The following is a 54,514-nucleotide window of genomic DNA, read 5'->3' on the forward strand; positions in this document are numbered from 1 at the left end:
GAGATATTCTTTTCCTGTAGTATCCCAAACCCGACAACCTGCACCCCGTTCTAAGGCTATGGGGAAACGGGCATATGTGTCCATGACTGACTCTTTGAAGCTGTCTGAGTCGAAGGGTTTTACCGCAGTGGCAGCTGATACTGACAAGTTATGGTTAGAAATAAGAGTATCTATAGTCACTATTTACTCCTCAATCAAAAATTTATTTTTAACTTTCTGCTGTCAATTTAGCAGCACTGCCTAAAACTTTCCGTCGCATCCGACTCAGATCGCACATAATCTAAACTAGCTCGGATTTGTCATTCGTCATTTGTCATTCGTGAATCTGAAGTAGGAAGCAGCTATTTTCTCCCTTCACTTCCTTTCCCTAGCCCGTAACCTCTAAACCCAATCCCTCTCTTGTACTCAACCCCAGAGAAAATATATCGTCGAATTCAAAAAGAGTTACTAGCGGGGGCGATCGCGCTTGTAGGTGTCTTGCTATTGGGGACTCTGTGGTATCGCTTTATAGAAGGTTGGTCGTGGGAAGATGCGGCTTACATGACGGTAATTACCCTAGCTACCGTCGGTTATGGTGAAACTCGACCGTTGGGCGATCGCGGACGATTATTTACCATTGGTCTCATTTTAATGGGAGTGATTACGATTGGTTACATCGTCAATCGCTTTACAGAAGCAGTAATTCAAGGGTACTTTCAAGAAGGAATTCGATTGAGGCAGCAACGGCGGTTAATGAAATCGCTCTCTGGACACTACATTTTGTGTGGTTTCGGGCGCACGGGTCAGCAAATTGCCCTGGAATTTCAAGCTGAAGGGGCTAATTTTGTCACGGTTGACTTAGATGATGCTTCGGTGGAAAAAGCACGGCAGCTCGGTTATGTAGCAATCCAGGGTGATGCGACGTTAGACGATACTCTGCTACAACTGCGAATAGATCGAGCGATTTGTCTAGTTGCAGCACTGCCTTCTGATGCCGAAAACCTCTATACGGTACTGTCAGCCAAAACCCTTAATCCGCAAATTCGAGCGATCGCCAGAGCCAGTACGAGAGAGGCTTTACAAAAGCTACAAAGGGCAGGAGCTGATGCAGTCGTATCCCCCTACATTACGGGGGGTAAACGCATGGCTGCGGCAGCACTAAGACCCCAGGTATTAGATTTCGTCGATGGCATCCTCACGGGAGCAGACAGGGAACTGTATATGGAGGAATTTCGCCTCGATCCGGCAGCGTGTCCCTGCATTGGTCAAACTTTGAGAGAAGCAAAACTGCGATCGCAAACAGGAGCGTTAATTTTAGCAATCCGCCGCGTTGATGGTACTTTAATTGGCGGTCCCACGGCAGACACTACGTTAATGGCAGGTGATTTACTCATTTGTATGGGGACGGCAGAGCAATTGCGCCAGCTCAATCAAATTTTGGGACCAATTCGCCCCCAGCAACTCCCCCGTCCGCCCAAGCACTAGGATGTGGGAACAAGGGAGACAGGGAGGACAAGGGAGACAGGGAAGCAGGTGTGCTTCTTGTGCAACTACCAACTACCCATTACCAATTACCCATTACCACTTCTCACTACTCCCTGATAACGGACAACTGATAACTGACTCTCGTTAGTCCAATTTCAAAGCATTAACTGGCACTTCATCCCACGATTCTACCGTTCGCAATCTGGCTTCCCAACCGGATTCTTTTTGCGTTTCGGTCAAATTTTGCAAGTAGGATTCGTGACAAGCTTGCGCCTGCATTTCGTCACAGCAAGCAATGCAGGCGTGTATCATTCCAGACGGATCGATCTGCTCGTTAACCCAAATTGTCATCTTGCCTCTGGTGTAAACTGACGCTAACTCAAAGTTGACATTTGTTAGCTTAACCTGTTGTATCCTTTCGTTAACCACCAGATTTCCCAATCTTCGCTAGCAGTTTTCGCCTGCTTACTCCTGATGACTTAACAACAGACAAGGGAAAGAGGTAAGGAGTGCAGAACTTCTCTCATCACCACTCACTCCTCACTCCTTACTCCTCACTTTATGTATAAAAGTGCGAGTGATGTTAAGTTCTTATTGTTGAGAGCTTTCCTTTACTGCTGGGGCAAGCTGATGTCGTTCATCTAATTTCTATGCCTTCCCAACTCTGGCCCTATATTACACCAGGTATCCCTGACGATTTATTCGAGCGCTTGCCAGGAATTCCCTTGAGTAAGCGGGAAATTCGGTTATTGCTGATTTCTCAGCTGCGGTTACAACCAAACTCCTTGGTGTGGGATATTGGCGCAGGAACAGGGACAATTCCGGTTGAGATTGGCTTGTTGTGTCCGAAAGCCCAGATTATTGCTGTCGAGCGAGATGACGAAGTTGCTAGCTTGATCCGTCGCAACTGCGATCGCTTTAATGTGAAAAATGTTGAAGTCGTAGAAGCTAGCGCCCCAGAATGCTTACCAGATTTACCTCAAGCTCCGCACCGAGTTTGTATTGAAGGTGGTCGTCCTATCAAAAATATTCTCAAAGCTGTTTGGCAATATCTGCCGCTACAAGGTAGAGTCGTTACCACTGCTGGTAATTTGGAAAGTTTATATGCTATTTCTCAAGGTTTAGCTGAGTTACATGCTAGAAATATCGATGTCGTGCAATCATCTGTCAATCGCTTAGAGCAAAAAGGTAATCAGCAAATCTTTGCTGCTGTCGATCCTATTTTTATTTTGAGTGGAGAAAAGCTAGACTAATCCCATCCGATTTTAGATTTTAGATTTTGGATTGAAGTCAAAGTCTGTAATCGAAAGTTCCAAATCCTAAATCCAAAATTGCTCTATGCCTTGGTCTCGAATTATTAGTGGAATTATCGCGATCGCTCTTGCCCTAACTGCCAGCGTCTTAGGAGGGTGGTATTTTACCTTTATGTTTATGGCGATCGTTTATTTGGGTCAACTAGAATATTTTGAGTTAGTCCGAGCCAAGGGAATTGCACCTGCTGCGAAAACAACGATAGTCGTCAGTTTGGCTTTACTCGCGATCGCTACAGTTTCTTCTAACTTGGCTGATGCCGTGATGCCAGTAGCAGGAACGTTTATTTGTTTCTATCTCCTATTTTTACCAAAATTAGCTTCGATCGCCGATATTTCTACTTCTATTTTGGGACTATTTTATTGCGGTTATTTACCTAGTTATTGGATTAGATTGCGATCGCTGGGCAATCCTGCTGTTAGCAACATTCCATTCGATGGTTACTTACCAGATATAGCGACTATTAATCTCATCAAGCAAGGAAATTTTGCAGCTTTACCGCAAGGTTTGACAGTCACACTCCTAGCTTTTTTTTGTATATGGGCAGCTGATATTGGAGCGTATACTATTGGTAAATTTTTTGGACGGACTCGCCTTTCTGATATTAGTCCCAAGAAAACCGTGGAAGGGTCTGTATTTGGAGTTGCTGGTAGTATAGCTGTAGCTACAGTTGGCAGCTGGTTTCTTCATTGGGCTGGTTCGCCTTGGACAGGTATAGCTTTGGGATTGTTAATCGGGATTACCAGTTTATTAGGCGATCTCACAGAGTCCATGATGAAACGCGATGCTGGGGTCAAAGACTCAGGACAATTAATTCCAGGTCACGGGGGTATCCTCGATCGCGCCGACAGTTACGTTTTTACCGCCCCCCTAGTTTACTATTTCGTCACTCTGTTGTTGCCCTTATTAGAGTGAGTCGTGAGTCGTGAGTCAATTCTCTCCCTCAGCTCCCGATCGCTGGGCGACTTTCTCTTTCCCCTGCTCCCTGCTCCCTACTCCCTACTCCCTGATAACTAATTAAGGCATGACGGTAATACTACCACGACAGATAATTTGACCTAGTTCTAAGGTTATTTCTTTTAAATTGACGTGAGAACCTAAATCTATGACATAGTTTTCTAACTCTTCCCATAAGTTAGAAATTTGAAGTTGGGGTTGAGTTAGAAGTAATTCTTGACAAGTAGAAAGCTCTAAACCACACTTGAGAGCAATAGGTATAGTGTGGCTAGAATTAACTAAATTCCCCTGCAATAACAAGCTTCCTGGGGCGATCGCGATTTGTTTCCACTCAATTTGTTCTCGCACAGCATTGTTGCTAGAAGCTAATTTTGATAGTAACTCCGTTAAAGCGCTAGACAGTAAATCCGACTTCAGGGAAGCATTGAGATCTGTTTCTTGTAGCATTGCTTCCCCAGAGACGACCATAGGTTCTAGCAGTTGTAACGGTTGTCCTCTCATTACTTGCCGTAAATTTATCTGCATTCCCTCCCCCATTAGGCTGATTTTTGCGAAATGTAAACCTTTATAAACAATGCGATCGCCAGAGATAGATAGGCGGGGAATACTACCAGAAAGGATTTGTCGATCGCTGCTGGCGATTTGTACCTCTAAATGAGATACTTGCTCGACTTGCGATCGGACAAACAGCCATAGTGCCGGAGACAGCACTTTACTGATTAGACGATGCTTAGCGGTCTTGTCTTGCTCTAAGTTGTTCGGATTCAAGGGAAATATGTCAGTGTAACAGTTGCTCAAATTAGTGTAGTTAATATTTGTTCAGTTATCAGTGGTTAGGGAGCAGGGAGTAGGGAGCTGAGGGAGCAACTCAAAATTCACGCATTCGCGCATTAATTCCGAATTCCGAATTCTCAGCGTATATATTGGTATTACCTGGGTCTAAGGATCGACAAATGGAGGAACGGGTACAAAAAATTCTTTCTCAGTGGGGAATCGCTTCGAGACGGCAAGCGGAAGAGATGATTAAGTTGGGTCGCGTGCGCTGCAATGGTGCTGTGGTAGAACTGGGACAAAAAGCTAATCCAACTCAGGATACGATCGAAGTTGATGGAAAGCTACTGCGATCGCCTCATCGTCCCCAGACAATCTATTTATTGCTCAATAAACCAACTGGTGTAGTTACAACTTGTGACGACCCCCAAGGTAGACCCACAGTGATGCAACTGTTACCACCTAATCTACGTCAAGGTCAAGGTATTCATCCTGTCGGACGTTTGGATACTGAATCTACAGGTGCATTGTTACTGACGAATGATGGAAACCTGACATTTGCTCTCACCCATCCCCGTCATGATATTTCCAAGACATATCAAGTTGTAGTTGCGGGACATCCGCCAGAATCGGTGTTAAAACAATGGCGACAGGGAGTTGTTTTAGAGGGGAGAAAGACCAGAAAGGCACAAGTGCGCGTGTTGTCTCGCGATGCCAATCGCACGTGGTTAGAATTCATTTTATGGGAAGGCAGAAATCGGCAAATTCGCCGCATGACAGAACAGTTGGGTTATCCCACGCTCCAGTTGCATCGAACTACAATTGGTTCGATTCAACTAGAACCAACCGCAGGTGCAGCTTTGCCTCCAGGTTGCTATCGTTCGCTCGAAAAACGCGAAATTGATTATTTACAAAATCAACTACAAAATCAACTCAAATCTACAACAAGGGTGCAGGTGTAAGGTGCTATCAAGAAGTGCAACAGATAAATCTATGAAGCGGTGGAAACAGCAACAGCAGCAACAACAAGAACCAATCGTTTTGACGCTCGAACAACAAAGAGCTGAAAAGTTGGCGCAAATAGGTGCTACTCTGCGCCGCAGGCGAGAAGATAAACAAATTTCTCTAGAGCGAATTGAATCCACGACGCGAATTCGTCAGAGTTTTTTGCGGGCGATCGAAGCAGGTAATATTGATAAGTTACCTGAACCAGTTTATATTCGAGGTTTTATTAAGCAATATGCTGAAGCATTAGATTTAGATGGTACGGAATTAGCTAATTCTTTTCCTTTAGAAGATTATCGGCAGAGTTTGAAGCCAGTAGGAGTCAGCCTACCCCCAGCTCAATTACACACTTCCCATCTCTACGCTATATACATTCTTTTAATTATTGGTGCAGTCAGTATTTTATCTCAAACTTTGAGTAATTCTGACTTTCAGATCGGTCAAAATACTCAGTCACAGCCTCCATTACCCGTTGCTAATGTCGCTAAGCCTAAAGCATCAGCCACAGTCAAACCAGTTGCTAACCTCAAGAAGCAAACCAAGCCAGTTGAAGTTGATATAACTGTAAAAGACAAATCTTGGATACGGGTAACTGCTGACGGAAAGAAAGAGTTTGAAGGAGAGTTATCTCCAGGAACGCAGCGTAAATGGGTAGCTAACGAACAACTGAAACTCGAAGTTGGTAATGCAGGTGGAGTATTGGTTACATATAATCAGGAAGAAGCTAAACTTTTAGGGCAGTTAGGACAAGTACAAAGAGTTACGTTTAGAGCAAATAATCCGAGGCTCTAATTCGGAACTGGCAATTCGTAATTTATAATTCAACATTGCGATCGCGCAAGTAAAGCACTCGCTCGATATCTTATCAATTTGATACAGAAATTCGATCCAAGTGCTTCATTTTTAAATGTCAATACTATTAGAATTTATGACAGGAGGAGCTACCACAAAATTTCTCCATCATCGTCGAGAAATTTACCCGTCGGTGGATTCTCCATCGTAGCAAGTTTGACGATAATTGATGCTCCTTGTTCGACAGTACGCAGTGCATTATCTGTACCCATATCAGTTTTTACCCAACCAGGACAAATAGAATTGACGCTGATTTTGTCCTCTACTAAATCTTTTGCTAAGGCAACAGTTATAGCATTAAGTGCAGATTTGGAAGAGTTATAAGCAACGGTATTAACTCCGTAGTAATAATGTTCTGGGTCACTGAGAGAAGTCAGAGAACCAAGCGTTGATGAAATATTTATGATTTGTGGTTTAAGGATTTGTGCTGTTCCAGCTTGCTTGAGTAACGGTAGAAAATGGTGAATTGTTGCAAATGCACCAAAAACATTCGTGAGAAAAGTATCTTTGAGAACATCTACACTCAGCATAGATGGTCGAGTTGCTGGTGAGAAATCATAATTGACAGCAGCATTATTAATCAGCACAGTAACTTGTCTCCACTGTTTAGCTACAGTTTCAGCAGCATCTTTAATTGACGTTTCATCATTGATATCAATTGGTACAAAATGAACGTCAAATCCTTCAGCACGGAGTGTTTCTGCTGCTGCTTCTCCACGTTGTACGTTACGTGTACCAATCAAAACAGTGAAGTCATGCTGGGCAAGCTGTCGTGCAACTTCATTTCCAATTCCTTTATTTGCACCTGTAATGAAAGTAACTGGCTTTGTTGTCATTGTCTCAAATCCTTTCTGGTCTAGGCTTAACTACATCGCTCCAAGGCTACACAATTTAGTAGCTCCATCTCGTGATGTCATAAATTTCAATCGAGACGCTCTAAAGCGAGCTTTATTTTGCTTTGTTTGCTGTTATAGCATGGCAAAAAATCAGCGCGATCGCCACAACTGAAATAGTAGTTTGTCATACTCTAATAGAAGTTAACCTATTCATAATAGATACTAGGCAATACTGCCTCGCTTACGCGCTTCCTTATAGGAAATGCCGACATTTCTCAAGCCTGCTTTGATCATTTGTTGTTCTAGCATCGCAAAGAAACGAGCGCGATCGCCTCCCCTCACAACTGCTTGATTGTGCGCCTCTGCTAACACGACAGGGTAGCCATAGCCTTTCTGTACTTGAGCTAACATCAAACCTAAAGACTGGTTAAATAAAGCTTCATCCTCTGCTACCCAAGCCGGAACCTCTACTCGTGCAATTTCCGTACCGACATGTATGTAACAGAAATAAATCGCATAATCTCCATATAATTCTGTTATGCGGGCAGAACTACGCCACAAAGTACTCCTTTGTCCTGGCTGTAATTGAATTGACCACAGCGCTGCATCCCGCAATGGTTCGAGAACCTGACAAGGAACTTTTTCAATTTGATTCGGACAAAAACTAGCGCAGTCCGGTACTTCGTGAATGCAAGCTTGCAAACGTAAAAAATTCAAGCTTTCCATACTACGAGAAGCGCTGAGATAACCCATGATGGGAATACCCAAGACTTTAAGCTGTTCCCAAGCGGTCAAAATTGGTGGCAAAATGCGATCGCGTGCTTCTAAAGGCAATTGTTCTAAAAACCAATAGATTAACGATCCATCGACCATAGCAAGAATCGGCAGTCGGGAGTCGGGAGTCGGGAGTCGGGAAATTTTAGATTTTGGATTTTGGATTTTAGATTTTAGATTGGTAATTGGTAATTGGTAGTTAGTAGTTGCTCCCTCAACCTCCTCAGCTTCCTCAGCTCTCTTTTCCCTGCTCCCGACTCCCTGCTCCCTGCTCCCTACCACCGCAGCAGCCAATTCAGCCAGCACGGTAGCTTCAGAAGCAGTACGACGATAACCCATCCATTCTTCGGTGCGGATACCCCATTGACGCGAAATATATAAATCTTCGGGACGGTAGAATACTTCTGGTAGGCTATCGAGCAAAGGTTGGCGATTTTGTCCGTAGTGCAAGACTACCCGACCGATATTGAGTAGATAACAATAAGCGATTTCGTGATGATTGGGAGCAATCTGCGAGCCATCCGTGGCGAGAACGGTATGAGTTTTAGGTGGTACTGGTAGATCGATGCAGGTGTTAAGCGGTTCCATTGGTACAGCGGTGCTGAATAAAATGCGATCGCGCCACTGTTTTTGTCGCTGCATCAATTCTGCCTGATTTTTGGAAGCTGCTGTCATGAGATCTTGCGCCAACTCTAACCGTTGGCGACTTGCAGCTACTTCCGTGCTTAAATGTTGGCTGATGCCTTGCATCGCCTTCGCTACTTTTGTCAGATCGAGCATATCGAGCTATAAGCTTTCGGCTATTAGTCAGCTTATATTCAATTTTTATTTTTTGTGAGTTTTTGATGATAAATATTCAAAAATCATCATTTACAATTTAGCTCCAAGCGGAAAAATCTTCAGCAAACTGAGCCAGCGATAGCAACTGAATACGGGGGGTTTGCTGCGCCAGTTCTCTCTCGGCTGCGGTATTATATCCCCAATCAGCTAGAAAAAGTCTCACGTCTTCTAAATCTGCTTGCTGTTGCACGAGTTGCAAAGTCTTGAGTCTGTCTTCCACAAACCAGAACACGACTGGTGTTTGAGTGGCGATCGCAATTAACTCTCTGATAATTTGATATTTTGGACGCTTGATTTCTTTGCCTAAAACCGACTGATTGGGTAATTGTATACCTTGCCGTTGCAAAAGTTGCTCGACAAAACGCCCTTCTTTAGTCGTAATAATCAGCGGTTTAACCGGACTATCAATCAATGAGTGCAATCTTTCCAAAACCCCAGGATAAAACCGATGCAGGTCTAGCCAACTATCGAGATTAGTAGAAATCCATTCATCTCGAATTGTATCCAATTGCTTACCGACCTCAGCAGCAGTTAAGTTATCTTGTTGCAAGAATTTTTGCGCGATCGCACTCCAACTTTGCCATATTTCTGCTTCTGTCACCCCGGATAACAAAGCTCTAATCAACACTGGCATCTCCCAACCCGTCTCAATTACCGGACGCAAGCGATCGAACTGCGATGTTAAATTTTCAGGTGGGGTTTGAGAAGATGGTAACCAAATTTTGCAGTACGTTCGCCAAGCCGTAGCGAAATATTCTGGTAAGCCGTCACAAATTACGCCATCAAAATCCAGAGCTAAAATCGTGGGAGCGTTTACACTCATTTTTCCCAACTGTGAGATTCCAACGGCAAGCTTAGCCCATCTAGCCCTTCAATAACAGAAAATCTCTACACAAAAACGCTGCTTAGCTCTATGTAAGGGGATTAACCTACTCTTTCTTCCCCTACCTCCTCAGCTCCCTCAGTTCACCCTTAAAGAAAGCTTCTACTTCAAAACTCAAGATATAAACTGGGGCGCTAGGATTCGAACCTAGGGATGGCGGGACCAAAACCCGCTGCCTTACCACTTGGCTACGCCCCATCGCTCGTTAGCCTTAACCATGATAGCAGTTAGTACTGCTATTGTGTCAAGAACTTTTACGGCTATTCCAGATAATTTTCTAACTTTCCACTTAGCTGCCAGTCATATTCCATGTACTCCGCAGTCTCTCTCGCTTGTTGTTCTCCCAAAAGCTTAGCGACTACATACAACGACATATCAATCCCTGCTGAGATTCCAGCTGATAGAATTATGCTGCCGTTGTCTACAAACCTTTTATCTGGTTTAACTTGTGTATTCGGTGCAACCTGCTTGAGTAAATCGATCGCGCCATGATGGGTAGTAGCTGTAAGTCCTTCCAGCAAACCAGCTTTAGCCAAAAGTAACGCGCCCGTACAGACGGAAAGCAATAACTCTGCTTGTTGAGAGCGTTCTTTAATCCAGTCAATTAAAGCTGAATTGTGCATTTCTCGCCGCGTGCCAAAACCACCAGGCACGAGTAGAATATGCGATCGCGGGCAGTCAAGTAGAGTGTACTGCGGATTAATACTCAACTGATTTCGCGCAATTATTGGTCGGCGTTCCTCTGCTACCGTGTAGACGTTGAAAGGCTCAGAGCCATTGCGTTTTCCTGTCACTCCAAAGACTTCGTAGGGACCGCAAAAGTCCAAAATCTCTACCTCATCAAAAATTAAGATAGCAACGTTCCTTCGCTGTGTCATATCTACCTGAGTTTAGTTGTAAAAAGAACTTTCCTTTGTGTTCTTCTTCGCGTCTTTGCGCCTTTGCGCGAGACAAAAATCCGCCCTAAATTTAAGGCGGATAGAAATTAACTTTATACTTCAGAAAAGCACTACGCCGGATAAATCCGCAAGCGCCGATTTGGTTCGTCACCAAAACTATCCGATTTTAGACGATAGTGTTCTACCAATTCGTGCTGCATCTTCCGCACCTTTGCCGAACGGGGTAACAACTCCACGGGTTGTCCCTTGGGAATCACAATTTGTTCTACCGCTAAACGAGCCTCTTCTAAAGCATCAAGTTCGTCCTCGCTGCCATTTTGGATGAATAAACTCAGTTCCCGTTCGTCCGGTACGACTGGCTCGTCCATATCCAACAACCGCCGCAACGTGCGGATAATTTGTGGAATAGTATTTGACTTGAGCGTGTGGATTGGGACGTGACGCGCCTTAGCGACATGACGTAACTTAGACTGATTTTTGACGTGCGATCGCAAAGCTAAAATTGCATCGGCACTGTCAATATCTTTCGTCAGTACCACGGGTAAACTCAGCACTTGGATTGCTTGCTCTAACTGGTGGCGACTCACACCGTAGGGATAAATATGCAAGGGTAAATCTTCCCCATTCGGACCCGCATTCACCGCCAAATCGCTGTTAAAGCGATCGCTTCGAGCCAGAGATTCATCCAACAAGCGCTCGAACTCTTGTTCTCGCGTGGCTGGTTCTGGTACGGCAGCGAGTGGTACCATTCGTCCAGTCGAACGCCACCCACCTACAGTCATTGTTGGCGATAGTTTCGATTCTTCCTCTTGCCTGGGATTGCCTACCTCGTAGCCCCGCCCAAAACCATCTTGCCCTACTCCCCGAAGTGGCGTAGGTGACTGCCGTACAATAGTGACTTTACCATCTGTATCGACAGTTCTAAGTTGTGGATTTGGTATGCGTCCTCTCAGCAAAGCATCGACTGTATCAGCAACGCTTTCATGGATCGTCCAACGTTGTCTTTCCAACATTTCCACGGCAATTTCAAACGTTGGTGGAGCTTTACGTTCTAAAACGGTTTTCTGCGTCCGCCGCCGTCTGGCTTCATCATCGCCTAAAGTGACAGACTGGATACCACCCACTAAATCTGATAGAGTCGGGTTCTTGATCAAATTTTCAATCTGATTGCCATGCGCCGTTCCTACCAGTTGTACGCCCCGTTCGGCAATAGTACGAGCCGCTAAAGCTTCTAACTCCGTACCAATTTCATCAATCACGATGACTTCTGGCATGTGATTTTCTACTGCCTCAATCATCACTTGATGCTGAAATTCTGGACGCGATACTTGCATTCGTCGCGCCCTCCCAATTGCTGGATGAGGGACATCTCCATCCCCGGCAATTTCATTTGAAGTGTCGATAATAACGACACGCTTATCTAAATCATCGGCTAACACTCTGGCAATTTCTCGTAAAGCTGTGGTTTTACCCACCCCAGGACGACCTAATAGTAGAATTGACTGTCCGGTTTCTACTAAGTCGTGGATCATGCCAATCGTGCCAAAGACAGCTCGTCCGACACGACAGGTTAGACCGATAATATCGCCAGCACGGTTTCTAATCGCACTAATCCGGTGCAGGGTTTGCGCCAGTCCTGCCCGATTGTCACCGCCAAAGTGTCCCACACGCTGTATGCTATATCTAATTTGATCGTGAGAGATGTCAGACTCAGCAAGGTACTCGGCGCGATCGGGAAAACGAGCTTCTGGGCGACGACCTAAATCCATCACCACTTCAATTAAGCTGTCCCGTTGTGGGTGTTGCTCTAAAACATTTTTAATGTCTAGTGGCAAAATATCTAACAACTTCTGGAGATCGTCTGTTTTTGTCATGCTGGCTAGAGCTATTCAGTCAACAATAGCGAGAAGGTTTAGCAATTTTGTTCTATGGCAACTCCATAGACTTCAGTTGAGATACCAGCGAATAGGCAAGTTCTACTGCTTGCCATAGTAATTCCGGTACGTTTTCCAAGCGGGCGATCGCTCTTTCATTGGCTGGATTTACCTCCATTTGTTCTAATTGGTGCAAAATCGGCGATAGCAAAACGCGGGCATAACTGCCGTAAGCAACTCCTGAAATGAATTCGGAATTCGGAATTCGGAATTCGGAATTCGGGAGTCGGGAGTTGTAATTGTTTTGACTTTTAACTTTTGACTTTTGACTTAACATTCCCATCGCCTGCAACTTAGCAACGGTATAACTGTTCGTTCCACCTGCAAGTTGAACGTATCCAGGTAAGCCAGCCGCCAAGACTTTTTGACCTAATTTCACGGCGGCTAAGGTTGTACCGTCGCCAATATCACCGCTCATCGGTCGCCCGTCAGTTTGCCAAATTATCGGACACTTAAGGGGAGAAATTAGACGATGCAGGCTGTGGAGATATTCTATTAACCCATCACCATCAGGACAGCTAATTGCCACAAGTTTCAAGCGCTCGATCCAGGGAGCTATACTTAACCATAAACGCTTAAATTCTGCTGTTCTACCTACCTGGGTATGAATTTCTACTGCATCGACACCAGTTGCAAGTACGAGCGGCGCGATCGCTCCTGGTGTCGATACATAAGAGCGAGTGTAAATAATTTGCGGCGGACAAACAGGCAAACACCGCCCGCAGCCGTAACAACTTTCCGATATAACTCCAGAAGAGACAACTTTAGAATAATCGTCCTTGGGGGGATGAAACACAATTGCTTGGGCAGGACAAACTCGTTCGCACGGGCGATCGCATAGTGAGGGACACTCAACCGCATTAAACTCTGCTTTGCGAAAATGTGGGTCTTCGCCATCGTTGAGGCTTACCATCAACCAAGGCAACTTTACTCGACTGCCAAAGCCGCGCTGTCGAGCTTCTTCCATTAACGTACTTGCCACCCCGAGTGCGGCTTGCGCTGACGCAATTACAGATGGGTCTGCTGCCACATCAATGCAATCAGCACCAGCCAGAGTATACGCTAAGCTAAGATTTCTTACCGCAGGCAGATGCTGGTAGCTGGCTCCGCAAATCAATTTGAACCAGTGACCTTCCTTTAATGAGCGTAAGGCGTTGTCAATCTCAGTCACACTTCTATGCTAATGTGCAACCGATCAAAAAGAAGATTTCCTCGATTAATTTCTGTATGTTTATCGATCGCCAAATTTTTTGCTCTTGCGACAAATAAGTCTTTATACAGCTTGGTAGCTAGGTGCAAGTGTATCTCGAAGAGGTTGCCAGCGAAAATAGCGCTCTCCTCCTCTTTCTAAGACGATTTTTACTCGCGGATCTAGGCTATGCAAATTGACCAAAAATTCAATTTCTTGATTCGAGAGAATGTGTCCTTCAATAATCCACAGTACTAACCCTTTAGACTTGGGTGGGAGTTGTTCCAGGTTGTAGCCGACTATTGGTGGCAGGTAATAAACATATCCCACTGCTGCCCCTTGACCTACACTCTTCTTACCCAAATGTGGTGGACGCACGCCATGAACTCCAGTTAGATAAGCCGATACGTCTCCTAGCCCCCTAGCAGTAATATTCAGGGTTGTGTAGCCAGTAGCACGCAGGCGGCGACGATAACGACCTTCAAACCCACCTTCTAGCGGAGCGTAAACGCCCAGCGCCCCGTGCTTTTCTAAGTCGCGAATTAATTTGCTACCAGTAGTAAAGAGTGGCATCGTTAAGTATGGTTGTTTAATTCCATTCTTATCTTAATATTCAGTTGCCAGTTATCAGTTGCCAGTTATTAGTTGTCAGTTATTAGCGCTCGGCGATCGCCTTGAAAAAAATCCCGTCAACAGTTGTCATTTGCGATCGCATAGTCTAAACTGTTAGATCGTGACGAAACAAGGTAGCTAGACAAAACTCATTAATTGTTTTTGACAGCTTGCTGAAGTCCTTCGGGAAGAGGATGAGATCCTCTAAGAGGCAAGCAATTTGTTTATGAGTGTCTGACTACATTTTTTAGCGCGTGAGTGGCAGTCTGGCGTGTGAGGCAGTTGAATTGCTTTACTAGTGCTTCCCTGGATTCTGAGAACGTGGGTTGACGAAATCTCAGAGAAGCTAAACCTAGAGAACTATTCAGGTTCTCAGGAATGGATACTAAGTAGCTTGCTACTTAAGTCCTACTCAAGCTAGACAGTGCCAGAGCAAATTCTCTCGCCATTGGCAACTGCTTCGCAGTAGAGTGTTTTGCGAGTTACAGCGATGAAGTGGGTTTAAACCAATTAAGCCGATTGCTCGCTACTCCAACCTGAAAACCTTTTGAAGGCGAACGGGCTGGACAGATACTGGCAGCAGAGATAGTAAGAACCGCATCCCACCTTTGCAATCCGGTTCCGATGCAACTGAGTTAAAAAGGAGAAAGAATTCCCGTGTCCATTGGTATTCTTGGCACTAAATTGGGTATGACCCAGGTATTTGACGAGACAGGAAAGGCTATTCCCGTTACTGTCGTTCAAGCGGGTCCATGTGTTGTAACCCAGATAAAAACTAAACAAACTGACGGCTACACTGCCATTCAAGTCGGATTTAAAGAAGTAAAACCCAAAGCACTGAGCAAGCCAGAATTGGGTCATTTAGCAAAATCTTCTGCTCCTGCTTTACGTCATTTGCACGAGTATCGCCTCGACAATACAAGCGAGTATACGCTAGGGCAGCAAATTACAGCAGATATATTTAATTCAGGACAAATTGTTGATGTCAGTGGTAACAGCATCGGTCGCGGTTTTGCTGGTTATCAAAAGCGACATAATTTCGGTCGCGGTCCGATGTCTCACGGTTCTAAAAATCACCGCCTTCCTGGATCTATCGGAGCTGGTACGACTCCTGGTCGTGTCTACCCAGGTAAGCGGATGGCAGGTCGTTTAGGTGGGTCGCAAGTCACGATTCGCAAACTGACTGTCGTGCGGGTAGATGCAGAACGCAATCTATTGCTGATAAAAGGAGCAGTTCCAGGTAAACCAGGTGCTTTGCTCAACATTATACCTACTAAGAAAATTGGTAAGGGGTAATGGGTAATAGGTAATGGGTAATAGGCAACTTGCAACTACCAATTACCAACTACCAATTACCAGTCCCAAATCCAAAATCAATTGAAAAGGTAAAACCCAAAATGGTTGAGTGTGTAGTCAAAAATTGGCAAGGTGAAGCAGTCGGACAAGCGACGCTCGAATTAAAAGTGGCGAAAGAGACAAGCGCTTCTCATATCGTTCACCGCGCCCTAGTTAAACAATTAACAAATGCCCGTCAAGGAACTGCTAACACCAAAACTCGTGCAGAAGTAAGAGGTGGCGGTCGCAAACCTTGGAGACAAAAAGGCACGGGACGCGCTCGTGCTGGTTCGATCCGCTCGCCCCTCTGGCGGGGTGGTGGTGTCACCTTCGGACCCAAGCCGAGAACGTACAACCTGAAAATGAACCGCAAAGAGGAATTGCTGGCATTGCGCACGGCTTTTGCGAGTAGAGCTGATGATATGGTCGTCGTAGAAGACTTTGCCGAGCAGATCTCGCAACCAAAAACGAAAGAAATGACAGCCGCGATCGCGCGCTGGGGAATAGAACCAGGCACGAAAGTTTTATTAATTGTCGCTGAAGAAACAGAAAACGTTTACTTGTCAGCCCGTAATATCGCCAAGCTGACTTTAATTTCAGCCGATGAATTAAACGTTTATGACATCCTCAACGCTGACAAAATTGTCGCTACATCATCCGCCCTTAATATGATTCAGGAGGTCTACAGTGCTTAAGATCGACCCCCGCCAGTTACCAGATATCGTCCGCCGTCCGATTTTGACTGAAAAAGCCACGCGGTTGATGGAGCAGAACAAATATACATTTGACGTGACTCCTCAAGCTAGCAAACCGCAAATCAAGGCAGCGATCGAAGACTTATTTGAAGTTAAAGTCGTACAAGTCAACACCCTGCTCAAACCTCGAAGAAAAAAGCGGGTAGGCAGATTTGTTGGTTTCAAACCTCAATACAAACGAGCGATCGTTACCGTAGCGCCTGGGGATGAAGACAAGATCAGACAAGTTCTCTTCCCAGATGTTTAAGCTGGTCATCCGTCGTAGGGGCGGGTTTAAAAGACGTGACTCTGTGGATACCAAATAACTTAATCAAACAAACCCGCCCGTACAAAGGTCGTTAGTCATTAATAATAAACAAATGACAAATGACAAATGACAAATGACAAATGACTAAGGAAAAAAATTATGGGTACTCGTTCCTATAGACCATACACCCCTAGCACGCGCCAACGGATCGTTTCCGATTTTGCTGAAATTACCAAAAGCGAACCAGAAAAGTCGCTAGTAAAGTACGTTCACAATCCTAAAGGACGGAACAATCGCGGTGTCATCACTTCTCGTTTTCGCGGTGGCGGACATAAGCAACTCTACCGCATCATCGATTTCAAACGCGATAAGCGCAACATTCCAGCCAAAGTCGCAGCGATCGAATACGATCCCAATCGGAACGCTAGAATTGCCTTACTTTACTACCAAGATGGAGAAAAGCGTTACATTATCCAGCCAAACGGCTTGAAAGTAGGAACAGTCGTGACTGCTGGAGTGGATGCGCCCATTGAAGACGGTAATGCACTACCTTTAGCTAACATTCCCCTTGGTACAACAGTCCACAACGTCGAACTGACTCCAGGACGCGGCGGACAAATTGTTCGTGCTGCTGGTGCTAGCGCCCAAGTGGTAGCCAAAGAAGGTAATTATGTCACCCTCAAGCTCCCTTCCGGCGAAGTCCGCATGATTCGTCGTGAATGCTACGCCACAATTGGACAAGTAGGTAATACCGACGCGAGAAACCTCAGCGCAGGAAAAGCTGGTCGCACCCGTTGGAAAGGTAAAAAGCCCCACGTTCGGGGTAGCGTTATGAACCCCGTCGATCACCCACACGGTGGTGGTGAAGGTAGAGCGCCCATTGGTAGATCGGGTCCAGTCACCCCTTGGGGTAAGCCAGCATTAGGTATGAAGACTCGTAAGCGGAAAAAACCAAGTTCTGCTTTAATCGTCCGTCGCCGTCGTAAATCCTCCAAGCGCGGACGTGGCGGTCGCGAAAGCTAAATTTGGGTAATGGGTAATGGGTAATAGGTAATGGAAAATTACCAACCACCAATTACCAACTACCAACTACTAATTACCAACCACCAACCACATAAAACTATGGGTCGTTCTTTAAAAAAAGGTCCTTTCATTGCCGATAGCCTACTCAGCAAAATTGAAAAGCTGAATTCACGAGGCGAAAAACAGGTGATCAAAACTTGGTCGCGGGCATCAACAATTCTGCCACAGATGGTCGGTCACACGATCGCAGTTCACAATGGCAGACAGCACGTTCCCATCTATGTTTCCGAACAAATGGTAGGACATAAATTAGGTGAATTTGCTCCCACTCGCACCTTTCGCGGTCACGCCAAGAGTGACAAAAAAGCAGGTAGGTAGTCATTTGTCATTAGTCATTAGTCATTTGTTTCTAGCTAATGACAAATAACAAATGACGAATGACAAAAACGGAGAAAGTTATGGCTACAAACACAACTAATACACAAGAAATCAAAGCGATCGCCCGTTACATTCGCATGTCTCCTTTTAAAGTGCGGCGCGTCCTCGATCAAATTCGGGGGCGCTCGTATCGGGAAGCATTAATTATTCTAGAGTTCATGCCTTACCGTGCCTGTGAGCCAGTGTTGAAAGTGCTGCGTTCTGCCGTTGCTAATGCCGAACACAACGCTGGATTAGAACCATCCGAGCTAAAAATTACCCAAGCCTATGCCGACCAAGGACCAGTGCTGAAGCGCTTCCGTCCGAGAGCGCAAGGGCGAGCGTATCAGATTCGCAAGCCGACCTGTCACATCACGATCGCCGTAGCAGCTCAATAAGGAGGGAGTATCGAACGATGTTAATTGTTCGCTACTCCTACTCCCTACCCACTACTCACTACTCAACATGGGACAAAAAATTCATCCAGTCGGTTTTCGCCTCGGCGTTACCAAAGAACACCACTCTCGTTGGTTTGCCGAGCCACAGCGATATCCTGAAATTCTCCAAGAAGACTATAAACTACGGCAATACATCGAGCAGAAGCTAGGTCGTTATGCTGCCAATAATGCCGGAATTGCTGAAGTTAGGATCGAGCGTAAAGCAGATCAAATCGAGCTAGAGTTACGCACTGCTCGCCCTGGTGTAGTCGTCGGTCGTGGTGGAGCTGGCATTGAAGCCTTGCGTAACGGACTTCAAGAACTTCTGGGCAGCCAACGCCAAATTCGGATTAACGTTGTCGAAGTCGCCCAAGTTGATGCCGATGCCTTTCTAATTGCCGAGTACATTGCGCAACAGTTAGAGCGTCGCGTCTCCTTCCGCCGCGTAGTACGCCAAGCGATTCAACGCGCTCAAAGAGCTGGCATTCAAGGGATTAGAGTTCAAGTTGGCGGTCGGCTTAACGGCGCAGAGATTGCCCGTACCGAATGGACGCGCGAAGGTAGAGTGCCATTACACACCTTACGGGCAGATATAGACTACGCCTACTGTACCGCAAAAACCATTTACGGCATTTTAGGAATCAAGGTTTGGGCGTTTAAGGGAGAAATTATCCCTGGACAAGAACCACAGCCTACCCCTGGAACCAATCAACCCCGCCGCCGTCAACAGCAGCGCCGACGGCAGCAGTTTGAAGACCGTTCTAACGAAGGTTAACTGTCATTCGTCATCAAATGACAAATGACAAATGACAAATGACAAATGACGAATGACGAATGACAAACCATGCTAAGCCCTAGAAGAACAAAATTCCGCAAACAACAACGCGGACGAATGAAAGGACTTGCCACCAGAGGTAGTAACATCAACTTTGGTGAATTTGCCCTACAAGCTCAAGAACCAGCTTGGATTACCTCTCGGCAAATTGAGGCAAGCCGTCGCGCCATGACTCGCTATATCCGTCGTGGTGGGAAGATTTGGATTCGGATTTTCCCCGATAAACCAGTTACCATGCGTCCGGCTGAAACCCGTATGGGTTCGGGTAAAGGTTCGCCTGAGTTTTGGGTAGCTGTAGTTAAGCCAGGACGAATTTTGTTTGAAATCGCTGGCGTACCAGAAGCAACTGCTCGCGAAGCAATGCGGTTGGCTTCTCACAAACTACCAATTCAAACAAAGTTTATTATGCGCGAGGAGGAGCAAGTATAAGTCATGCCCCTACCTAAGATTTCAGAAGCTAGAGAATTAACCGACGAACAGTTAGCAACAGAAATTATTGCTATTAAAAAGCAATTGTTTAGCCTGCGCTTGCAAAAAGCAACCCGCCAGTTAGAAAAGCCGCACCAAATCAAGCACGCCAAACATCGGTTAGGGCAATTGCTGACGGTGGAACGCGAGCGCCAACTGGCAAACACGAATGAAGCTGAACCCGCAACAGAAGAGTAAGTAACGATGGCAGTCAAAGAAAGAATTGGCTTAGTCGTGAGCGACAAAATGCAAAAGACTGTGGTAGTTGCGGTAGAAAACCGCTCTCCTCACCCCAAGTACGCCAAAATTGTCGTGCGTACTCGGCGCTACAAAGCTCACGACGAAGAGAATAAATGTAAAGAGGGCGATCGCGTCCGCATTCGCGAAACTAGACCTCTCAGCCGTACAAAACGCTGGGAAGTGATAGAGATTCTCGATAGTCCCACCACCGCGATCGCTGCTGTAACTACCACAACGGGAGAACAACAGTGATTCAACCCCAAACCTATCTCAACGTCGCGGACAATAGTGGGGCGCGAAAATTAATGTGTATCCGCGTCCTTGGTGCTGGTAATCGTCGTTACGGGAACGTCGGCGACGTAATTATCGCCGTCGTTAAAGATGCCATTCCCAATATGGGAGTCAAAAAATCTGATGTCGTGCGAGCGGTGATCGTCCGTACCCGCAAAGGTTTGCGACGTGATAGCGGCATGAGCATTCGTTTTGATGACAATGCCGCCGTGATTATCAACCAAGATGGCAACCCCAGAGGAACGCGGGTATTTGGACCTGTAGCCAGAGAGCTGCGGGATAAAAGCTATACCAAAATCGTTTCTTTAGCGCCGGAGGTGCTGTAATGGTAAAGAGAAAAGGAGCCAAAGAAAATAAACCAGTTCGCCACAAAATGCACGTCAAAACTGGCGATACGGTACAGGTAATTTCTGGAGCAGATAAAGGTAAAGTCGGCGAAATTGTGCGATCGCTTCCAGAAAAAAGCCAAGTAATTATCAAAGGCGTAAATGTCAAGACTAAGCACGTCAAGCCCAAAGAAGAAGGGGAATCGGGTCGGATCGTTACCTTAGAATTTCCCATCCACAGTTCCAACGTCATGCACTATTCCACCAAGCAAAATGTCGCTAGCCGAATTTGCTATACCTTCAACCAAGAAGGCAAAAAAGTGCGGATGCTGAAAAAAACTGGTGAAATCATCGACAAATAATTAGTCATGGGTCATTAGTCACTAGTCATTAGTGATGAGTGATTGACAAATGACAAATATAATTCCCTGACCAAGACCAGGGTAAACAAGGAAAGACTATGGCATCGTCAAAACTCAAAAGCATATACCAAGAGAAAATTGTGCCGCAATTGGTGGAGCAATTTCAATACAAAAACCTCCATCAAGTCCCCAAGCTAGTGAAAATCACCATAAACCGAGGTTTAGGTGAAGCAGCACAAAACGCTAAAGCAATGGAATCGTCTTTGACTGAGCTAGCAACGATCGCAGGTCAAAAACCCGTAGTCACGCGAGCAAAAAAAGCGATCGCGGGCTTTAAAATTCGTCAGGGGATGCCAGTAGGCATTATGGTAACTCTGCGGGGCGATCGCATGTACGCTTTCCTCGATCGCTTTGTCAATCTTGCCTTACCTCGGATTCGTGACTTTCGCGGCATCAGTCCCAAAAGCTTCGACGGACGCGGTAACTACACCCTTGGTGTAAGAGAACAGCTAATTTTTCCTGAAGTCGAATACGACAGTATCGACCAAATTCGCGGCATGGATATTTCCATCATTACCACTGCCAATACTGACGAGGAAGGTCGTGCCTTACTCAAAGCATTTGGTATGCCCTTCCGAGATCAATAAATTCTACAAGAGGAAACGATGGCGGCTAACGACACAATTGCTGATATGCTGACGCGCATCCGCAATGCTAATATGGCGCGGCATCAGACAACAAAAATCCCTTCTACCAAAATGACTCGCAACCTTGCCAGAGTCTTACAAGAAGAAGGTTTTATCGCCCAGTTTGAAGAAGAAGCGCAAGAAGGGGTAAAACGCAATCTGGTAGTTACCCTCAAGTACAAGGGTAAAAATCGCCAGCCGATCGTCACTGCGCTCAAAAGAGTCAGCAGACCAGGACTGCGAGTTTACTCCAACCGAAAAGAATTACCGCGAGTATTAGGTGGGATTGGCATTGCTATCATCTCCACCTCGCACGGCATCATGACCGATCGCGAAGCCCGTCGTCAAGGTCTAGGTGGCGAAGTTCTCTGCTATATCTGGTAAATTCGTCACTTGTCATTTGTTATTTGTCATTTCTATTCACCAATGACCAATGACCAATGACCAATGACAAACAAGGAGTTAATCATGTCTCGAATCGGCAAACGTCCCATTAACATCCCCAGCAAAGTTACCGTCACCATTAACGGCTCCCACGTCGCTGTCAAAGGTCCTAAAGGGGAACTTGCTCGCGTCCTTCCCAGTGCCGTTACAGTGGAACAGGAAGGAGACGCAATTTTAGTCAAACGGCACGATGAATCTCGCCTCTCCCGACAACTCCACGGTTTATCCCGCACCCTAGTGGCAAACATGGTGGATGGAGTTTCGCAAGGATTCCAAAAGCGGTTGGAAATTCAAGGGGTAGGCTATCGAGCGCAACTTCAAGGACGCAACTTAGTCCTCAGTCTTGGCTACAGCCATCCCGTGCAAATCGAGCCACCCGAAGGCATCCAACTCGCCGTAGAAAACAACACGAATGTCATTGTCAGCGGCTTTGACAAAGAATTAGTTGGCAACGTCGCCGCTCAAATTCGCGACAAGCGCCCGCCAGAACCCTATAAAGGTAAAGGCGTTCGCTACGCCGGAGAAGCCGTCAGACGTAAAGCTGGTAAGGCAGGTAAGAAGTAATTATGAAGCTCAGTCGTCGAGAATCCAGGGAAAAACGGCATCGTCGGATCAGAAAAGTTGTAGTAGGCAGTACGGAACGCCCGCGCCTAGCAGTGTTTCGCTCTCACCAGCATATCTACGCTCAAGTCATAGACGATTCCCTACATCATACTTTGGTAGCTGCTTCTACTTTAGACCCAGATTTAAAATCCCTCGAATCTAAAGGAACGTGCGAAGCATCAGTGGAAGTTGGTAAATTAATTGCCCAACGCGCTAAAGCTAAAGGCATATCACAAGTTGTCTTTGACCGAGGCGGAAACCTCTACCACGGTCGAGTCAAAGCACTAGCTGACGCAGCACGGGAAGCAGGATTAGATTTTTAATTTGTTAATGGTTAATAGTTAATAGTTGATGGCGATTAACAATGAACGATTAACAATTAGCAATTAACATTTTTAGAGGCACTCAATATGGCAACAGGTCGTCGCAAAGCTAATCGAACTAAAGAAAAAGAAACGACTTTTCAAGAGCGGGTGATTCAAATCCGGCGGGTGAGTAAGGTCGTTAAGGGAGGAAAAAAACTCAGCTTCCGTGCCATTGTCGCTGTCGGTAATGAGCGCGGTCAAGTTGGGATCGGAGTAGGTAAAGCTGGAGATGTGATCGGCGCTGTGAAAAAAGGCGTAGCAGATGGCAAAAAACATCTCATTGATGTCCCATTGACCAAATCTAACTCGATTCCCCATCCAACTAATGGCACTGGTGGCGGAGCAAAAGTATTAATGCGTCCAGCCGCACCTGGAACGGGTGTAATTGCGGGGGGTGCAGTCAGAACCGTACTGGAATTAGCAGGAGTGCGGAATATTCTAGCCAAACAGCTAGGTTCCAACAACCCCCTGAATAATGCTAGAGCTGCCGTTAATGCCCTTGCTACACTCCGCACTTTTGCCGAAGTCGCAGAAGAACGCGGCATTCCAGTAGAAAAGCTCTATATCGTCTAATCGTCATGCGTCAAACCAATGACCAATGACCAATGACCAATGACCAATGACAAACTAACAAAAAAGTTATGAGACTAACTGACGTTAGACCCCAAAAAGGCTCAAAAAAACGCGCTCGTCGTCTCGGTCGAGGAGTTTCTGCCGGACAAGGTGCGAGTGCTGGCAAAGGGATGCGCGGGCAAAAAGCCCGTTCTGGTGGTGGTACTAGACCAGGATTTGAAGGCGGTCAGCAGCCCTTGTATCGCCGTCTACCTAAGTTGAAAGGCTTTCCAATTATTAATCGTAAAGAATACATTACGATTAATGTAAGCAAGCTGTCTTCACTTCCTGCTGATACGGAAGTTAACTTGTCCTCGTTAAAAGAGGCGGGAATAATTAAAGCTGCTAAAGGTTCGCTTAAAATTTTGGGAGATGGGGAATTAAACGTTGCTCTCAAGGTACAAGCGGCAGCTTTTACAGCATCAGCTAAAAGCAAGATAGAAGCAGCTGGCGGGAGTTGTGAAGTTGTTAAGTAGCTAAAGTTTTTGACTGAAGTTATTTAACGCAAATGCCTATGGCAGTAGAAAGGTAGCCGTTTATGATTAGTCGAGATAAAGCCCCAACAGCTCAAGAAACTTTCATGCAGATGGCACAAGCAGCCGGACTGAGAGGAAGGTTGCTTGTCACTATCGGTATGTTAATTTTGGCTCGCTTAGGTGTATTTTTACCTGTACCAGGAATCAACCGCGAACAGTTCGCTCAAAGCGTACAAAATAACAGTTCTATCATCGGTTTTTTAGATATCTTTTCCGGTGGCGGACTTTCAACTTTGGGGGTTTTTGCCTTAGGAATATTGCCATACATTAATGCCTCGATCATAATCCAATTACTGACAGCTGCAATCCCAGCTTTAGAGAATTTACAGAAAAATGAGGGTGAGGCAGGTAGACGACAAATTTCTCAAGTCACCCGCTACGTCGCTTTAGGGTGGGCAATTCTGCAAAGTACATTTATTGCAGCAATTTGGATCAGACCATTTGCCCTTAACCCAGGACCAGTATTCGTGATTGAAACCGCGATTGCACTCACAGCTGGTTCGATGTTTGTCATGTGGGCATCGGAACTGATTACGGAGCGCGGTGTCGGTAATGGTGCATCGCTGTTGATTTTTGTCAACATCGTTGCCTCTCTACCTAAATCCTTAGGCGATACCATTACTCTGGCACAAACTGGAGGCAGGGAAACCATCGGACGAGTCATCGTTCTATTGCTGGTATTTTTAGTCATGATTGTCGGAATTGTCTTCGTCCAAGAAGGCACTCGCCGCATCCCGATCATTTCAGCTCGTCGTCAAGTAGGACGCAAGCTTTATCTAGAGCGGAGTAGCTATCTACCTTTGCGGTTGAATCAAGGCGGTGTAATGCCAATTATTTTTGCTTCTGCCGTCCTAATTCTGCCAGCTTCACTCGCTAGGTTTACCCAAAACGAATATGTGATTAACATCTCCAATGCAATCAGTCCTGGCGGTTCTACGCCTTGGCTCTACGCCCTAGTGTACTTCGTAATGATTGTTTTCTTCAGTTACTTCTACTCCACGTTGATCGTGAATCCGGTTGACTTGGCACAGAACTTGAAGAAGATGGGTTCTAGTATTCCAGGCATTAGACCAGGTAAAGCAACGAGCGAATACGTCGAACGGGTGCTTAATCGACTGACATTTTTGGGAGCTGTTTTTCTCGGCGCAGTGGCAATTATTCCTACAGCTGTGGAAAGTGCTACCAGAGTCCCGACCTTTCAAGGATTAGGAGCAACTTCGCTGTTGATTCTAGTTGGTGTGGCAATTGACACGGCAAAACAGATTCAAACCTATGTGATCTCCCAGCGTTATGAAGGAATGGTGAAGTAGTGCCGCGATTGATTTTTTTGGGACCGCCAGGAGCAGGTAAAGGCACGCAAGCAAAACACCTTGCCAATTCCTGGCAGATCCCCCATATCTCGACTGGTGATATTTTGCGCCAAGCTATGCGCGATCGCACGCCTTTAGGAATTCAAGCTCAAGGCTACGCCGACCGAGGCGAACTCGTCCCCGACCAACTAGTAAACGATCTCGTTGCCGAACGCCTTCAGCAATCAGACGCGCAAGCGGGATGGATTCTAGATGGGTTTCCCCGCAAACTCAGCCAAGCAGTATTTTTAGACGAACTGCTGCAAAAGCTTAACCAAGGTTCTACGCGAGTGGTGAATCTAGAAGTACCAGAAGCGATCGTTGTAGATCGGTTGCTGAAACGGGCAGAAAAAGAAGGACGAGCTGACGACACTGAAGAAGTGATTCGTCGTCGCTTGGAAGTCTATCACCATGAAACTTCGCCTTTAATTGATTTCTACCGGAATCGCCAACAACTTGTCTCGGTCGATGGCAATTGCTCGATGGAAGAAGTGACGGCTCACCTGCAAACAGCAGTTCATAGCTAACTGTTGGGGATGTTTTGGGATGTGGGTAATTGGTAGTTGGTAAGAAGTTGGTGCGCGGTGCGCTCTTGTGTTGAAGCGAGCGGTGAAGCGCCTTCTGCTTCTTCAGTTCTCTTCTTCCCGACTCCCGACTGCCGATTTTCGATAAGATATATTAACAGTGGAAAAATATGTCCAAAAGCGCTAGAGCTAATTCCACAAAAAAATCAGTAGAGTTGAGGAATCAACAAGTTGTCTAAACAAGATTTAATTGAAATGGAAGGCACGGTGACAGAATCGCTGCCTAACGCTATGTTTCGCGTCGATCTGGACAACGGCTTTAACGTACTCGCCCACATCTCTGGCAAAATTCGCCGTAACTACATTAAGATTCTACCTGGCGATCGCGTGAAAGTCGAACTCACGCCATACGATTTGTCTAAAGGTAGAATTACCTATAGACTACGCAAAAAATAATTGAAGTTAATTTTTAGCAACATCCAAGTCCGAAAACTCAGTATGAGTGCTAAATTCTTGCAGAAAACTCAATCGTAGTATTATAATATAGAGTTTGTAATGTAAAAGTCATGAAAGTTAGAGCTTCTGTAAAAAGAATTTGTGAAAAGTGTAACGTTATCCGCCGTAAAGGTAGGGTAATGGTTATTTGTTCTAACCCGAAACACAAGCAACGTCAAGGCTAACTATAAAATGATGGGCGCCGATCGTCGCCATCTGGTGTTTCAGTTAACACCGTGAAAGAGTGAATATTGTTGCAGCAAAGCAAGACTAGGGAGAAACAGCGTGGCACGGATATCTGGTGTAGACCTTCCGCGAGATAAGCGGATTGAGATCGGTCTGACCTATATTTATGGGATCGGCTTAACGAGATCGAAAGAAATTTTGGCGACTACAGGTGTCAACCCAGATACCCGCGTCAAAGATCTCGGCGATGCCGATGTAGCAGCTCTGAGAAACGAGATAGAAGCAAACTATCAAGTTGAAGGAGATTTAAGGCGTTTGGAGACGATGAACATCAAACGCCTGATCGATATTGGTACGTATCGGGGTCGTCGTCATCGGATGGGCTTACCCGTTAGAGGACAACGCACTCGTACCAATGCTCGTACCCGTCGAGGCAGACGACAAACGGTAGCAGGGAAGAAAAAGGCTCCAGGGAAATAAATAACTTCCTAGAAATGTAGAGCATTTTTGAATTGAGTAGAGCAAAATTAAACCGATCGTAACCCTATGGCGCGACCAACTAAGAAAAGCGGTACGAAAAAGCAAAAACGCAACGTACCAAATGGCATGGCATACATCCAATCTACATTCAACAACAGCATAGTCACCATTACAGATCAAAATGGCGATGCGATTTCGTGGGCATCGGCTGGTTCTAGCGGCTTTAAGGGAGCGAAGAAAGGCACTCCTTTTGCCGCGCAGACTGCAGCTGAAAGTGCTGCACGACGCGCAGTTGACCAAGGTATGCGTCAGATCGAAGTCATGGTCAGCGGACCTGGAGCAGGCAGAGAAACAGCAATTAGAGCGCTGCAAGGGGCGGGATTAGAGATTACTCTAATTCGCGACATCACGCCTATTCCACATAATGGCTGTCGTCCGCCCAAACGCCGCCGAGTATAAACTCAAATGTCCAAAAAAATGTGGAAATTTCTGCAACCTGCGCGTTCGTCCAGTGGGCGATCGCGTTATCTTGTCCCAAAAGTCAGCTAGAAACTGAAACGGCGGAACAGATAAATCAACTCAGAAATTCAGGGAAAAATTCAGGCATGTAACTCAGGCAAGCGGTTGCTATGCCAATTTATAGGAGCTAACAATAGGGGAGGTTACTCCGTGGCGCAATTTCAAATCGAATGTGTTGAGTCTATTACGCAGGAGAATCGGAGTCAATATAGTAAGTTCGTCTTGGAACCTCTCGATCGCGGTCAAGGAACGACAGTAGGTAACGCCTTAAGGCGAATTTTACTCTCTAATCTAGAAGGTACAGCAGTCACAGCCGTCCGAATTGCAGGCGTAAGCCATGAATTTGCTACAATTCCTGGCGTGCGCGAGGACGTAATGGAAATTCTGATGCAGATGAAAGAAATCGTCCTCAGAAGCCACTCCTCGCAAGCCGTAACTGGTCGATTGCTCGTCCACGGGGCTACTACAGTTACTGCGGCTCATTTCGATCTACCAGCAGAAGTAGAAATTATCGACCCCAATCAGTACGTAGCTACCCTAGCAGACGGGGCGAAATTAGAAATGGAATTTCGGGTCGAACGGGGAAAGGGTTATCGCACGGTCGAACGAGGGCGCGACGAAGCTACGTCCATCGATTACCTACAAATTGACTCGATCTTTATGCCAGTTCGTAAGGTCAACTACAGCGTTGAAGATGCGCGGGTAGACGGTTCGCTGCAAAAAGATCGGTTGATTATGGAAATTTGGACAAACGGTAGCCTAACACCGCAAGAAGCCCTTTCTTCTGCCGCAAATATTCTCGTTGACCTGTTCACCCCCTTAAAAGACATCTCGCTGGCGGCGATGAAAGACGAAATTCCCGCCGACGAAGACCCGACTAGTCAGATTCCAATTGAAGAACTGCAACTTTCCGTCAGGGCTTACAACTGTCTCAAACGAGCGCAGGTGAATTCGGTAGCTGACTTACTAGACTATACCCAAGAAGATCTACTAGAAATTAAGAACTTCGGTCAGAAGTCAGCGGAGGAAGTGATCGAAGCGTTACAGAAGCGTTTAGGCATTACCTTGCCGCACGAGAAATCTTCCAAACCTACCTGAAATACTCTTTGAAAGAAGGATGTAGCAATCCATCCTTCACCCCCGATCCTACCCTACGGGAAGGGCTTCACCCTACATCCTTTTACAATCATGCGTCACCGCAATAGCATTAAAAAACTTAGTAAACCAGCAGACCAACGCCGCGCCCTACTAAGAGCGCTGACCACCGAACTACTCAGACACGGACGAATTACCACTACTAAAGTAAGAGCAAAGGTCGTACAGTCTGAAGCAGAAAAAATGATTACCCTAGCTAAAGATGGCTCTTTAGCAGCTCGTCGTCAAGCTATCGGATATATCTACGATAAGCAACTCGTACACGCTCTATTCGAGCAAGTCCCCGATCGCTATGGTAGCCGCGCTGGTGGTTACACTCGCGTTTTACAAACGATACGCCGTCGGGGCGACAATGCAGAAATGGCAATTATCGAACTCGTTTAAAATACTGTGGCGCTTTGGAAATGGCTGTTTGGCAACCGGAATTGACAAGTAGAGTCGCCCTGGTAATTCAATACCTGGGGACTCGTTTTCATGGATGGCAGCGACAGCCGCAGCAGCGTACGGTTCAGGAAGAAATAGAAATTGCGATCGCTAATGTCCTGGGTTATCCAATTGTCATTCATGGAGCAGGCAGAACGGATGCTGGAGTTCATGCTGCTGCCCAAGTTGCTCACTTTAATGTAGTTGATTGTCCGATTCCAGCCTATCGCTGGGCAGCAATTCTCAACAGTCGTCTGCCAGAAGATATCTTAATTCGCGCTTCGGCTGAGGTGAGCTTGGATTGGCACGCCCGCTTTTCTGCTAAGTGGCGGCGCTATCGCTACACTCTCTACACCGACCCCCGACCGAATTTATTTGCCAAAGCTTTTAGCTGGCACTATTATCACGTACCTCTAGATGAATCATTAATTCAAGCAGCATTAAAACCTCTACTCGGCAACCACCATTTAGCAGCTTTTCATCGGGCGGGTTCTAGTCGCGCTCATTCTTGGGTAGAAGTACAAGCAGCGGAATGCCATCGTCAAGGTTCGTTTGTGCAAATTGAATTGCAGGCAAATGGCTTTTTGTACGGCATGGTGCGGCTATTACTGGGATTGCTGGTTCAAGTGGGCAGTGGACAGCGATCGCTAGCTAATTTTACCGAGATTTGGCAGCAGCAACGCCGCGCTGAAGTCAAGTACGCCGCTCCTGCTGCTGGCTTGTGCCTGCTACGAGTTGGCTATACTGAATTTCCTTTTCCTGCTGAAGTTTGGTATGATACGCAACCCCAATTTTTCTTACCAGACGTAACCGCTGCCCCAACAGAACAGACAGAGCCGATTTCTACTCCATCCTACATAGCATCTGCTCTACTTTCTCAGGCTGCCGCACAAACATGAACCCAAATTATTTCAAGTAAATTATTTTAGGGTAAATATTCCAGTAGATTATTTCAGGATAGTAAAACCACCATGACCAAAACCTACATCCCCCCTCAAAATATGATTAATCAGCAGTGGTATCTGGTCGATGCCGCTGACCAACGCTTAGGCAGGCTCGCCACTGAAATTGCTAATATTTTGCGAGGCAAAAATAAGCCAGAATTTACCCCACATATGGACACTGGTGATTTTGTCATCGTTGTTAACGCTGAGAAAATTAAAGTCACAGGGAAAAAACGCAGTCAAAAACTTTATCGCCGTCATTCTGGAAGACCTGGCGGGATGAAAACCGAAACCTTTGCTCAACTTCAAGCACGGATACCAGAGCGCATTGTAGAACAAGCTGTTAAAGGTATGCTGCCAAAAAATAGCTTGGGCAGACAACTCTTTACTAAGCTCAAAGTCTACGCTGGTGCAGAACATCCCCATCAAGCGCAACAACCAGAAGCAATTAAAATTCAAACCATCCCAGGAGACAAGTAATGCAAGCAACACAAACCCCTGCCACTAACGGGCGAGTCATGTACTGGGGTACAGGACGACGCAAAGCGTCTGTAGCTAGAGTTCGTCTAGTTCCAGGTAACGGTCAACTCGTCGTCAATGGTAAAGCTGGCGACTTATATTTTCAATTCAATGCCAGCTACCTTGCAGCCGCTAAAGCACCTCTAGAGACGCTAGGTCTAGAGAACGAATACGACATTCTCGTAAACGCTCACGGCGGCGGCTTAACCGGACAAGCCGATTCAATTCGTTTAGGAGTTGCCCGCGCCCTTTGTCAATTGGAGCCAGAAAATCGCTTGCATCTGAAGAAAGAGGGTTATTTGACTCGCGATCCCAGAGCTAAAGAACGGAAGAAATACGGCTTACATAAAGCACGGAAAGCTCCTCAATTCTCGAAGCGATAAATTGGTAATGGGTAATGGGTAATTGGTAGTTGCCTATTACTTACTAGCTATTACCAGCCAAAAGCTACAATAAGATTAGAAAATTAGGAAAAAAAGATGGCAAAACCAGATATTCATCCGCAGTGGTATCCCGAAGCTAAGGTTTACTGCAACGGGGAACTAGTAATGACTGTTGGTTCGACTAAGCCAGAACTCCACGTTGATGTCTGGTCTGGCAATCACCCGTTCTATACTGGAACTCAAAAGATTATCGATACTGAAGGGCGCGTAGAACGCTTCTTGAGAAAATACGGCATGATGGATCCCTCCCAAGCAGGCAATACAGAAGGAAAGCCCAAGAAGAAGTAGCGCGGTCAGTTCAATTTTGGATTTTAGATTTTGGATTTAAGTTAGAAAAATCTGAAGTCTAAAATTTTTGTATATGACCCAATCTACTATTTGCTGAGCGATCGCGACTATGGCGGAACCTTACCTGCTAAATAAGCTCAAATCAGTCGAGCAAACCTACAATGAATTGACTCGTCGCCTTGCCGACCCAGATATCGCTACCGACCCGGTAGAGATGCATCGGGTCGCGAAGGCTCGTTCTTCTTTTGAAGAAGTCGTCAATACTTATGAAACTTGGAAAACCGCTCAGGAAGAGCTTAAAGGAGCGCGTCAAGTTTTAAAAGAAGCAGCTAGCGATCCAGAGTTGCAAGAAATGGCAGCTTTGGAGGTGCAGGAATTAGAAACTAAATTAGAGCAGCTAGAAGCTCGCTTGAAGGTTTTACTGCTACCCCGCGACCCGAACGATGACAAGAATATTATGTTAGAAATTCGGGCAGGTACTGGTGGCGATGAAGCGAGTATCTGGGCTGGAGATTTAATTAGAATGTATTCCCGCTATGCCGAAACTCAAAACTGGCGCGTCAAGCTAGTGAGCGAATCTCTGGCAGAAATGGGCGGATTTAAAGAAGCAGTGCTAGAAATTCAGGGCGATTCTGTCTACAGCAAACTCAAGTTTGAAGCAGGGGTTCACCGCGTTCAGCGCGTACCAGTCACGGAAGCAGGGGGACGAGTTCACACATCTACTGCTACTGTCGCGGTGATGCCAGAAGTGGATGACGTAGAAATTCACATCGATCCGACTGAGATTGAAATGAAAACAGCTCGCTCTGGCGGTGCTGGCGGTCAAAATGTTAACAAGGTGGAGACAGCGGTAGACTTATTCCACAAACCAACGGGAATTCGGATTTTCTGTACGGAAGAACGCAGCCAGTTACAAAACAAAGAACGGGCAATGCAAATCTTGCGAGCTAAATTGTACGAAATGAAGCTGCGGGAACAACAAGAAGCTGTTACTTCCATGCGGCGATCGCAAGTTGGAACGGGTTCGCGATCGGAGAAGATTCGCACCTACAACTACAAAGATAATCGGGTCACAGACCATCGTTTGGGACAGAATTATTCTCTGAACCCAGTCCTAGAAGGCGATATAGAAATAATTATTCAAGATTGCATCGCTCAAGATCAGCAGGAACAGTTAGCAGAGTTAGCTGCATCGAGTGCGGGTGCGTAGAGAGCGATCGCGCTTGGATTGATACGGTAAAATATGATGGCATAATCCTTCCTAAGTTTAGGGAGGGTTAATTTTTTGGTATGTGAGACTAGGCAGGGAAGCTCCCCGTGATGGGAAAATGCGATCGCGCTTTGGAATTTGTGGAGGGAGGAAGTGCGATTGCAATCTATATCAATTTTCTTTTGATTACCATATATTTGTAGGGACGCACATCTGTGCGCCCCCACAGATTTGGTATCCTATCCAATCGACAACGGCTATATTACTTTAAAGCAGAATTAGTTGGATTGTCTAAATCGTGAAGCCAATTAAAAGGATTATTTATGATGTACTGCTGAATTTTATTTAAAGAAGCTTCATTGCGAATAACTCGTTCATAATAATTTCGTTGCCAAACTGATATTTTAGGAGTCTGGCGTATTTCGTTAATTTGCTTTGTAGTGGTAGATTTAAATCCAGCAATCAATGACGACAGAGAACGCGGTTTTCGACGTAGGGGCGCACAGTTGTTGTGCGCCCCTGAATCTAGTATTCTTACAGAAGATGTGAATATAACAATTGCATGTATGTGATTAGGCATGATAACCCATTCATCTAATTCAATTCCTGGTCGAATTGTGGGCGATCGCAAACATTCTTCAGCTACTATACATCCAACTTTATTCAAGCGCATTTGACAATCCATAACTTCGCCAAATATACATTCTTTTTGGTAGGTACAAATGGTAATAAAGTAAGCACCTGCTTGAGAATAATCATAACCACGTAAACGAATAGACTGACGGCGATGAATTTTGGAATTATACGAGGTCATTATTAGCTTTTTTCATTGGATGTAATACATGGCTTGTAGGGGCGCACAGCTGTGCGCCCCTACAATATGCCCGCAGTAATTTATTAAACATAATCTCGATCGCTCGACTTTATATAAGCTTTTAGTTACCTTCATTCAAAGCTCAAATTCTCTAAGTTTATAGCGTGTAAATTAAGAAAATATTTAGTGATTCTTGGCAGTACGCAAAACATATTTGTAGGGGCGCACAGTTGTGCGCCTGGTTGTATATGAATAAAAATAGGAGTATTTTGTGATTCCAATTATTCTTGGTGCTATTGCTTTAGGTACTACAGCTTTTGGTGGGCTTGCGTGTGTCGCAGGTATGGCTGATATGGATCTAGCAAAAAAAATTGGTGAACGCGCTCAAAAACGCTACAAAAGTAAAGTTAGTCAATTGCAAGCAGACTGGGAAACTGCTAACCAGATAGCAGAGGAGTACAGTCAACTTCAGATTGATATCAAAATGTGCACAGTTGGACGTTTTGTTGATTTTATCGAGCGGCGAATTGGTCAGCAAGCTTCGCAAAGCGATCGGCAGATTTTAGAAGGACTAGAAATTTCAATTCAGCAGCTCAAACAGTATCAAGTTATGGCTATAGAGGCTGAAGAGTGGGTTAAAGGCGGTTTATCAGCAGCAGTTACAGGTGCAGCAGTAAGTTCTGGGACAATTACACTTGCAAAGTCTGTAGGAACAGCTACAGTAACAAGATTCTTTGGTTTGTGGACTACTGAAGTAGGTATCTCATCGCTTGGTGGAGCTGCTGCTAGAAATGCAACAATAGCATGGTTAGGTGGTAGTAGTATGGCTGTTGGAGGTTTTGTTTTGGGAGGTCTGACACTGGGTCCTGCCTTAATGATCGGTGGTTTTCAATTAGCGGGTAAAGCAGAGGAAGCTTTAACCAAAGCACGGAAGTATGAAGCTGAAGTAAACACGGCAATAGCTCAATTTGACGCAGCAAGAGACTTTCTTCAACAAGCAAGGCGGCAAATTTTTGAGTTAGAGGATTTGGTTAAATTGCTTAACGATCGAGCTGTTCTAGGTCTTAATGAACTTGAATCATTGCCATCATTTAACAAAGATAGGGATGCTTGTAAATTTCAGCAGCTAGGGCTTTTAATAAAAGCACTTACAGAAATTATAAAAACACCTGTTTTAGACAAAAAAGGACTATTGAATCAGGATGCCGTGACTGTCCACGCTAAGTACCGTTATCTAGGAGTTTAGTAAAAATGCCTTTGCAATATATTGGCGCAGTATTAACTGCGCTTGAAGCAGCACAATGTTTATCTGGCATTGTTTCAGATTATCAGCAAGTTACAGAACAACAAGAAATTAGGCGGCGTGAAATTACAGCTTGGGAGAGAACGACGTTTATAGGGACAGCGGTTTCAGCGTATATAAACTACAAAGAAATTACCGAACAAGAGCAGACAAAGCGGCGTGAAATTGAAGCGTGGGAAAAAACTACTATCGCGAAAATTAACGCTCAGCGAGCAATATTGATAGGATATCTCGATCGCTCGTTTGATGAACGAGCAGAAAATTTTCGGGCTTTGTTCAATGTAGTCGATCGCGCAATTACAACAGGCAATAACGAGCAACTAGAAGTAGCCTTACGTTCAATTACAGAAATAGCGAAATCAAGCCCATTCAAAGAATTTACTAATTTAGCTTCAGTAAAAGCGGCGCTAGACGATCCAAATCACGAATGGGCATTTTGATAAACGTATTGAAATAATACAGATTTTGTATGGACGCACGATGGATATTTTGAAATAATACATATCTTGTAGGGGCGCACAGCTGTGCGCCCCTACATCATTTATGCGCCCGTACATCTATGCGCCCTAACTGATTTATTACCAATACGAATAAATTTGACGTTGGAAATTCCGATCGCTGTTTTCAATACCACAGTTAAAGCGATCGCCTCCTTCCCATCCAACTAACCTAAAACTACTGCTGAATCTCTCCCCGTGCTAGACGTGTTTCGTACTCTTCTGGATTCCTTGAATAATCTGATAAATCTGAAGTGCTAATTTTCAATGCTTCCGTAGATTGCATCCATAGAGCCGAGCGAGTGTTATCTTTGTCTAGTCGCAAAGAGTCTACAAAATGACTTACTTCCTTAACAAGCGGTTCTGGCAGTTGGAGAATTTTGGAAATTGTCTCATCATACAAGCTCATTTGTTTTTCCTTGTTTGAATCAATTGATGCACCGAATTTGCGTACCAACAGCCTAATGAAGATAATTCAATATAGAGGTGTGAGGGCTGCGCGTCAATCATGTTAGTCATCTTAGGTGACTTCAACCCAGAAATTAAGATTCTCAAAATCTTTCCTCTGTCTTGAAGAACGCACCCTACATTTCGCCATTAAATTTTGTTACGATGTCGATGAAGCGATCGCCCTTGGAGATACTGAATGCTGCGACTGGAACACATTAGTAAAATTTATCCTACTGGTGAAGTCCTGAAAGATGTGAATTGGGAAGTCAAAGCAGGCGATCGCATCGGTTTAGTAGGTGTCAACGGAGCAGGCAAGTCTACCCAACTGAAAATAATTGCTGGAGAGATTGAGCCAACCACTGGAGAGGTGATTCGTCCTGCTAGTTTACACATAGCATACTTAACCCAAGAATTTGAAGTAGATCCAACTCGTACTGTAAAGGAAGAATTCTGGCGCGCCTTTGTTGCGGCAAACGAAGTTCATGAAAGTTTGACAAAAGTACAACATCAGTTAGAAACCGCAACACCCGAAGAATTAGATAAACTTCTGCGACAAATGGATCGCTTCCAGCGCCAGTTTGAAGCTTTGGATGGTTACAGCTTGGAGGCGCAAATCGATAAAATCTTGCCAGAGCTGGGATTTGAACCAGGAGATGGCGATCGCCTTGTCAGCGCTTTTAGTGGCGGTTGGCAGATGCGAATGAGTTTGGGAAAGATTTTACTACAAAAACCCGATTTGTTACTTCTAGATGAACCAACTAACCATTTAGATTTAGAAACTATTGAGTGGTTGGAAAATTACCTGAAAGGGTTAATTACACCGATGGTAATTGTCTCGCACGATCGCGAATTTCTCGATCGCCTTTGCACTCAAATTGTCGAAACTGAAAGGGGAGTTTCTACAACATATTTAGGCAACTATTCAATTTATTTGCAACAAAAGTTTGAAGCGAAGGAAGCACAACAAAGTGCCTACGAACGGCAACAGAAAGAACTTGATAAACAGCAAGCTTTTGTCGATAAATTTAGAGCTAGTGCTACTCGCAGTACGCAAGCAAAAAGCCGCGAAAAACAATTAGATAAAATCGAGCGTGTCGAAGCACCGATATCTGACTTAAAAACCCTGCATTTTCGCTTTCCACCCGCACCCCGTAGCGGACGAGAAGTGGTGAAAATTCAAGATTTAACCCATATATATGACGACAAAATCTTATTTTTAGGTGGAAACCTCTTAATAGAAAGAGGCGATCGCATTGCTTTTCTCGGTCCCAATGGTGCGGGTAAATCTACATTACTGCGTCTGATTACGGGAATGGAGGAGCCGACAGAAGGAGCTGTCGAACTGGGTGCTCATAACGTGATTCCTAGCTATTTTGAGCAGAATCAAGCAGAAGCCTTAGATTTAAACAAAACCGTCATGGAAACGATCCATGATGAAGTTCCCGACTGGACGAATGAAGAAGTTCGCACGTTGTTAGGAAGATTTTTATTTAGCGGCGACACGGTATTTAAAAAAGTTGCAGCCTTAAGTGGAGGCGAAAAAGCCCGTCTTGCCTTAGCAAAAATGCTGCTACGTCCGGCAAATTTATTAATTTTAGATGAGCCGACAAATCATTTAGATATTCCAGCGAAAGAAATGCTGGAAGAAGCAATTCAAAACTACGATGGTACGGTACTGATCGTTTCTCACGATCGCTACTTCATCTCTCAAGTTGCCAACAAAATTATTGAAATTCGCGATGGAGAATTTCGAGTTTATTTGGGAGATTACCATTACTACCAAAACAAATTAGCAGAAGAACGAGAACAGGAAAGACAAGCTGCGATTGCTACCGAGCAAGCTGCTAAAAAAGCCGTCAAAGCCGCTAAAGCTGCCGCTAAGAAAGGGAGTAGGGGTTAGAAAAAAAGACAAGGGAGACAAGGGAGCATTCGGAATTACAATCCAAAATCCAAAATTCCCTCACTCCTCACTCCTCACTCCTCACCCCTTCCAGAAGGCGATCCCCATTAGAAAAGCTGAAAGATATAGTAGAGAAAATGACAAAATCAGCAAAAAAACCCTTGCAGAGACGATCGGTAGTGGTATCATGACGGGTGAGTTAACAAAAGTAAAGGGTAACATCGTATGACCCAAGCACCTGTTGCTCCCGTGGTGCTAGTGATATTAGACGGATGGGGTTATCGCGAGGCAGCAGACGGTAACGCGATTTCATCTGCAAAAACTCCTGTAATGGATAGCCTCTGGGCAGTTTATCCCAGAACTCTAATTCGCACTTCAGGCAAAGCAGTAGGGTTGCCAGAGGGTCAAATGGGCAACTCGGAAGTCGGACACCTGAATATTGGTGCAGGGCGAGTTGTACCGCAAGAATTAGTCAGAATTACAGACGCGGTCGAAGATGGTTCAATTGGGCAGAACGCAGCGATCGCCCGGTTGTGCCGAGAAGTCAAAGACAGAGGCGGTAAATTGCACCTAATCGGCTTATGCTCGGAAGGTGGGGTACACTCCCACTTAAGCCACTTGTTAGGATTGCTAGACTTAGCGAAGGCGCAAAAGCTCGCTCAAGTATGCATCCATGCAATTACAGATGGACGCGATACAGCACCTACAGAAGGCTTGGAAGCTCTCGAACAGATTCAAGAACACGCAGATTCAATTGGTGTTGGTCAGATCGTCACTCTAAGCGGTCGTTACTACGCAATGGATCGCGATCGCCGTTGGGATCGCGTTAAACGTGCTTACGATGTGATGACTCAAGACGGTGTAGGCGACGGGCGATCGGCAGTTGAGGTCTTACAAGCTTCCTACGATGAGGGAGTCACTGATGAATTTGTCATCCCTATACGGATCGCTCCAGGAGCAGTAGAACCAGGTGATGGCGTACTCTTTTACAATTTTCGCCCCGATCGCGCCAGACAGCTCACTTATGCTTTTGTCAAGCCAGACTTTGACGGCTTTGAACGGCAGCAGATCGAGCCTTTATCATTTGTCACGTTTACGCAATACGACTCTGAATTGTCGATCCCTATAGCTTTTGAGCCACAAAATCTGAACAATATTTTAGGCGAAGTCATCGCTCACCACGGACTGAAACAATTTCGTACCGCAGAAACAGAAAAATACGCCCACGTTACCTACTTTTTTAATGGCGGCTTAGAAGACCCATTTGCAGGTGAAGATCGGGAAATGGTAATGAGTCCGATGGTGGCGACCTACGACAAAGCGCCAGCCATGTCAGCTGAAGCGGTGACTGATGTAGCGATCGCCGCGATCGAGCAACAAGTTTACTCCCTGGTAGTCATTAACTATGCAAACCCTGATATGGTAGGTCATACAGGTGATATAGGTGCGACTGTAGAAGCAGTTGAAACTGTCGATCGCTGTTTGGGACATTTATTGGAAAGTATCGGTCAAGTAGGAGGCACGGCATTAGTCACAGCCGATCACGGTAACGCTGAATCCCTCCGCGACGAACAGGGAAATCCTTGGACGGCACACACGACTAATCCAGTCCCCTTCATTTTAATTGAAGGTGAAAAAGCGAAGATCCCGGGTTACGGTACAGAGGTAGCGCTTAGGAGTGACGGCAAGCTTGCCGATCTCGCGCCGACGATTCTAGAAATCTTGCAGCTTCCCCAACCAGCCGAGATGACTGGTCAATCTTTAATTGCTCCAGCTAAGTATGAAGTACAATCTTCCCGTACTCCTGTCAGAATGGGCTGGTAAAGTTAAATAAGTAAGCAAGTAAGCTATACTTTTTTTGCGCTATCTGAGCTAATTCGCACTATGACAGTTACTACAGTTCTTGAAGCTATCTGGGCATTTTCTGCCGTGGGTTTGATTGTTTTGGTATTACTGCACAGTCCCAAAGGTGATGGGATCGGTGCGATCGGCGGTCAGGCACAGTTATTTAGTAGTACCAAAAGTGCCGAAACAACGCTGAACCGCGTTACATGGGCATTGGTAGTAACGTTTTTAGGTTTAACAGTAGTTTTAAGTGCTGGTTGGTTGAATAGATAAGTTGTAGAGGCGTTCCCGGGAACGCCTCTACAACTTATCTATAGTCGAGCGCGAAACTTAGAACTGAAAATTTTTGAACTTTGCCGTTGTGACAATACGCTGTCATAAAGCTGCTCTAGCCGATCGATATTCTGACTCAGGGTATAGCGCTCTAATACTCGCTGTCGCGCTTTTTGCCCTAGTAAGATGGTAAGTTCTGGATGATCTTGAAACAAAGGTAGCAGAGTTGATAATTGTGACGTGACGCGCCTGGGAGTGAGAACTACACCAGCGCCATTCTCTAACACTTCCCCATCTGCACCTACATTTGTAGCTAAACATGCCAGACCACAAGCCATTGCCTCTAACAAAGAAATTGACAATCCTTCTACCAAAGACGGCAAAACAAACACATCGCTACCACGCAAAATCTCCAACCGTCGATTTTCATCGGCAATATATCCCAGCCAGTAAATGCCAAATTCTGCGCTGTAGAAAGGTCGTAAAGAAGCAGTAAGGGAACCATCACCTACCATGAGCAATTTACTACTAGGTTTCATATCCGCTTGCTTCCAGGCGCGAAGCATTGCTTCGATATTTTTTTCCGCAGCAATTCGACCTTGATAGACGAATAGTCGTTCGGCGTGGAATTCTTGCTTGATACGTGAAGTCCCAGGACTATATTTCTCTACGTCTACGCCGTTGGGGATCACTGCTACTTTGTCAGCAGTCAAACCCATTTTGGCAAACAACTCTCGCTGGACTTCCGAAAAGACAATAACGCGATCGTAGTTGATCAAAAATGGGGCATACAGTTGATATGCCAGCAATTGAGTTCCCGATACGAGTTTTGCTCCTTTACCAGCATAGGGAGTATGGAAAGTTGCCACAAGGGGCAAATTCAGCTCCTCGCAAATCTCTGGCAGGATGAAATCTAGGGGAGATAGCGTTAAAGATGCATGAACTAAATCAGGTTTTAACTCCCGTAGCGACTGAGTTAAAACCTTTGTTGCCCCTAAAGTCGGGATTGTATAGACTTGAGACTTATAGAAGAAGGGTAGAGGGACTTCTGGGCAGTCGGGCCAATTATCCCGCTTAGCTTCTTCTTCTTCTTGAGCGAAGTGAAGAAAACTAACCTGATTTCCTCGGTCTAGCAAGGCATTAGTAACTTCTCGACTGTAAGTAACATTGCCACAAAAGGGTGATTTTTTTCCAATCCAGGCAATATGCATTCGGTTGCGGCTCGATTTTCCGATCTAGTGAGAGACTTAGGGAGTCGGGAGTAGGGTGTGGGGTGTGGGGTGTGGGGTATAGGGTGTGGGGGAGCCAGTGCGGTGCGGGGGTTTCCCCCGTTGTAGCAACTGGCATTGTGGGGTGTGGGGTGTGGTGAGTCAATTCTCTCCCTCAGCTCCCTCAGCTCCCGATCGCTCCCTCAGCTCTCTTTCCCCTGCTCCCTGCTCCCTGCTCCCTGCTCCCTTAATTCCCCACAAAGCCTCTCGTTGATAACTAACTAACAATCTGGGTCTCTGTACGGCAAATATACCAGGTTAAGAGACCTCCTGCGATCGCGATTACAGCTAAACTTAGAAAAACTGCCTGTAAACCAATTAATGTCTCTGCTAAGCCAGCCAGTGCTAGCGGTAGAGATAAAGCAATATTAATGGCGTTATTTTGGAGACCAAAGACTTTACCATGCATGTCAGGCGGAGTCTCTTTTTGAATTGTGGTCTGCATGGGGATCGCTACTAAGGCAGCACAAGCCCCTAGCAGCGCAATCAATGCTAAAGCAAACCACAGTTGTTGGGAGAACATCGATAGCCCGACTAAGGAGGCTGCTACGCCCGCAGAACCCCACAAACTTAACTGAGCGTGGGCAAAGCGTTGACCGAATTGACCGAGGAGAGTCGCACCAGAGGCAATTCCAACTCCGCCAGCCGCTAACAAAAAGCCAAATTGAGAAGACTTTAACCCTGGAATGACTTCTGCTAGCCGCACGGCAAGCACGGTTAGAGCGGCAAAGATGGAAAATAGAATGATTAGCTGGAGGAGGGCATTGCGAACGCGACGATTGTGTTTGAGATAGCTGAGTCCATCACGTAGATCTTGCAAAACGTGGGGCGGTTCTCGATCGCTGTCGGGTAGGCTCTCGCCAGTTTTGAGCAGAAATAAAATCAGTCCGGCGATCGCGTAACTCCCGCCAACAACGATCTCCTTACCCATACCCGTACCGATCCCAATGCGATCGGTAATTGTATCGGCGATCGCCAGTAATGGTTCTCCTACCGCAAATCCCACAACCACCAAAGCCATCATTGTCGTGGTGTAAAGCGAGTTAGCTGATAGTAAGTGTCTTCGCTCCACGACTAAAGGAATTGCTGCTTGTTCAGCTGGAGCAAAGAACTGTGTCAGTGTCGAGATCGCAAACGATAATCCTAAAAGAATCGCAAAGCCTACGGGCAAATTAAAAATTGAATGCCAGTCTTGCGTGAACCATAACAAAAATGGGACTGACAACACAAAAATGCCCCGTAGCAAGTTTGTCACTACAAGTACAATCTTTTTCGACCATCGATCGACAAATACCCCTGCAACTGAGCCAAATAAGACTGCGGGGATGGTAAAAGCCATCATAATCGCCGAAACCCACCCGCTGATACTTTGATCGCTGGCTTGAAAGCGACTAGAAATGATAGCGATCGTCATCACTAAATAAACTTTATCGGCAAGTTGAGAAAAGACTTGACCGCTCCATAAAGAGAGAAAATTGCGGTTGCGCAAAACGGGCAAAAATCCTTGTGGCTCTTCAGATGGTGGCTCATCTCCACGCACTTGAAAATTGCCGTTTGAGCCACCCGACTCCGTGGCGATCGCGCTATCTTGACTTGCTGGCGTTTTTGTCATTACGCCATTTCTGACAGTTTCATTTAACTGCTCTATTTTTGGCAGCTTGTCATCTGCCTCTCCCATAGAAAATTCGCTTTTTTCTTGAGTGTATGTTTTTTCTGGAATATTTGTGCTTTCAGCTACAGAATTATGAGATATTTGCTTTTTACTAGATAGATATTTGGGCGTAGATGGCGTAGACCGCGAATTAGCAGCGTGACCTCCAACTTGACTTCTGAGGGAATTAGCCTGAGAAGAGGATGGCTTGGTATTTCTTGTATCTAAATCAAACGGTTGCATGATCTTCTGTTAAAGGACTCGGCAGGGAAGCGAAATAACTATCGATCAGGGCAGCTGACCGAATGGGGCGACCGAAGTGATACTGTACGTACTGACGCAAAATGCGTTCGATTGATAGCCAGTTATGGCGATCCAGAACGGCGATCGCAGGTAGATTAGCCTGAGACAGCTGTTGTAATAGAGTTAGTTCTGCGGCATTTATCCGCCGATCGAGTACGAGTTTCTCTTGCTTGTGGGCGATCGCCCGATAAGCCGTACCCATCGCCTCTGCCACTCTGCCCGTGGGTGGCAAAATATTAGTATTAGTAACATCAGGTTTTATGGATTTGTTGCGATCGCTGTTTTTCCCTGTAGCTGTTGCATTTTCCCAAGCAGACAAATTTACCGTTCCCCCTGCTGAGGTACTAAATCCTACTTGCCAGTCGGGAGTAGAAAAATCTGGAATCAGGGAATTTGCCGTTAAAGAACAAGCTTGAACTTGGGGCGCAACTCCTGCCAAAGCCAACAGGTGAAACGCTGCATGGCATAAGTGAGCTAAAGTCGAAGATCCCGCAGATTTAGGCAATTGCTCCAGGCGTTTGAGATGCTCGTTGAGCAAGAAAAATAATTCAGTTTGGGGTTGTTCGCTCAAAGCTTGACACATCGCCATTTCTGCCAAATACTGGCTAGCTGCGAGCTTACCTAAGTCTTGACTCAGAGCAGGGTATGACTCTATGGTCTCAGCTTGAGTAATCTTATCGAGCGATCGCCCCTGAGCAATCAATAATTCGTTGACGACAAACAACCCACTTCTACCACCAATCTTTGAATTTTGCTTTCTCACCCCAGGCGCAACAGCTCGGATCAAACCAAACTCCTGAGTCAAAATCGTCAGCAACCGATCTGCCTCACCCAAAGGCATACTCTTTAAATTAATTCCAGTGGCTTTGTAGGTACGACTCATAACTAGGGGCTAGGGGCTGGGGAAGAAGAGAGCTGAGGGAGCGATCGGGAGCGATCGGGAGCTGAGGAAGAAAAACTATTTCTAACTCCTGACTCCTGACTTCTGACTCCTGGCTCCTGTTCACTGATAACTGCCTTTTTCCAGGTTATCGCGCTGGCGGAGTAGATCGACGCTGCGAGATGTACCCAATCGCGTCGCCCCTGCCAATATTAGCTCTATTGCCTGGTCTATAGTGCGAATTCCTCCCGATGCTTTAATACCGACTCGTTCCTTAGCAACTTCTTTAAGTAAACGCACGTCTGCCACTGTTGCACCCCCATTCCATCCCGTACTTGTTTTGAGAAACGCTGCCCCCGCATCCATACATATATCTGCGGCAAGTCGTTTTTCTGCCTCTGTCAGAAGGGTGGTTTCTAAAATAACTTTGACTGTTTGCCCCGTTTCTTCGCAAATTTCGGCTATTTCTCGGTGCAGTGCTTCTGTTTTCTCAGCTTTAAGCCAGCCCAAATTGATGACGACATCTAATTCAGTCGCCCCGCTATCGGCTGCTTCTTGCGCTTCGTATAACTTCACGGCTGATGTCGTGGCTCCGGTAGGAAAGCCAATCACCGTGCAAACTTTTGGTTTTTTGCCGTAGAGCAATTCTGCTGCTTGCCGCACGTAGACGGGGTTGATACAAACTGCGGCAAATCCAAATCTGTCTGCTTCCATACACCACTGTTCCACTTGGGCGGGCGTTGCCGTCGGGATCAGCAAGGTATGGTCGATTAATGGGGCAATGTCAATCTCGCGGTAGTCTGCTGCTGCCACCATCACGTATGCTCTCAGTCACCTCTGTTTTAAGTTTTATCAGAATTCCGAGACATTATTTAAAGTTTTTTTAATTTAAAGTTTTTGACTGGCACGATCGCCCATACTCTCGGCTAGCGCGAAACAAATAGCCTACCAATTCTAGTCAACAATACCGACAACGACACTCATTCTCTTCGCTTCTGTCTTAACCTTGGCGCGATCGCATTTGCCGCTACGCCATAAATTCGCGCTGCTTGAGTCATATTGAGTTGAAGTAGGCGATCGCTCCCCAGTTGTTGTGTTTCTTTTGGTTTAACTGGAACTACTCCTAAAACGCGGAGAATTTCTCTAGCAATTGCCTGCGCTAAAAGCGGTGGTACAGAATTTCCTACCTGGCGAAAACCGTGCCATTTCGTCTGATGAAATCGAAACCAGTCGGGATAGGAATGCAATCGGGCAGCTTCTCTAACGGTAATACATCTAGGCTTATAAGGATGAATCGGACGGGGTGACGTAAAAGCACCTAAATTACTCGCCGTTCCAGCTCGCAAAGTATTGCAAATACCTTCAGGAGCAAGTTTATAAAAGTGGCTGATTGGCTCTACTTCCCCCCAATTGGTAGTAGCAAATCTAGCAATAGAATTATCACCGTGGCGAGTTCTCAAACTAGAAGTTAATAAGCGCGTCTCGAAGTAGCGATCGCCAGCGTAGTTATCATTGTTAGCAAAAATACCGCGCATTTTACTACTATAATGACTGGGTTTGCTGTATTCAACAATTGCCCAATCTTGCTGAAGTAATTCTGGATACAATTCTACGACTGGAAGGTCGCACAGTGCATCCCAAATTGTAGGAGTTGATTTTAAATGAGGTAAATTTAAAATATATTTTGATTTACGAGAGAGTGAGGGTTTCGTTATCGGTTGAGGATAGTCAGGTAAAGGTAAACCGTAACGACAGCCAAGCAGAAATAACCTAGCTCGATCTTGAGGTACACCATAGTTTGCCGCGTTTAAAACTCGATAATCTGTTTTAACTTCGTATCCACCAGCGCCAAAAGCTGCAATTAATTCTGAGAGAAATTGCCGATGATTGCCAATAGTTAATCCTGGCACGTTTTCAAATACAAAATATTTTGGTTTTAGCTCTAGTACCAATCGCAAAAAGTGATGTACCAACGCATTGCGCGGATCGTCCAAAGCGCGTTTGCCAATTAACGAAAATCCCTGACAGGGAGAACCGCCAAAGACGACATCAATATCGCGATCGCCTATTGCCGAACAACTTCTAACTTCCGTACTTGTAGTCTCGGTGACACTCTGACATAAAACCGAGCAAAGCGGAAAATTAAACTGATGGGTTGCACAATGGATCGGATCGATTTCCACAGCTGCCAGGATATCAAAACCTGCTTGTTCAAAACCAAGCGTCATCCCACCAACACCTGCAAATAAATCTACACCGATAGGTCGCCCGCTATCCATTTCCATTGTTCAAACACACCACGTTCAAACACACCACAGTTTGAAGTCAATTATCGCCCGTGGCTTGTCTTTTTTTCCTATTCATCTTTACCAATAATTGTTAACTGTTCAGCGATCGCCGATCGCTGATAACTGCTTTTGTCGCCGCAGGCTAGAGATTGTTGCCACAACATGTTCTGCTACGAGATCGATCTCCTCTATCGTATTAAACCGCCCAATCCCGAAGCGAATTGAGGCATAAGCTAGCTGTTCCGAACGCCCCAAGGCGAGTAAAACGTGAGAGGGGGCTGTTTTGACAGAAGAACAAGCCGCGCCGGAAGACACCGCTACAACAGGCTGTAACCCCAAGTGTAGGGCAGTGCCGTCAACTTCTTCGACGCTAACATTCAAATTACCAGGCAATCGCAGGCTGGGATGTCCGTTTAAATATATTCCGTCTAATTGGCTCAACTTTTGCCACAGCCGATCGCGTAGTTGCATTTGGCGCTTTGCCTCTGTCTCTCGTTCTGCCAAAGCGATCGCGACTGCTTGACCAAAACCAACAATCTGCGGCGTATACAAAGTCCCAGAACGCATTCCCCGTTCTTGTCCGCCGCCGTGTAGCTGTGGTGCTAGTTGGACTCTAGGATTGCGCCGTCGCACGTACAAAGCACCAATCCCTTTTGGTCCATGCACTTTGTGCGCCGTCAGCGACATTAAATCGATCTGCATCGCCTGCACGTCGAGGGGAATTTTGCCGATCGCCTGTGCAGCATCAGTATGAAATAAAACTTGGCGATCGCGACACATTTTCCCAATTTCCGCCAAGGGTTGCACAACGCCTATTTCGTTATTTGCTGCCATCACCGAGACTAAAATTGTATCGGGACGGAACGCTTGTTTTAGTTGCTCCAGATCGACTACCCCATCTGGTTGCACGGGTAAAAACGTCACCTCAAAACCGAGCGATCGCAAATATTCGCTAGGGTCGATAACAGCATTATGCTCTGTTGCTAGCGTAATAATGTGCCGTCCTTTCTGAAAATAAGCCTCAGCCACCCCTTTGATGGCTAAATTATTTGCTTCCGTCGCTCCACTCGTAAAGACAATTTCTTCTGGCGTAGCCGCGATCGCCTCTGCCAAGATTTCCCTTGCTTGTCTCACCGCCGCTTCTGCTTCCCAACCGTAAACGTGGCTGTTACTCGACGGATTACCAAAATGCTCTCGAAAGTAGGGTAACATCGCCTGCAAAACTCTTTCATCTAGCGGCGTAGTCGAGTGGCAATCTAAGTAAATTGGGTGAGACATAATAACAGGGAGCAGGGAGCAGAGGAGGAGGGAGCAGAGGAGCAGTCATCAGTGAAGCGAGAGGCAGAATGTTAATTTCTGACTTCTGACTTCCGACTTCTGACTTCAATTATCGCTTTCAGTGACGCGCCAGCTAAGTTTGAGGTTGATCCAGAAGTTCCAGAAGGTGACGATCGCGATCGCGAGAAGATTGGCGATTTGATAGTGAACGTGCAAAGTGTTGTAGAGGACATTCAATAATAGGATATTCAATACCAAACCCATCAAGCAGACGATATTAAATTTCAATAACCGCTTGATCCGCTTGCGCCAACCGCGTTGCTGTCGGGACATATCGCTGAACGTCCAAGCATCGTTCCAGAAAAAGTTATTGATAATAGCAGCTTCTGCGGCGATCGCTTTACTCCGCGTCAAACCCCATCCCAAGCCACTCGGATCGTGGAGGAGATATAAAACTGCCATATCGACAAATACCCCGCTAAAACCAACCGCACCGAACCGGATAAATCTGCCAATCGGGAAATTAATTTTTTGCCGGATTCTGCCGATCCGTCCTCGCGAAACTCGTAGTCCGATCAAGTGCTTGATGTAGTCTACATACTGCTTCCACGTAACTTTGCTTTCGCCTTCGCGCCGTTCTTGGAAAACGTAACCAACTTCGGCAATTTCTTTAATGTCTCCCCGTCCTAAAACTTCAATCAAAATTTTGTAGCCTACAGGACTGAGAGCTGCTCCGGCGATCGCTTGTCGCTGTACCATAAAATAACCGCTCATGGGATCAGACACGCGCCCCACGACTTGCGGTAAAATTATCAAGCCTAATAGTTGTGCGCCTCTTGACAAAAAGCGACGTACCGCACTCCAGCTACTCACTCCCCCACCTTCAATGTGGCGACTAGCTACAGCTAAATCTGCACCATCGTTCATTGCAGCTAAGAGTTTCAATAAAACTTGCGGTGGGTGTTGTAGGTCGCCATCAATCACACCTAAAATCTCTCCATTGGCTGCTTGCCAACCGCGCACCACAGCTGTCGAAAGTCCCTTTTCTGTAGTCCGTCGCATCACCCGCAATTGGGGGTATTCTATCATTAAGCGCTGAGCAATTTCCCACGTCCGATCCGGGCTATCATCGTCAACGACGATTAATTCATAATCTTCTGGCAGAATTGGATCGAGCAGATTGCTGAGAATATTGACAATCGCACGAATATTTTTTCCTTCGTTATATGTTGGTATTATCAGAGAAAAGCGTACCGAATAGCTTTTTTGTCCTCTATTTGTCTGAAAGTCTCTATCTGAGGTAACGGCTGGCGCAGTTTCAGGTATGAGTAGAGAACCTGTAGGAACTGGTAATAGGAAGCTTTGTTGTCCGAGTGCCATAAATCTTTTTGCGTGTATTTTATTACTTTGTTCCGATAAAACCTAGACAATCTTTGTCAGCGCCGCGATGCTATTTCTCTGCTTCTTCCTGGGTGAATTATATCTAATCGCGATTCAGAAGTTTTTCTCGTTACTCTTGCTGCAAAGCTAAATGTTGTGTCCTCAAGCACCTAATAGTTTTTGATAGACATCAACGAGTTGTCCGTTAAGTCGATGGATATTGTAGTATTGTTCCACACAGGCTCGACCTGCTACGCCCATTTCTTGCCAAACTTCGGGATTTTCTAGCAGATAACTCAATTTTTCAGCTAAAGCATCCGCATCTCGCTCTGGGACTAAAAATCCCGACCTACCATGTTCGACGAGTTCGGGAATGCCGCTATGCATGGTACTCAAAATTGGCATTCCGCAAGCCATTGCTTCCATTAAAGAGACTGGAATACCTTCTCGATCGCCATTTCTACTTGTAACGCTGGGAGCCATATAAATGTGAGCTTGAGCAAGAAGTTCGGTAATTTCTTGCTGTTGTTTCCAACCTAGTATCTTCACCTTATCGGTTACTTTAAGTTCTTGAATTAGCCTCTGTAACTCGTCTTTTAAACAGCCGTCTCCTACTATTTGATATTCTATTTGGGGAAAATCTTTTGCTAGTTTTGCTACAGCACGAATTCCATATTCCACGCCTTTTTTTTCGACCAGACGCGCAATAGTAATTACCCGCACTGTGCGATCGCTGTATTGACGTACTTTAAAAGTAAATTGATCGCAATCAATTCCCATATGGTGAACGACAATTTTCTTTTCGTCGCCACCTAACTCCATGAGTTTTTGCTGCCAAAGTTTGCTAATTGGCATTAATAAATCTGCGGTCGATAGCAAGCGATCGTAAACGCGATCGCCGACTTGTTGAAGATAAAAAGTAATATCAAATCCGTGAAATACGGTAATCAATCGCCCTTGAACTGCTCCAATTTCTTTTAATACAGCTGCTTTAACACCATTCATCCCAAAATGACAGTGAATGATATCATAAGATCTACTACGTTTTAGCCAAGGAGTTAATTCATAAATTAGCGTAAGTCGGCTAACTTTTCTGACAGATTCAGAATAGAGTAATCGCGCGATCGCCTGAGGTGCTTTGTGAAAATTAGTTGCGATTAAACCCAATCCTTTCAGCCATTGTTGCCAGCGATTATTGGGCATTTTAGCAGCATAAAAAGTTCGCGATCGCAAGCCATACTTTTCGACATCTGGATGCACTTTTGAATCTTGCGATCGCGGTTGAACGGCATAAATATCTACCTCATGTCCTAGATCGATTAAACCTGAAATTTGATTCAGGATAAAGGTTTCAGACAAAGCTGGAAATTCCTGCACGACAAAGGCTATTTTCATCTAAAACCAAGTAGAAACAACTCTATTATCTAAGAGCGATCGCCCTCAACTAACTTTTGGACTCGTTGGAGCTTCCACCATCTTGTCACCCGAACAATTCCAGGTAGATTTGTTAGAGTAACTAAGCCACGATAAGACAAATTTTGGCGCAGAGAACTGAACCCTTTAATTGGTAAATAATCCTGTTGGGCGATCGTGCCAATTTCTACCGCGCCCCGTTCGACAACCGCGTGGATATAATCGTTTGTATTCCATACAGAAATTGTACTCCAATAGGTCAGCGTTCCTTGAACTGCTTTTCCTACTTCGATCAAATCTTCTAGGGTGACAACTTCATCCACGACTTGCAAACCTTCACCCGATGCGTAGAGTGCTGCTTGCTTTCCTGGACTAGGAATCGTAAACAAAATTTTGCCTTGAGGACTCAGTAAAGCGTTGAATTTACGATGTAAATCTCCCCTTGCTGCTAGAGGAATATGTTCGTAAACATCAGGTAAAACAATCGCATCCCAGTTTCCTTCAATTGCTTCCGTCACCACGTTAACTTGGCGATATTCAATGCGAGGATGACTAAATAAACTCCGAGCCAAACGGAGATTTTCCGAACTAATATCTACTGCTAAAATCTGAGCTTTTTTTGCTATCCATTTAGCAATAAAATGAGTCCCTTGTCCCGAACCACAACCAATAACTAATATTCTTGCCGTATCTGGATGAATTGCCTTAGTAAAAAACTCTAGCTGGCGATCGATCCGTTCGTTACCGTAAACGTAGTCCCGAATAAAAGTTGGAGAAAAGTTGTTGTAGAAAGTTTCAACTGGACTAACCACCATAAAATTAAATTTCTCCTTTTTTGCTGAAATGATACAGTAAAATTCTGCGATGGAAAAGCTACAAGTGGGAGAAAACCTTCTCCTCTCCTCTAGATTTTTTAGCAAGGATAATATACACTGCTGCATCGTTAGATAACTGTTCGGGATGGCGCGATTCCATCCAAGCGATCGCCCGTTGAAGCAACCAGATGTAGAATTTGCGCAAACGACCTGGTATTTTCTCTTCCGTAGCATCTTGCCAAAGTTGCAATCCAGCAGATGCCATCCCAAACACACTTTGCACCGATACGATCTCAAACCCAGCTTGAACGATCTCCCGTTGCAAACCAGCAGCTGTCCAGCGCCAGTAATCGCAAGGATCGGGGTGATATCGCCAAATTCCGTGAGTCGAAAGCACCAAAGCGCTACCTGGCTTGAGAACTCGATAAGCTTCCTTCAAATAGACTTGAGGCTGTTCTACATGTTCCAAAACCTGAGAAGAGAGGACGCAATCAATACTTGCATCGGCAATTGGTAGCTGTCCTTGGCAACCAACCGCAATTTCAGCGCGATCGTTACCTGGAAAGTCAGCTCCAATATAGAGGTCGAATTTTTGTTTAAATAAAGATTCGTAAGGCTTGTTACCACAACCGTAATCGAGTACCTTTTCTCCCGGTACGAGCAACTCAGATTCAACCAAGTGCTGTAACTTTTCTAGCAGCAATTTGAGAATTGCATAGCGGGAGTGAAAGCGGTTGGGACGCACGCGATCGCCCCGTTCTTGAACTTGGTAAGTATACCGAGAAGGTGTCGCTACTTTCATCGTCGTTGTTTAAATTCTCGCAGGAAGGACAGATAAAAAGATTTCTTGCCAAACACATAAAACACGATCGCCACGTACAATACTGCCATCACTAACGTGCAAGCGATCGCGATGCCCCACACTGGTAAAATCGGATCGAGTGCAAATTTAACTCCTATTGTGGCAATCCCCGCGATCAGAGCAGCAACAAGCGATTGGGCGATCGCCGAGAACAAATCGCTCGTCGTAATTGCTAGACCGCGAGTTGCATAATACATGCAAGGATAGACTTGTAAAAGCATGGCTACGGCATAGCATAAAGCAACTCCCCGCGCTCCATAAGGCAGACCGATAAAGAACGATACCACTGTCAAACTAGAAGCAAACACACCCCATTTCAACATGCGGTCTGTTTTGCCTGTGGCAATGTACAACCATCCAGCCGTATTGCAAAGCGGTTGAAATATGGCGGCGACACCGAGAAACCGAAACAGAAAACTAGCTTCTCGCCATTGAGAACCGAGGATCAGCGTCACGACTTCTTCAGAGATCGCGATCGACAAAATAACTAAAGGTAACGTGAGAAACGTAACCAGCGAGACTGCTTTAAGGTAGTAGTTGCGAAATTGCTGCGGGTCTGCCTGTAATCGACTCAAGCTAGGAATCGCGACCGCAGTAATCGGCGCGTTAATTTGTTGCAATGGTAAGAGCAACAAGCCATAAGCTTTGGCGTACAGCCCTAATTGTCCTGCACCCCAATACCGACCGATTAAGATGTTATCTAGGTTGCGGGCGAAGTAATTAATTACGTTGAAGCCCGTGAGATGGCTGCCAAAACTCAATAATTCGCGAATATTAGCGTGTCGTTGTGGCAAACTAGGTCGCCAGCTACACAGCAACCACGCACCTCCCATTTGACCGATCGCGATCGCAATTTGCATCACTACCAATGCCCAATATCCAGCTCCATACCAGGCTAAAACTAAAGCGCTGACGACTCCAAAACCCATAGCAACAATATCAATTGCTGCCAAAGCCGTAAACCGCATCTGGCGGTTGAGCAAAGCTTGATGCTGGACTGTTAAGCCTCCGAACAAAAAACCAATTGCCGAAACGACGGTAATTAAGGTTAAACGGGGTTCGTTGTAAAATACGGCGACCACGGGAGCGATCGCGCAAGTTACGAGAGTGAGTAACAGGCTAACGACAATATTTACCCAAAACAGGTTGCTAATCTGGCGGTGGTTAATTTCTGCCTTTTGGATGGTTGCCATCGACAACCCCATATCTTTAAATAAGGCGACAAAACCCGTTACGGCAGTCACCATTCCGACTAAACCGTAATCCTGCGGCGCTAGCAGGCGGGCTAAAATGACTGTGGAACCCATTTGCAAGGTAAACTTGCAAGCTTGTGCTACCAGCGTCACTGCTCCGCCGCGTATAGAACGCTTTTTGAGATCGGCATTGAGATGATCGGTACGAAAGTGTCTGTCGCGATCGCTCTGTTCGGAGCTGGTTTTTAAAGACTCTGGCAAAGGCTCTGGCAAGGCTGCACCTGGATAAATTAACGGGATCGATCTGGCGATCGTGGCATTAGTGACTCTGACTTCTGAGCATCATAATCAAAAGTTTGAATTCGGGCAATTATATCCTAGAGTTGTCTTTTCAGCAATAATTCCCTGACGAATAACTGCGATCGCGCTATTTTGATTTTTTCCATCTCGCACGATAACGTGTTTTTTTGCACCAGGTAAACTTACGCCGAACTCTGTACTTACTCTAAATCTTCCGTAGGTTTGGAATCGTTTTCTGTCACACCAGCAGCAATACATTTTAGTTCAAAGCATCGAGCCTCGGAGATCCCCCCAACCCGCCTTAACAAAGGGGGCTATGATTCCCCCCTTAAAAAGGGGGGCTAGGGGGGATCGTCTTATCTAAACTGTATTGACACCAGCACGACTAGCGAATTAAGCCTAGTCACAAAACTACTCCGAAAGTTATATTTGTGCGAGCAAGACGCACAATCTACAAAATAAATGCAACAATCCATACTCTGCTATACGAAATTACCCGCTTGCTTTGTGGTTACATTTTTAGAGACAGTTATGACAGATTGTCAAACTCAAAAGAATTTAGCTAAAATAATATTACGTATGCGAAATATGCCCGAAATGCCTCCTACTTCTACCGAACGAAAAATTGCCGAGCCATTGCGAGAAATTTTAGCGCCGTATAGCGTTGGCTACCGGATTAAGCTGTTAGGTCAGTTGGGGAGCCGCAGATTTCAAGAACGCCTCGAACCCTTCGGTCTGACACCCTTTCACTGGGTCGTGTTGTGCTGTTTGTGGGAGGAAGATGGCTTAGCCACTTGTAGCATTGGGGAAAAATTGCAGCAGGTAGGAGGGACTTTAACGGGAGTCCTCGATCGCATGGAAGAACGAGGACTGATCCGCAGAGAACGCGACCCCCGCGATCGCCGCATTTGGCGGATCTGGCTGACGGGTGCTGGTCGAGAACTAGAAAATATACTA

At 45.6% G+C, this 54,514-nt stretch carries 68 protein-coding genes, 1 tRNA gene and 1 pseudogene (1 of these 70 cut by a window edge); 44 read left to right on the forward strand and 26 right to left on the reverse strand.

Translation table 11 applies throughout. The annotated features are described in order from the left end of the window. Positions 1-174, reverse strand: a pseudogene (locus tag H6G17_RS11455) (aspartate aminotransferase family protein); the annotation flags it as partial. A gap of 225 nt (positions 175-399) precedes the next feature. Between H6G17_RS11455 and H6G17_RS11460 the strand changes: the two are divergent. Next, positions 400-1,464, forward strand: a complete 1,065-nt coding sequence (locus H6G17_RS11460; RefSeq protein ID WP_192157190.1) for a potassium channel protein — start codon at positions 400-402, stop codon at positions 1,462-1,464. A 144-nt stretch (positions 1,465-1,608) separates the two neighbouring features. Here the strand turns inward: H6G17_RS11460 and H6G17_RS11470 are convergent, their stop codons facing one another. Beyond that, complete coding sequence (locus H6G17_RS11470) at positions 1,609-1,815, reverse strand: glycogen debranching protein (protein ID WP_192157194.1); 207 nt, start codon at positions 1,813-1,815, stop codon at positions 1,609-1,611. A 299-nt stretch (positions 1,816-2,114) separates the two neighbouring features. Between H6G17_RS11470 and cbiT the strand changes: the two genes are divergently transcribed. Together cbiT and H6G17_RS11480 are read left to right on the forward strand one after the other, a co-directional pair. Beyond that, positions 2,115-2,717, forward strand: coding sequence for a precorrin-6Y C5,15-methyltransferase subunit CbiT (gene cbiT, locus H6G17_RS11475; RefSeq protein ID WP_192157196.1), 603 nt, complete (start codon positions 2,115-2,117; stop codon positions 2,715-2,717). 85 nt (positions 2,718-2,802) lie between these two features. Further along, positions 2,803-3,690 (forward strand): phosphatidate cytidylyltransferase, encoded by an 888-nt coding sequence (locus tag H6G17_RS11480; protein WP_192157198.1) that lies wholly within the window; start codon positions 2,803-2,805, stop codon positions 3,688-3,690. Between the two features lie 102 nt (positions 3,691-3,792). Here the strand turns inward: H6G17_RS11480 and H6G17_RS11485 are convergent, their stop codons facing one another. Then, positions 3,793-4,500, reverse strand: coding sequence for a DUF2993 domain-containing protein (locus H6G17_RS11485; protein ID WP_192157200.1), 708 nt, complete (start codon positions 4,498-4,500; stop codon positions 3,793-3,795). A gap of 185 nt (positions 4,501-4,685) precedes the next feature. Here H6G17_RS11485 and H6G17_RS11490 point away from each other — a divergent pair, with 185 nt between their 5' ends. Together H6G17_RS11490 and H6G17_RS11495 are read left to right on the forward strand one after the other, a co-directional pair. Further along, positions 4,686-5,465 (forward strand): pseudouridine synthase, encoded by a 780-nt coding sequence (locus H6G17_RS11490; protein ID WP_192157202.1) that lies wholly within the window; start codon positions 4,686-4,688, stop codon positions 5,463-5,465. Positions 5,466-5,496: 31 nt separating this feature from the next. Beyond that, the gene (locus H6G17_RS11495; protein ID WP_192157204.1) at positions 5,497-6,300 is read left to right on the forward strand and encodes a RodZ domain-containing protein; all 804 of its coding nucleotides are present in this window, start codon (positions 5,497-5,499) and stop codon (positions 6,298-6,300) included. 149 nt (positions 6,301-6,449) lie between these two features. Here H6G17_RS11495 and H6G17_RS11500 read toward each other — a convergent pair whose 3' ends face one another. The 8 genes from H6G17_RS11500 to H6G17_RS11535 all read right to left on the reverse strand — a co-directional run bounded on the left by H6G17_RS11500 (position 6,450) and on the right by H6G17_RS11535 (position 14,288). Next, complete coding sequence (locus H6G17_RS11500; RefSeq protein ID WP_192157206.1) at positions 6,450-7,196, reverse strand: SDR family oxidoreductase; 747 nt, start codon at positions 7,194-7,196, stop codon at positions 6,450-6,452. A gap of 222 nt (positions 7,197-7,418) precedes the next feature. Beyond that, positions 7,419-8,750: a DNA double-strand break repair nuclease NurA gene (locus H6G17_RS11505; RefSeq protein ID WP_192157208.1), complete on the reverse strand. Its 1,332-nt coding sequence runs from the start codon at positions 8,748-8,750 to the stop codon at positions 7,419-7,421. Positions 8,751-8,847: 97 nt separating this feature from the next. Beyond that, on the reverse strand, positions 8,848-9,633 hold the full coding sequence (locus H6G17_RS11510) for an HAD family hydrolase (protein ID WP_192157210.1): 786 nt from the start codon (positions 9,631-9,633) through the stop codon (positions 8,848-8,850). A gap of 186 nt (positions 9,634-9,819) precedes the next feature. Next, a tRNA-Gln gene (locus H6G17_RS11515) sits at positions 9,820-9,891 on the reverse strand. A gap of 62 nt (positions 9,892-9,953) precedes the next feature. Further along, a complete protein-coding gene (locus H6G17_RS11520; protein ID WP_192157212.1) occupies positions 9,954-10,571 on the reverse strand; it encodes a DJ-1/PfpI family protein in 618 nt (205 codons plus the stop codon). Positions 10,572-10,702: 131 nt separating this feature from the next. Next, positions 10,703-12,466 (reverse strand): R3H domain-containing nucleic acid-binding protein, encoded by a 1,764-nt coding sequence (locus tag H6G17_RS11525; RefSeq protein WP_192157214.1) that lies wholly within the window; start codon positions 12,464-12,466, stop codon positions 10,703-10,705. Positions 12,467-12,518: 52 nt separating this feature from the next. Then, complete coding sequence (locus H6G17_RS11530; RefSeq protein ID WP_192157216.1) at positions 12,519-13,697, reverse strand: LdpA C-terminal domain-containing domain; 1,179 nt, start codon at positions 13,695-13,697, stop codon at positions 12,519-12,521. A 102-nt stretch (positions 13,698-13,799) separates the two neighbouring features. Beyond that, on the reverse strand, positions 13,800-14,288 hold the full coding sequence (locus H6G17_RS11535; protein WP_192157218.1) for an NAD(P)H-quinone oxidoreductase subunit N: 489 nt from the start codon (positions 14,286-14,288) through the stop codon (positions 13,800-13,802). A gap of 696 nt (positions 14,289-14,984) precedes the next feature. Here H6G17_RS11535 and rplC point away from each other — a divergent pair. The 32 genes from rplC (at position 14,985) to prfA (ending at position 32,844) form a co-directional block, all read left to right on the forward strand. Further along, the gene (rplC, locus tag H6G17_RS11540) at positions 14,985-15,623 is read left to right on the forward strand and encodes a 50S ribosomal protein L3 (protein ID WP_192157220.1); all 639 of its coding nucleotides are present in this window, start codon (positions 14,985-14,987) and stop codon (positions 15,621-15,623) included. Between the two features lie 101 nt (positions 15,624-15,724). Then, positions 15,725-16,357, forward strand: a complete 633-nt coding sequence (gene rplD, locus H6G17_RS11545) for a 50S ribosomal protein L4 (RefSeq protein ID WP_192157222.1) — start codon at positions 15,725-15,727, stop codon at positions 16,355-16,357. Then, positions 16,350-16,664, forward strand: a complete 315-nt coding sequence (locus tag H6G17_RS11550; protein WP_015152300.1) for a 50S ribosomal protein L23 — start codon at positions 16,350-16,352, stop codon at positions 16,662-16,664. Before rplD ends, H6G17_RS11550 begins: the two co-directional genes overlap by 8 nt. Before the next feature lie 159 nt (positions 16,665-16,823). After that, positions 16,824-17,687 (forward strand): 50S ribosomal protein L2, encoded by an 864-nt coding sequence (gene rplB, locus H6G17_RS11555; RefSeq protein WP_192157224.1) that lies wholly within the window; start codon positions 16,824-16,826, stop codon positions 17,685-17,687. Positions 17,688-17,786: 99 nt separating this feature from the next. Next, complete coding sequence (gene rpsS / locus H6G17_RS11560; RefSeq protein ID WP_015152298.1) at positions 17,787-18,065, forward strand: 30S ribosomal protein S19; 279 nt, start codon at positions 17,787-17,789, stop codon at positions 18,063-18,065. Positions 18,066-18,145: 80 nt separating this feature from the next. Continuing rightward, positions 18,146-18,502 carry a 50S ribosomal protein L22 gene (gene rplV / locus H6G17_RS11565; protein ID WP_015152297.1) on the forward strand — a complete coding sequence of 119 codons (357 nt, stop codon included), beginning with the start codon at positions 18,146-18,148 and terminating at the stop codon, positions 18,500-18,502. A gap of 67 nt (positions 18,503-18,569) precedes the next feature. Beyond that, complete coding sequence (gene rpsC / locus H6G17_RS11570; RefSeq protein ID WP_015152296.1) at positions 18,570-19,316, forward strand: 30S ribosomal protein S3; 747 nt, start codon at positions 18,570-18,572, stop codon at positions 19,314-19,316. Positions 19,317-19,385: 69 nt separating this feature from the next. Then, complete coding sequence (gene rplP, locus H6G17_RS11575) at positions 19,386-19,805, forward strand: 50S ribosomal protein L16 (protein ID WP_015152295.1); 420 nt, start codon at positions 19,386-19,388, stop codon at positions 19,803-19,805. Between the two features lie 3 nt (positions 19,806-19,808). Beyond that, positions 19,809-20,042 carry a 50S ribosomal protein L29 gene (gene rpmC, locus H6G17_RS11580; RefSeq protein WP_015152294.1) on the forward strand — a complete coding sequence of 78 codons (234 nt, stop codon included), beginning with the start codon at positions 19,809-19,811 and terminating at the stop codon, positions 20,040-20,042. 6 nt (positions 20,043-20,048) lie between these two features. Next, positions 20,049-20,336: a 30S ribosomal protein S17 gene (gene rpsQ / locus H6G17_RS11585; RefSeq protein ID WP_015152293.1), complete on the forward strand. Its 288-nt coding sequence runs from the start codon at positions 20,049-20,051 to the stop codon at positions 20,334-20,336. Next, positions 20,333-20,701, forward strand: a complete 369-nt coding sequence (gene rplN, locus H6G17_RS11590; RefSeq protein ID WP_192157226.1) for a 50S ribosomal protein L14 — start codon at positions 20,333-20,335, stop codon at positions 20,699-20,701. The genes rpsQ and rplN overlap by 4 nt, the downstream gene beginning before the upstream one ends. Further along, on the forward strand, positions 20,701-21,063 hold the full coding sequence (rplX, locus tag H6G17_RS11595; RefSeq protein ID WP_192157228.1) for a 50S ribosomal protein L24: 363 nt from the start codon (positions 20,701-20,703) through the stop codon (positions 21,061-21,063). The genes rplN and rplX overlap by 1 nt, the downstream gene beginning before the upstream one ends. 98 nt (positions 21,064-21,161) lie before the next feature. Next, positions 21,162-21,710 (forward strand): 50S ribosomal protein L5, encoded by a 549-nt coding sequence (gene rplE, locus H6G17_RS11600; RefSeq protein WP_192157230.1) that lies wholly within the window; start codon positions 21,162-21,164, stop codon positions 21,708-21,710. Positions 21,711-21,728: 18 nt separating this feature from the next. Beyond that, a complete protein-coding gene (gene rpsH, locus H6G17_RS11605) occupies positions 21,729-22,133 on the forward strand; it encodes a 30S ribosomal protein S8 (RefSeq protein WP_015152289.1) in 405 nt (134 codons plus the stop codon). Between the two features lie 84 nt (positions 22,134-22,217). Beyond that, entirely contained in the window at positions 22,218-22,757 is a 540-nt protein-coding gene (rplF, locus tag H6G17_RS11610) for a 50S ribosomal protein L6 (RefSeq protein ID WP_192157409.1), read from the forward strand. Positions 22,758-22,759: 2 nt separating this feature from the next. Next, complete coding sequence (gene rplR / locus H6G17_RS11615; protein WP_192157232.1) at positions 22,760-23,119, forward strand: 50S ribosomal protein L18; 360 nt, start codon at positions 22,760-22,762, stop codon at positions 23,117-23,119. 87 nt (positions 23,120-23,206) lie between these two features. Then, positions 23,207-23,734, forward strand: coding sequence for a 30S ribosomal protein S5 (gene rpsE, locus H6G17_RS11620; RefSeq protein WP_015152286.1), 528 nt, complete (start codon positions 23,207-23,209; stop codon positions 23,732-23,734). Positions 23,735-23,802: 68 nt separating this feature from the next. Next, positions 23,803-24,249, forward strand: a complete 447-nt coding sequence (gene rplO / locus H6G17_RS11625; RefSeq protein WP_015152285.1) for a 50S ribosomal protein L15 — start codon at positions 23,803-23,805, stop codon at positions 24,247-24,249. A 62-nt stretch (positions 24,250-24,311) separates the two neighbouring features. Then, positions 24,312-25,619 carry a preprotein translocase subunit SecY gene (gene secY, locus H6G17_RS11630; protein WP_192157234.1) on the forward strand — a complete coding sequence of 436 codons (1,308 nt, stop codon included), beginning with the start codon at positions 24,312-24,314 and terminating at the stop codon, positions 25,617-25,619. After that, the gene (locus H6G17_RS11635; RefSeq protein ID WP_192157236.1) at positions 25,619-26,185 is read left to right on the forward strand and encodes an adenylate kinase; all 567 of its coding nucleotides are present in this window, start codon (positions 25,619-25,621) and stop codon (positions 26,183-26,185) included. The genes secY and H6G17_RS11635 overlap by 1 nt, the downstream gene beginning before the upstream one ends. A gap of 228 nt (positions 26,186-26,413) precedes the next feature. Beyond that, on the forward strand, positions 26,414-26,638 hold the full coding sequence (infA, locus tag H6G17_RS11640) for a translation initiation factor IF-1 (protein WP_006196724.1): 225 nt from the start codon (positions 26,414-26,416) through the stop codon (positions 26,636-26,638). A gap of 110 nt (positions 26,639-26,748) precedes the next feature. Next, positions 26,749-26,862, forward strand: a complete 114-nt coding sequence (rpmJ, locus tag H6G17_RS11645; protein WP_015152282.1) for a 50S ribosomal protein L36 — start codon at positions 26,749-26,751, stop codon at positions 26,860-26,862. A gap of 100 nt (positions 26,863-26,962) precedes the next feature. Further along, positions 26,963-27,343 carry a 30S ribosomal protein S13 gene (rpsM, locus tag H6G17_RS11650; RefSeq protein WP_015152281.1) on the forward strand — a complete coding sequence of 127 codons (381 nt, stop codon included), beginning with the start codon at positions 26,963-26,965 and terminating at the stop codon, positions 27,341-27,343. A gap of 66 nt (positions 27,344-27,409) precedes the next feature. Next, entirely contained in the window at positions 27,410-27,802 is a 393-nt protein-coding gene (gene rpsK, locus H6G17_RS11655; protein ID WP_015152280.1) for a 30S ribosomal protein S11, read from the forward strand. Between the two features lie 20 nt (positions 27,803-27,822). Beyond that, positions 27,823-27,954, forward strand: coding sequence for a hypothetical protein (locus tag H6G17_RS34040; protein WP_277875981.1), 132 nt, complete (start codon positions 27,823-27,825; stop codon positions 27,952-27,954). A gap of 58 nt (positions 27,955-28,012) precedes the next feature. Then, entirely contained in the window at positions 28,013-28,960 is a 948-nt protein-coding gene (locus H6G17_RS11660) for a DNA-directed RNA polymerase subunit alpha (RefSeq protein WP_039714880.1), read from the forward strand. Between the two features lie 90 nt (positions 28,961-29,050). Next, positions 29,051-29,401 carry a 50S ribosomal protein L17 gene (rplQ, locus tag H6G17_RS11665; RefSeq protein ID WP_192157238.1) on the forward strand — a complete coding sequence of 117 codons (351 nt, stop codon included), beginning with the start codon at positions 29,051-29,053 and terminating at the stop codon, positions 29,399-29,401. 20 nt (positions 29,402-29,421) lie between these two features. Then, positions 29,422-30,339 carry a tRNA pseudouridine(38-40) synthase TruA gene (gene truA, locus H6G17_RS11670; RefSeq protein ID WP_192157240.1) on the forward strand — a complete coding sequence of 306 codons (918 nt, stop codon included), beginning with the start codon at positions 29,422-29,424 and terminating at the stop codon, positions 30,337-30,339. A gap of 72 nt (positions 30,340-30,411) precedes the next feature. Continuing rightward, on the forward strand, positions 30,412-30,864 hold the full coding sequence (gene rplM / locus H6G17_RS11675; protein WP_192157242.1) for a 50S ribosomal protein L13: 453 nt from the start codon (positions 30,412-30,414) through the stop codon (positions 30,862-30,864). Then, entirely contained in the window at positions 30,864-31,286 is a 423-nt protein-coding gene (gene rpsI / locus H6G17_RS11680; RefSeq protein ID WP_015152275.1) for a 30S ribosomal protein S9, read from the forward strand. Before rplM ends, rpsI begins: the two co-directional genes overlap by 1 nt. A 96-nt stretch (positions 31,287-31,382) precedes the next feature. After that, positions 31,383-31,634: a 50S ribosomal protein L31 gene (gene rpmE, locus H6G17_RS11685; RefSeq protein ID WP_192157244.1), complete on the forward strand. Its 252-nt coding sequence runs from the start codon at positions 31,383-31,385 to the stop codon at positions 31,632-31,634. A gap of 109 nt (positions 31,635-31,743) precedes the next feature. Then, the gene (prfA, locus tag H6G17_RS11690; protein WP_192157246.1) at positions 31,744-32,844 is read left to right on the forward strand and encodes a peptide chain release factor 1; all 1,101 of its coding nucleotides are present in this window, start codon (positions 31,744-31,746) and stop codon (positions 32,842-32,844) included. A gap of 262 nt (positions 32,845-33,106) precedes the next feature. Here prfA and H6G17_RS11695 read toward each other — a convergent pair whose 3' ends face one another. Beyond that, on the reverse strand, positions 33,107-33,658 hold the full coding sequence (locus H6G17_RS11695; protein WP_192157248.1) for a transposase: 552 nt from the start codon (positions 33,656-33,658) through the stop codon (positions 33,107-33,109). 271 nt (positions 33,659-33,929) lie between these two features. Between H6G17_RS11695 and H6G17_RS11700 the strand changes: the two genes are divergently transcribed. The 3 genes from H6G17_RS11700 to H6G17_RS11710 all read left to right on the forward strand — a co-directional run bounded on the left by H6G17_RS11700 (position 33,930) and on the right by H6G17_RS11710 (position 35,629). Continuing rightward, positions 33,930-34,904: a hypothetical protein gene (locus tag H6G17_RS11700; RefSeq protein ID WP_192157250.1), complete on the forward strand. Its 975-nt coding sequence runs from the start codon at positions 33,930-33,932 to the stop codon at positions 34,902-34,904. A 5-nt stretch (positions 34,905-34,909) separates the two neighbouring features. Next, a complete protein-coding gene (locus tag H6G17_RS32575; protein WP_199316660.1) occupies positions 34,910-35,401 on the forward strand; it encodes a hypothetical protein in 492 nt (163 codons plus the stop codon). A gap of 84 nt (positions 35,402-35,485) precedes the next feature. Next, on the forward strand, positions 35,486-35,629 hold the full coding sequence (locus tag H6G17_RS11710) for a hypothetical protein (RefSeq protein ID WP_192157252.1): 144 nt from the start codon (positions 35,486-35,488) through the stop codon (positions 35,627-35,629). A gap of 7 nt (positions 35,630-35,636) precedes the next feature. Here the strand turns inward: H6G17_RS11710 and H6G17_RS11715 are convergent, their stop codons facing one another. Next, positions 35,637-35,867: a hypothetical protein gene (locus tag H6G17_RS11715; RefSeq protein ID WP_015152271.1), complete on the reverse strand. Its 231-nt coding sequence runs from the start codon at positions 35,865-35,867 to the stop codon at positions 35,637-35,639. Positions 35,868-36,104: 237 nt separating this feature from the next. On the opposite strand from H6G17_RS11715, the gene H6G17_RS11720 reads away from it, so the two are divergent. The 3 genes from H6G17_RS11720 (at position 36,105) to secG (ending at position 39,926) form a co-directional block, all read left to right on the forward strand. Continuing rightward, positions 36,105-37,808, forward strand: a complete 1,704-nt coding sequence (locus tag H6G17_RS11720; RefSeq protein ID WP_192157254.1) for an ABC-F family ATP-binding cassette domain-containing protein — start codon at positions 36,105-36,107, stop codon at positions 37,806-37,808. A gap of 225 nt (positions 37,809-38,033) precedes the next feature. Next, positions 38,034-39,632, forward strand: a complete 1,599-nt coding sequence (gene gpmI / locus H6G17_RS11725) for a 2,3-bisphosphoglycerate-independent phosphoglycerate mutase (RefSeq protein WP_192157256.1) — start codon at positions 38,034-38,036, stop codon at positions 39,630-39,632. Positions 39,633-39,692: 60 nt separating this feature from the next. Next, complete coding sequence (gene secG, locus H6G17_RS11730) at positions 39,693-39,926, forward strand: preprotein translocase subunit SecG (RefSeq protein WP_015152268.1); 234 nt, start codon at positions 39,693-39,695, stop codon at positions 39,924-39,926. 38 nt (positions 39,927-39,964) lie between these two features. Here secG and H6G17_RS11735 read toward each other — a convergent pair whose 3' ends face one another. From H6G17_RS11735 to H6G17_RS11790, 13 genes are all read right to left on the reverse strand, one after another. Further along, positions 39,965-41,137, reverse strand: coding sequence for a glycosyltransferase family 4 protein (locus H6G17_RS11735; protein ID WP_192157258.1), 1,173 nt, complete (start codon positions 41,135-41,137; stop codon positions 39,965-39,967). A gap of 159 nt (positions 41,138-41,296) precedes the next feature. Further along, positions 41,297-41,422, reverse strand: a complete 126-nt coding sequence (locus H6G17_RS34045; protein ID WP_277875984.1) for a hypothetical protein — start codon at positions 41,420-41,422, stop codon at positions 41,297-41,299. Next, the gene (locus H6G17_RS11740) at positions 41,412-43,088 is read right to left on the reverse strand and encodes an MFS transporter (RefSeq protein ID WP_192157260.1); all 1,677 of its coding nucleotides are present in this window, start codon (positions 43,086-43,088) and stop codon (positions 41,412-41,414) included. The genes H6G17_RS34045 and H6G17_RS11740 overlap by 11 nt, the downstream gene beginning before the upstream one ends. After that, positions 43,075-44,031, reverse strand: a complete 957-nt coding sequence (recO, locus tag H6G17_RS11745) for a DNA repair protein RecO (protein WP_192157262.1) — start codon at positions 44,029-44,031, stop codon at positions 43,075-43,077. The genes H6G17_RS11740 and recO overlap by 14 nt, the downstream gene beginning before the upstream one ends. Positions 44,032-44,151: 120 nt before the next feature. Beyond that, a complete protein-coding gene (gene deoC / locus H6G17_RS11750; RefSeq protein ID WP_192157264.1) occupies positions 44,152-44,844 on the reverse strand; it encodes a deoxyribose-phosphate aldolase in 693 nt (230 codons plus the stop codon). 164 nt (positions 44,845-45,008) lie between these two features. Next, positions 45,009-46,307 carry a DNA (cytosine-5-)-methyltransferase gene (locus H6G17_RS11755; RefSeq protein WP_192157413.1) on the reverse strand — a complete coding sequence of 433 codons (1,299 nt, stop codon included), beginning with the start codon at positions 46,305-46,307 and terminating at the stop codon, positions 45,009-45,011. A gap of 108 nt (positions 46,308-46,415) precedes the next feature. Continuing rightward, on the reverse strand, positions 46,416-47,597 hold the full coding sequence (locus H6G17_RS11760) for an aminotransferase class V-fold PLP-dependent enzyme (RefSeq protein ID WP_192157415.1): 1,182 nt from the start codon (positions 47,595-47,597) through the stop codon (positions 46,416-46,418). A gap of 102 nt (positions 47,598-47,699) precedes the next feature. Continuing rightward, positions 47,700-48,974: a glycosyltransferase gene (locus H6G17_RS11765; RefSeq protein ID WP_192157266.1), complete on the reverse strand. Its 1,275-nt coding sequence runs from the start codon at positions 48,972-48,974 to the stop codon at positions 47,700-47,702. A 162-nt stretch (positions 48,975-49,136) separates the two neighbouring features. Continuing rightward, a complete protein-coding gene (locus H6G17_RS11770) occupies positions 49,137-50,369 on the reverse strand; it encodes a glycosyltransferase (RefSeq protein WP_192157268.1) in 1,233 nt (410 codons plus the stop codon). Positions 50,370-50,398: 29 nt separating this feature from the next. Next, positions 50,399-51,202, reverse strand: a complete 804-nt coding sequence (locus H6G17_RS11775; RefSeq protein WP_192157270.1) for a class I SAM-dependent methyltransferase — start codon at positions 51,200-51,202, stop codon at positions 50,399-50,401. A 58-nt stretch (positions 51,203-51,260) separates the two neighbouring features. Next, positions 51,261-52,004 carry a class I SAM-dependent methyltransferase gene (locus tag H6G17_RS11780; RefSeq protein ID WP_192157272.1) on the reverse strand — a complete coding sequence of 248 codons (744 nt, stop codon included), beginning with the start codon at positions 52,002-52,004 and terminating at the stop codon, positions 51,261-51,263. Continuing rightward, positions 52,001-53,530, reverse strand: coding sequence for a lipopolysaccharide biosynthesis protein (locus H6G17_RS11785; RefSeq protein WP_192157275.1), 1,530 nt, complete (start codon positions 53,528-53,530; stop codon positions 52,001-52,003). Before H6G17_RS11785 ends, H6G17_RS11780 begins: the two co-directional genes overlap by 4 nt. A gap of 75 nt (positions 53,531-53,605) precedes the next feature. Continuing rightward, on the reverse strand, positions 53,606-53,815 hold the full coding sequence (locus tag H6G17_RS11790) for a hypothetical protein (protein WP_192157277.1): 210 nt from the start codon (positions 53,813-53,815) through the stop codon (positions 53,606-53,608). Between the two features lie 339 nt (positions 53,816-54,154). Between H6G17_RS11790 and H6G17_RS11795 the strand changes: the two genes are divergently transcribed. After that, positions 54,155-54,514 carry the 5' portion of a MarR family transcriptional regulator gene (locus tag H6G17_RS11795; RefSeq protein WP_106546265.1) on the forward strand. It continues 108 nt past the right edge of the window, so only the first 360 of its 468 coding nucleotides appear in the window; the start codon lies at positions 54,155-54,157; the stop codon falls past the right edge of the window.

This window comes from Chroococcidiopsis sp. [FACHB-1243] (genome assembly GCF_014696895.1).
Classification (GTDB): Bacteria; Cyanobacteriota; Cyanobacteriia; order Cyanobacteriales; family Chroococcidiopsidaceae; genus Chroococcidiopsis.

What these genes read in the sequence shown, in the direction of transcription:
- H6G17_RS11755 (WP_192157413.1), bottom strand. Translation starts at nt 46,307, where the DNA reads ATGGATAGCGGGCGACCTATCGGTGTAGATTTATTTGCAGGTGTTGGT.
- rpsS (WP_015152298.1), top strand. Translation starts at nt 17,787, where the DNA reads ATGGGTCGTTCTTTAAAAAAAGGTCCTTTCATTGCCGATAGCCTACTC.
- rplQ (WP_192157238.1), top strand. Translation starts at nt 29,051, where the DNA reads ATGCGTCACCGCAATAGCATTAAAAAACTTAGTAAACCAGCAGACCAA.
- rplD (WP_192157222.1), top strand. Translation starts at nt 15,725, where the DNA reads ATGGTTGAGTGTGTAGTCAAAAATTGGCAAGGTGAAGCAGTCGGACAA.
- recO (WP_192157262.1), bottom strand. Translation starts at nt 44,031, where the DNA reads ATGAGTCGTACCTACAAAGCCACTGGAATTAATTTAAAGAGTATGCCT.
- H6G17_RS11495 (WP_192157204.1), top strand. Translation starts at nt 5,497, where the DNA reads ATGAAGCGGTGGAAACAGCAACAGCAGCAACAACAAGAACCAATCGTT.
- rplF (WP_192157409.1), top strand. Translation starts at nt 22,218, where the DNA reads ATGTCTCGAATCGGCAAACGTCCCATTAACATCCCCAGCAAAGTTACC.
- H6G17_RS11480 (WP_192157198.1), top strand. Translation starts at nt 2,803, where the DNA reads ATGCCTTGGTCTCGAATTATTAGTGGAATTATCGCGATCGCTCTTGCC.
- H6G17_RS11470 (WP_192157194.1), bottom strand. Translation starts at nt 1,815, where the DNA reads ATGACAATTTGGGTTAACGAGCAGATCGATCCGTCTGGAATGATACAC.
- deoC (WP_192157264.1), bottom strand. Translation starts at nt 44,844, where the DNA reads ATGGTGGCAGCAGCAGACTACCGCGAGATTGACATTGCCCCATTAATC.
- rplP (WP_015152295.1), top strand. Translation starts at nt 19,386, where the DNA reads ATGCTAAGCCCTAGAAGAACAAAATTCCGCAAACAACAACGCGGACGA.
- H6G17_RS11780 (WP_192157272.1), bottom strand. Translation starts at nt 52,004, where the DNA reads ATGAAAGTAGCGACACCTTCTCGGTATACTTACCAAGTTCAAGAACGG.
- truA (WP_192157240.1), top strand. Translation starts at nt 29,422, where the DNA reads ATGGCTGTTTGGCAACCGGAATTGACAAGTAGAGTCGCCCTGGTAATT.
- H6G17_RS11770 (WP_192157268.1), bottom strand. Translation starts at nt 50,369, where the DNA reads ATGAAAATAGCCTTTGTCGTGCAGGAATTTCCAGCTTTGTCTGAAACC.
- rpsQ (WP_015152293.1), top strand. Translation starts at nt 20,049, where the DNA reads ATGGCAGTCAAAGAAAGAATTGGCTTAGTCGTGAGCGACAAAATGCAA.
- H6G17_RS11525 (WP_192157214.1), bottom strand. Translation starts at nt 12,466, where the DNA reads ATGACAAAAACAGACGATCTCCAGAAGTTGTTAGATATTTTGCCACTA.
- cbiT (WP_192157196.1), top strand. Translation starts at nt 2,115, where the DNA reads ATGCCTTCCCAACTCTGGCCCTATATTACACCAGGTATCCCTGACGAT.
- rplX (WP_192157228.1), top strand. Translation starts at nt 20,701, where the DNA reads ATGGTAAAGAGAAAAGGAGCCAAAGAAAATAAACCAGTTCGCCACAAA.
- rpsK (WP_015152280.1), top strand. Translation starts at nt 27,410, where the DNA reads ATGGCGCGACCAACTAAGAAAAGCGGTACGAAAAAGCAAAAACGCAAC.
- rpsC (WP_015152296.1), top strand. Translation starts at nt 18,570, where the DNA reads ATGGGACAAAAAATTCATCCAGTCGGTTTTCGCCTCGGCGTTACCAAA.
- rpmJ (WP_015152282.1), top strand. Translation starts at nt 26,749, where the DNA reads ATGAAAGTTAGAGCTTCTGTAAAAAGAATTTGTGAAAAGTGTAACGTT.
- secG (WP_015152268.1), top strand. Translation starts at nt 39,693, where the DNA reads ATGACAGTTACTACAGTTCTTGAAGCTATCTGGGCATTTTCTGCCGTG.
- H6G17_RS11695 (WP_192157248.1), bottom strand. Translation starts at nt 33,658, where the DNA reads ATGACCTCGTATAATTCCAAAATTCATCGCCGTCAGTCTATTCGTTTA.
- H6G17_RS11520 (WP_192157212.1), bottom strand. Translation starts at nt 10,571, where the DNA reads ATGACACAGCGAAGGAACGTTGCTATCTTAATTTTTGATGAGGTAGAG.
- rplR (WP_192157232.1), top strand. Translation starts at nt 22,760, where the DNA reads ATGAAGCTCAGTCGTCGAGAATCCAGGGAAAAACGGCATCGTCGGATC.
- rplE (WP_192157230.1), top strand. Translation starts at nt 21,162, where the DNA reads ATGGCATCGTCAAAACTCAAAAGCATATACCAAGAGAAAATTGTGCCG.
- rpmE (WP_192157244.1), top strand. Translation starts at nt 31,383, where the DNA reads ATGGCAAAACCAGATATTCATCCGCAGTGGTATCCCGAAGCTAAGGTT.
- H6G17_RS32575 (WP_199316660.1), top strand. Translation starts at nt 34,910, where the DNA reads ATGCCTTTGCAATATATTGGCGCAGTATTAACTGCGCTTGAAGCAGCA.
- H6G17_RS11765 (WP_192157266.1), bottom strand. Translation starts at nt 48,974, where the DNA reads ATGGCACTCGGACAACAAAGCTTCCTATTACCAGTTCCTACAGGTTCT.
- rpsH (WP_015152289.1), top strand. Translation starts at nt 21,729, where the DNA reads ATGGCGGCTAACGACACAATTGCTGATATGCTGACGCGCATCCGCAAT.
- rpsI (WP_015152275.1), top strand. Translation starts at nt 30,864, where the DNA reads ATGCAAGCAACACAAACCCCTGCCACTAACGGGCGAGTCATGTACTGG.
- H6G17_RS11775 (WP_192157270.1), bottom strand. Translation starts at nt 51,202, where the DNA reads ATGGTGGTTAGTCCAGTTGAAACTTTCTACAACAACTTTTCTCCAACT.
- H6G17_RS11790 (WP_192157277.1), bottom strand. Translation starts at nt 53,815, where the DNA reads ATGTATTGCTGCTGGTGTGACAGAAAACGATTCCAAACCTACGGAAGA.
- H6G17_RS11735 (WP_192157258.1), bottom strand. Translation starts at nt 41,137, where the DNA reads ATGCATATTGCCTGGATTGGAAAAAAATCACCCTTTTGTGGCAATGTT.
- H6G17_RS11715 (WP_015152271.1), bottom strand. Translation starts at nt 35,867, where the DNA reads ATGAGCTTGTATGATGAGACAATTTCCAAAATTCTCCAACTGCCAGAA.
- H6G17_RS11720 (WP_192157254.1), top strand. Translation starts at nt 36,105, where the DNA reads ATGCTGCGACTGGAACACATTAGTAAAATTTATCCTACTGGTGAAGTC.
- H6G17_RS11510 (WP_192157210.1), bottom strand. Translation starts at nt 9,633, where the DNA reads ATGAGTGTAAACGCTCCCACGATTTTAGCTCTGGATTTTGATGGCGTA.
- H6G17_RS11740 (WP_192157260.1), bottom strand. Translation starts at nt 43,088, where the DNA reads ATGCAACCGTTTGATTTAGATACAAGAAATACCAAGCCATCCTCTTCT.
- H6G17_RS11535 (WP_192157218.1), bottom strand. Translation starts at nt 14,288, where the DNA reads ATGCCACTCTTTACTACTGGTAGCAAATTAATTCGCGACTTAGAAAAG.
- rplB (WP_192157224.1), top strand. Translation starts at nt 16,824, where the DNA reads ATGGGTACTCGTTCCTATAGACCATACACCCCTAGCACGCGCCAACGG.
- H6G17_RS11490 (WP_192157202.1), top strand. Translation starts at nt 4,686, where the DNA reads ATGGAGGAACGGGTACAAAAAATTCTTTCTCAGTGGGGAATCGCTTCG.
- rpmC (WP_015152294.1), top strand. Translation starts at nt 19,809, where the DNA reads ATGCCCCTACCTAAGATTTCAGAAGCTAGAGAATTAACCGACGAACAG.
- prfA (WP_192157246.1), top strand. Translation starts at nt 31,744, where the DNA reads ATGGCGGAACCTTACCTGCTAAATAAGCTCAAATCAGTCGAGCAAACC.
- rpsE (WP_015152286.1), top strand. Translation starts at nt 23,207, where the DNA reads ATGGCAACAGGTCGTCGCAAAGCTAATCGAACTAAAGAAAAAGAAACG.
- gpmI (WP_192157256.1), top strand. Translation starts at nt 38,034, where the DNA reads ATGACCCAAGCACCTGTTGCTCCCGTGGTGCTAGTGATATTAGACGGA.
- rplV (WP_015152297.1), top strand. Translation starts at nt 18,146, where the DNA reads ATGGCTACAAACACAACTAATACACAAGAAATCAAAGCGATCGCCCGT.
- secY (WP_192157234.1), top strand. Translation starts at nt 24,312, where the DNA reads ATGATTAGTCGAGATAAAGCCCCAACAGCTCAAGAAACTTTCATGCAG.
- H6G17_RS11500 (WP_192157206.1), bottom strand. Translation starts at nt 7,196, where the DNA reads ATGACAACAAAGCCAGTTACTTTCATTACAGGTGCAAATAAAGGAATT.
- H6G17_RS11505 (WP_192157208.1), bottom strand. Translation starts at nt 8,750, where the DNA reads ATGCTCGATCTGACAAAAGTAGCGAAGGCGATGCAAGGCATCAGCCAA.
- rplO (WP_015152285.1), top strand. Translation starts at nt 23,803, where the DNA reads ATGAGACTAACTGACGTTAGACCCCAAAAAGGCTCAAAAAAACGCGCT.
- rplM (WP_192157242.1), top strand. Translation starts at nt 30,412, where the DNA reads ATGACCAAAACCTACATCCCCCCTCAAAATATGATTAATCAGCAGTGG.